This window comes from Bifidobacterium merycicum DSM 6492, from assembly GCF_900129045.1.
GTDB lineage: Bacteria > Actinomycetota > Actinomycetes > Actinomycetales > Bifidobacteriaceae > Bifidobacterium > Bifidobacterium merycicum.
The window spans coordinates 173014-230684 of the sequence record NZ_FQTX01000002.1; the positions used below are offsets into that span (position 1 = coordinate 173014).

The following is a 57671-nucleotide window of genomic DNA, read 5'->3' on the forward strand; positions in this document are numbered from 1 at the left end:
ACAACGCCCGCGTGGAGGATGAGGAAGCGACGCTGACCGAGGATGATTTCCTTGGTGGCCGTTTCGCGCTGATCCGTCGCGGTAAGAAGGCCCTCGGCGTGGTCGAGCGCCACTGACCGGCGAACGGTTTCGAAAAGTCGCACAGATATCCGATTGAGATTACGAGATTAAGGGAAGCATATGGCAGAAGGTAACGAACATTCCGGCAAGTCTTTCGGCGGCCGCAAGTCCTACGGGCATGGCGGTTCCGGTCGTCCGGGCAACCGCGGCGGCAAGGGATTCAAGCCGCGCGGCAAGGGCGGCTTCGGCGGCCGCAAGCCGTACGGCAAGGGCGGTTCCGGTTTCCATAAGGATCGCGACTTCCGTAGGGATGGTGACGGCGAGCGCCGTGGCGGCTATCGCAAGGATTTCCATAAGGACTTCCGCAAGGACGGCGATTTCCGTAAGGATCGCGACTTCCGCAGGGACGGTGACGGCGAGCGCCGCGAGTACCGCAAGGATCGTGACTTCCATAAGGAGGGCGGTTTCCGTAAGGATCGCGACTTCCGTAAGGGTGGCGACGGCGAGCGTCGCGGCGGCTACCGTGGCAATGGCGGCAAGGGCGGCTTCCGCAAGGATCGTGACTTCCATAAGGACGGCGAGCGTCGCGGTGATTTCCATAAGGATCGCGACTTCCATAAGGATCGCGACTTCCGCAGGGACGGTGACGGCGAGCGCCGCGAGTACCGCAAGGACCGTGACTTCCATAAGGAGGGCGGTTTCCGTAAGGATCGCGACTTCCGTAAGGGTGGCGACGGCGAGCGTCGCGGCGGCTACCATGGCAATGGCGGCAAGGGCGGTTACGGCAACAAGGGACCGCGTCGCGATGGCGAGCATGGTGGCAATCCGCGTTATCAGCGCAATGATGATCGTCGTGGCGATCGCCGTGATGACCGTCATGAGGGTCATCGCCAGTTCAACGACGAGGAGAAGCGCGAATACCGCGAGCATAAGCGTACCGAGTATATGAGCCGTCCGCGCCGCAATTCCGACGGCACGATGAGCTTCCCCTCCCAGAATCCATACACGGATCGCCGCCCTGGTGAGCCGAAGATGCCGAGGGGTCTCGAATGGTCCATGCTCTCCAGTGATGAGAGGGAGCGTCTGCGCGGCCTGTCGAAGGAGCATGCGGAGAACATCGGTTTGCATATCCTCGCCGCCTACACGCTGATCGAGGATGACCACGAGCTTGCCATCGAGCATGCCAAGTGGGCCGCCAAGCAGGCGTCCCGCATCGATTTCGCGCGTGAGACGCTGGCTTTCGCCGCCTACCGTACCGGCGACTACAAGCTGGCCCTGCGTGAGTTCCGCACCGCGTATCGTATGAACGGCTTCCCGGATTATCTGCCGTTCATGGCCGATTGCGAGCGTGGCCTGGGCAATCCGAAGAAGGCCATCGAACTGGCGTTGAGCGATGATGCCAAGCTGCTGCGCGGCGAGCCGAAGGCCGAGATGTTCCTCGTGTACGCCGGTGCGCTGAGCGATATCGAGGAGTGGGATAAGGCCATCGCCGTCGTGCATACGTTGGGTCGTTCCAAGGGTCTGAGCGGCGGTTACCGCATGCGTGCCCTGCAGGCCGAGCAGCTGTTCCTGGAGGAAACCGGCCAGAGCGAGAAGGCCGAGGCTCTGGATGGCGTGATCGAGAAGCTGGAGGACCAGTACGCCGATTTCGATATCGACGAGGAATCCGACGACGTGGTGATCGACCACGATCTGGCGGGTCTGACCGACGATACGGAAGTGCTGGAGAAGCTCGGCATCGACCCGTCCGAAGCACAGTTCGCCCCCGAACCGGAAGCGGAGGAGGACGAGACCGAACTGCCTGCCGAAGAGGCAAAGGATGGCGCGGAGTCCGACGAGGAGCCCGCCCAGGAAGCCGAAGAGGCCGGTGAGGCTGAGGAATCCGGCGAGGCTGAAGAGTCCGGCGAGAACGCGGAAACCGGGGAAGCTGATAAGGCTGAGGAATCCGAAGAGGCCGGCGAGGCTGCATCCGAGGAAGCCGAAGAGGCTGAGGAAACCAAGGAATCCGAGGAATCCGAGGAAGCCGAAAAGGCCGAGGAAACCGCATCCGACGAGGAGCCGACCGAAGAGTGAGCAAGACCCGTTTTCTCAAGGGGACAGACCGCACCCTGGCCGAGCAGTACCATCTGGCGCTGCTCGACCTCGACGGCGTCGTCTACCGCGGCAAGAACGCCGTGGACCATGCCGCCGATTCCATCCAGCAGGCCGAACAATCCGGCATGATGATCGAATACACGACGAATAATTCGTCGCGATTCCAGCGCATCGTGGCCGATCAGCTCATCGGCTTCGGCCTCAAGGTCGAACCGTGGCAGGTCATCACCTCGTCCGTGGTCGCCGCACGCATGGTCGCCAAGGCTGTTCCCGCCGGATCGCGCGTGCTGGTGCTGGGCGCCGAGCATCTGCGTGAGGAGGTCGAGCGTGCCGGACTCGTCGTCACCGACGATCCGACCAGCAAGCCGGCCTCCGTCATCCAAGGCTGGTACCCCGACATGACCTGGCAGATGATGGCGAACGTCGCGTTCGCCGTCGAAGCGGGCGCCACGTACTTCGTGACCAACCGCGACCTGACCATCCCGCGCGAACTGGGCATCGCGCCCGGCTGCGGTTCCATGATCCAGGCGGTCATCACCGCCACCGGCGTCGAACCGGTCGCCTCCGCAGGTAAGCCCGAATCGTACATGTACGACGAGGCCCGCGAACTCAACGCCTCCGAAGGTAACGACATGGTGTCCGTGGAGGAGTCCATCGCCGTGGGCGATCGACTCGACACCGACATCGAGGCGGGCAACCGTGGCGGCTACGATTCGCTCGCCGTGCTGACCGGCGTGACGAACCCGCACGAGCTCATGCTCGCCCCGGCGCACCTGCGCCCCACCTTCGTGGCGAAGGACCTGCGCGGACTGAACGAGGCGATGCCGCTACCGACCAGCATCGGCAACGGCTGCTGGGTGTGCGGCAACCTGCGTGCCGCCTACGACAAGGTGGACAACGAGATCCGTGTGGGCGACCCGACCTCCGTCGACGCGCTGCGTGCGGCGATTTGTCTCGCCTGGCAGCTGGCGGACAACGGCACCGACATGAGCACGGTGAAACTGCCCGACTTCACACTGTGACATCCACGCGCCCGCAACCACCCATAGGATGCGGGCGCATGCACGAGAGAAGAAACGCCGCCGCGCGAACCGGAACGCAAGGTTCGCGCGGCGGCGTGTTTTCCGACCGGACACGATAGGTTCATGCGGTCGGAACGATCCGCGGAATAAGGACGATATGAGCGAATACATCGACGGCGACGACCTTGACCTCGACTTCGACGCTGCGGCAACCGGCATGGCAACCGGCATGGCAACCGGCGTGGGCGACGGCTTCGTCGACATGCCCGACCGGCTGGACCTGCTGCTGGTGGAGTCGGGCGTGGTGGGCACGCGCACCAAGGCGCAGAAACTCATCAAAGCCGGCAAAGTGACGGTGAACGGCGTGACGGTGACCAAACCGGCGTATGCCGTGGGGTCGCTGGGCCATGCGCGCATCCGCGTGGACAAGGGCGAGGATTACGTGTCGCGCGGGGCATACAAGCTGGTCGGCGCGTTCGACGCGTTCCGCGAACAGGGGCTCACCGGGCCGGAAGGATTGGAATGCCTCGACATCGGCGCCTCCACCGGCGGATTCTGCGACGTGCTGCTGCGCAGGGGAGCGAAGCGGGTCATCGCCCTGGACGTCGGCCACGGACAGCTGGATCCGCGCATCGCAGACGATCCGCGCATCATCGAAATGAGCGGCGTGAACATCCGCGACGTGTACGTGGACGACCTGCCCTACAGGCCGCACATGATCGTCTCCGACGTGTCGTTCATCTCCCTGACCTACGTGATTCCGGTCATCGCACGCATCGCCGCACCGGGTGCGCAAGTGGTGCTGCTCGTCAAACCGCAGTTCGAGGTCGGGCGTGACGGGCTCGGCAGGAACGGCATCGTGGCAAGCGAGGAACTGCGCCGCAAAGCCTTGGACGATGTCGTGGCATGCGCCAAGCGTGAGGGATTCGACGTCATCGCCACGGCGCCCTCACCCATCGAAGGCACGCACGGCAACGCCGAATGGCTGCTGTACGCATGCACCGGCCAGTGAGCGTACCGGCGTGACGGGCGACCGCACGCCATACGAAGACAGGAAAGGCCGGTCGGGCATGGAACACACCATGCCCGACCGGCCTTTCCTGTCTTCGTACCGGCTTCGACGCTTGAGGGCGAGCGCCCGTCAGTCGGCCAGGAACTTGTCGATCTGGCTCTGCCTGCCGGCGATGATCAGCTCGTCGTTGCGACGCATCACCGTGTCGTTCTCGCCATACTGGAATTCACGGCCCGGCGACTTCACGCCGACCACCACGATGCCGTACTTGTCGTGGATCTCCGCCTCCGCGATCGTCTGCCCGGCGAGACGCTGCGGCGTATGCACCTTCACCACCGTGTGCATACCCTCGATCTCGATGTAATCCAAATAGTTGCCGGACACCAGATGCCCGATGCGCTTGCCGGCGTCGCTTTCCGCGTTGATCACATGGCGGGCGCCGATACGGCGCAGAATACGCGCATGCTGGATGGACACCGACTTCGCCCACAAATCGGTGATGCCCGCATCCAACAGGTTGCCTGCGGCGATCACCGAAGCCTCGATGCTGTCGCCGATCGCCACCACGGCGGTGTCGAACTGCGAGGCGTCGATGCGTTCAATCGCCATCACATCCGTCATATCCGCCTGCACCACCGGAATCTGCGATGACCAACGCGCCACGATCTCCGGATCCTTATCGACGGCGAGCACATCCTGCTCCATCTCGTTCAGCGTGGAGGCCACGGAACTGCCGAATCGTCCCAGTCCCACGACCAGTACGCTCTTGGTGCCCTTCTTACGTGCCATATGTGCTCCTTGGAAAATGAAATGCATGCCCAGTGTACGCCGTTCGCGGCGCGGACCGTACGGGACCGCGTCAGCCGACGATGACATTCTCCTGCGGGTAACGGATCGGCTCGGGCGCCATCGGACGGCTGATGGAATAGGCGATGGTCATGGGGCCGAGCCTGCCGATGATCATCGTGGCCGCGAGAATGAACTGCGACGCCGGATTGCCGGCGCTGACCACGCCCACCGAATAGCCGCCGAGACTGAACGCCGAGCAGGTTTCGAACAGCGCGTCGCCCAGCGAGCAGTCGGTGACGAACATGAGCGCCATCGACACGACCGCGACCAGCGACAGGCAGGATGTGGTGACCGAAATGGCGGTCATCTGGATCCTGCGCGGAATACGCCTGTGGAACACGGTCACGTCACGGTGTCCGGTGAACGCGGCGCCGCAGATCAGGATGATCACCGCGAACGTGGTCACGCGGATGCCGCCGCCCGTGGACGAGGAACCCGCGCCGATGAACATGATGATGCTCATGAAGAACTTGCTTTCGCTGCCCACGCCCGGCACCCAGGAGATGTCGAAACCGGCGGAGCGCGGCATCACGGCCGCGACCATGGCCCTGCGGAACTTCATCGACAGGTCGTCCACGGGGAACAGGTCGGTGTTGTTCCATTCGACGATGAGGAACCACACCAGCGACGTGCCCACCAGGATCGCCGTGGTGATGAGCGTGAGCTTGGTATGCAGCGACCAATGCTTGGGGCTTTGGCGGCGGCGTGCGCATTGCACCACGTTCAACACCACGGGGAAGCCCAGCGTGCCGATGAACGCGCTGACGAGAATCGGCAGGCCCACGCCCCAGTTGGTCACGTGCAGGCCCGACGTGTCAGGGGTGAAACCGGTGTTGTTGTACGCGGAGACGGCGTAGAAGATCGCCTGCCACAGCGTGCGCCCGGCGTCGTTCTTGTTGACGCGCAGCAGCTCCGGCAGCAGCAGGGTGAACGTGAGCGCCTCGGTGATGGCCGTGATGGTCAACACCACCGTGATGACGCTTTTGACTTCGGAAAGCTTATTGGTGCCGAGCTCGTTGGCGGTGAGCATACGCTGCGACACCCTCAGGCGACGGCTGATGCCCAAGGCCACGATCGAGGCGAAGGTCATGACGCCAAGACCGCCGAGCTGGATGGAGAACAGGATGACGACCTGCCCGAAGAACGACCAGTAGGAGCTCGTGTTGACCACTTGGATGCCGCAAGTGGACAGCGCCGAAACCGCGGTGAAGAACGCGACGGGAAAGCTGGTGATCTCGCCGGTCTGCGTGGCGAACGGCATCAGCAGCAGGACGGTCGCGATCACGATGAGGACTGCGAAATACATCATCGACAGGCGCCCCGGATGCCCGAACAGACGGTCGGTGAGGCTGACGCGGCGAATGCGCTTGGCCGGCGTGCTCCCTCTGACGCCCTTCTTTCGAAGCTTTTTCAGCGTGATCCTGAAACGCCTGCTCGCCTCCACGGGTTCATCAAGGTCACGTGCCACGGAACCCTCCTAACATTGCGCAATACATGATCTTCCGCCGTACGACATTCTAGACCGTGGTCGGCTCAAGCCGTTCACCCGATGGCGGTATGAGACGCGACGGTTCGAACAAACGATTAGGATAATGCATAGTGTGACCGAATACGTCGAATCGCACGGATCATGTACGAAAAACGGGGATGGAGAGCATCGTATGACGAGACGCAACGCCGTGGTCGTGACGCATAGCAGGTTGCGCCAAAGCGGCACGGTGGTCAGTGAGGCCGTCGAACAATTGAGGTCGGCCGGATTCGAGGTCACCATCATCGACAACGTCGACCCGCCCGCATTCGGCACGCCGTCCCCGCGCGTTTCGGACAATACCGAAATCGTCGTTGTGCTCGGCGGCGACGGCACGATCCTGCGCGCGGCCGAACTCGTGCACTGCACCGAAGTGCCGATCCTCGGCGTGAACCTCGGGCATGTGGGCTTCCTCGCCGAATTCGAAAGCTTCCAGATGAGCGAGGCGATCCGACGGGTCGCGGACCATGACTATTCAATCGACGAACGCATGATCGCGCACGTGGACGTGTGGCTGCCCGGCGCCAACGAGCCGATCGAGGATTGGGCGCTCAACGACATCACGCTGGAACGCGAAACCCGCGGCAAAATGGTGGAACTGTCCATCCGCGTGGACGACGTGGAAATGAGCTCCTTCGGCGCGGACGGCGTGATCGTATCCACGCCCACCGGGTCGACCGCCTACGCCTTCTCCGCGGGCGGGCCCATCATCTGGCCGAACGTGAAGGCCCTGCAACTGACCCCGCTGGCCGCGCACGCGCTGTTCGCCCGACCTCTGGTCATCGGCGCCGAATCCACGTTCACGCTCGACATTCTGGACAGCTCCGTATCCGACGGTTGGATCTGCTGTGACGGGCGCAGGCAGCGCTCGCTGCCCAAGGGCACCCGCATCGAAGTCAGGGCGTCGCGCGACATGCTGCGGCTGGCGCGTCTTTCCGGCGTGCCGTTCACCAACCGACTGGTCAGCAAATTCGACCTTCCCGTGGTCGGCTGGCGCGAACAGGCGAACCGGGGCAAGGCGGCCCGCGGCGGGGGTTCGGGATGCAGTATGGACCGTAACGCGCATGGTGCGCATTACGCGTCTGACGGACATGAGACATCTGGTGGGCGTGAGACGTCTGACGGACGTGAGACGCCTGACGGCAACGGGAGCGGCCGCTGATGCTGGAAGAACTCTCCGTACGCAATCTCGGACCGATCCATTCCGCGCAGATCACCCCGGCGGCTGGCTTGACCGCCATCACCGGCGAAACCGGTGCCGGAAAATCCATGCTGCTCTCCGCCATCCGACTCATCTCCGGCGGCACGGCATCCGGTTCGCGCGTCTCCTCCGGCGCGGGCGAAGCCTGGTCGCAGGGCGTGTTCGCCGTTCCTGACGCCGCCGGTGACACCGATAGCGACACGACCGCACCCGCCGTGCCTACCGCACCCACCGCTTCCAACGCGGCCAGCAAGGCCGTGCGATACGCCGAGGACGCCGGCATCACGCCAGAAGACGGCGAATTGTTCCTCTCGCGCGTCGTATCAGCCTCCGGTCGATCCCGCGCCGTACTCGGCGGCAAAACCGTACCCCGTTCGGTACTGGCATCGGTGGCGGGCGAACTCATCACCGTGCACGGCCAGACCGATCAGCTGCGCATCGCATCAGCGGCACGGCAACGCGAATTCCTCGACATGGCCGCCGGTGACGACAAGCAGCTCGCCGCCTACCAGCGCGCATGGGAAGCCCTGGCGGCGATGGACGCGCGCCTGACGAAACTGCGCTCCCAGGAAGCCGCCGCATGCCAGCAGGCCGACTATCTGCGCGAATCCATAGAACGCATCAACCAGATCGACCCGCAGCCGGGCGAAGACAAGGAACTCAAGGACAAGCGCGACCGCATCGAGAACGCCGCGGCGATCACCCAAGGAGTCTCAACGGCCCTGACCGCATTGGACGCTTCACAGGTGAACGTGGATTCGGACGCCGTCTCCGCGGTCGACCTGGTGAACCGCGCGGTGCAGGCGCTGCAAGGCATCCGCGTCGGGGGAGTGTTCGAAGAGCAGGCGGTACGCCTGCAATCCATCGCGGCCGACCTGACCGACGTGGTATTCGCCCTCGCCCAGGAACTGGACGGCGAAGGCGACGTGGAGGACCTCGACCGGATCAACGGGCGCATCCACGACCTCAACGAGCTCATGCGCCGGTGGGGGCCGGAACTGTCCGACGTGATCGCCTGGCGCGACAAGGCCGCATTCGACGTGGAGGATCTCGACGCCTCGCCCGAAAAGGTGGCGCAGCTGGAGTCCGAACGCGAACGCCTGTACCGGGAGGCGCTCGCCGCCGCGGAAACGTTGCATGATGCGCGTGAACAGGCCGCCGGGCAGTTGGGCACGCATGTCAGCGAGGAACTGGAATCGTTGGCGATGAGCGGCGCGTCGCTGCGCATCCGCGTGACGGAACATGAGGGCGATGGGCCCACGGGGCCGCTCGGCCCGCATGGCGGTGACGATATCGAATTCCTGTTCACGCCGTTCCCCGGTTCGCCGGAACTGCCGATGGGCAAAAGCGCGTCCGGCGGCGAGCTGAGCCGACTGATGCTCGCGTTGGAGCTCGTCGCGGCCGAACAGCGCGGGAACGCAGGCGGCATGACGTTCATCTTCGATGAGGTCGACGCCGGCGTGGGCGGCAAGGCCGCCGTGGAATTGGGGCGCCGTCTGGCCAGGCTCGCCGAGGACGCGCAGGTGATCGTCGTGACCCATCTGGCGCAGGTCGCGTCCTGGGCGGATAAGCAGTTCGTGGTCGCCAAAGCCGAAAACCCCGATGACGGCATGGTCGAAACCACCGTCACCGAAGTGACCGGTGAGACACGCATCGGCGAAATCGCCCGCATGCTGTCCGGCAGCGCGACCGAGACATCACTCGACCACGCGCGGGAACTGCTGGAGGAATCCACGCTGTAGGGAATCCGCGCTGGAGGGAAACCGCGATGTAGGGAAATCACGCTGGAGGCGGGCGGAACAACGGGTGGCTGGCCGGTCCCCTGTTCCGGCTCGCCCGACCTGCCCCGCCCGACCTATCTCCCGCCCGACCTATCTCCCGCCCGTCCCACGAACGCACCGGCGCGGTGAACACGCGAACAGTCCAGGCATCCGGCCAATCGGAACAACCGAACGAAGTCGACAACACGATCAGCGAACGAGGTCATCATGAACAAAACCGGCATCAATCGACTAGCAGCCGCCGAACCCACCCCCACACACGCCGGAACCGGCGGAGCCGACGCGTCCGCGCCGTCCGCCCCGTCCACGCCGTCCGTCCCGTCCACGTCGCCCAAGGCCGCCATCTTCGACCTTGACGGCACCCTGCTCGACTCCATGGGCGTGTGGGACCAGATCGACATGGACTTCCTGTCCAGACGCGGGTTCGACGTCCCCGACGACTACGTGCCCACCATCAGCGCCATGCCGTTCCAACAGGTCGCCGCATACACCATCGACCGTTTCGGCTTGGACGAGACGCCCGAAGCGGTGATGGCCGAATGGGACGACATGGCGCACGAAGCGTACGCGACCATGGTCGAAGCCAAACCGGGCGCGGTGGAATACCTCACATACCTGCGCGATGCGGGCGTGAAACTCGCGATCGCGACATCATTGACGCCGTCGCTGCGCGAACCCGCCATGAAACACGTGGGCATCTTCGACTTCTTCAACACGATCGTCTCGGTGGACGACGTGCACGGTGTCGGCAAGGACAAGCCGGACGTGTACCTGCTCGCGGCATCCCGTCTCGGCGCCGAGACGAGCGAATGCGTGGTGTTCGAGGACATTCTGGAAGGCATCCGCTCCGCGAAATCCGTGGGTATGTGGGCGTGGGCCATGCACGACGACTCCTCGGACGGGCAGTGGGACGCCATATGCGCTCTGGCGGACGGCGTGATGTTCGACTTCCACGACGCGCCGCGCCTGTGGCCGGAGGCATAGGCGGGGCGGTCGGTTGACGGTCGGCTGGTCGGTCGGTGCGTATTGCCATAATGAGGCGCTGTAATTGCAGGGGAACCTGTCCGACCTTGCACGGCTTCGCATACGTGCGTCGCGCGGCGCTCGCGGACGGGTTGAGAAAGGCATACGCCTGACCCTTAGAACCTGATGGTTAATACCAGCGTAGGGAGGCAAGCCCATGGCGACCATGGCTTCTGACAACATCATCGACAATCCGTCCGATTCCGCGTTCGATCCCGCATTCGACCCCGCCAAGGGCATCCGACTCGACAATCTTCCGCCGTTCGCCCGCCGACTGCGCGACGCCGCCGACATGGTCTGGGAGGACGGCTACAACCAGCCGTTCCTGCGCGAACTCGGCCAAGGCACGCTCAAGCAGGAGCGTTTCGCCTTCTACCTGCTGCAGGACTATCGTTACCTTGCCGACTACGCCAAAGTGCACGCGCTGGCGCTCACCAAAACCAATGATCCCGAAGTCATGCGCTTCATGGTCAATGTGCAGAACGCCATCTTCAACGTGGAGTCCTCCGTGCACCGCAAGTACATGGCCGGTTACGGCGTGAGCGAGGAGGAGATGAACAACGTGCGCCAGTCCGCGTTCGCGCGCGCCTACACCTCCGACATCCTCGCCATCGCATACGGCGGCGACCTGCTTGACATCCTCGTGGCGGTGCTGCCCTGCGCATGGGTGTATGCGGATTATGGGCAGCGGCTCGCCAAGGAATTCGCCGACACGCTCGACTCCAACCCGTACCAGAGCTGGGTCGACATGTACAAGACGGAGGAGTTCTGGCAGAGCTCCGTGTGGCTGATCGAACACATCGAACGCATGGTGCAGGGCCTGGGTGAGGAGCGCCTGAACGAGCTTGAGGAGATCTTCTACAACGGCGTGCAGAACGAATACATGTTCTGGGCGAGCGCCTACGATATGCAGTATTCCTGGAAACCCCAGTGGGATGGCCGGCGCTGAAAGCCGTTCTGTTTGATGCGGTTTGCGGCTTGATGTGGCCTGATGCGGCTTGATGTCGTTCGGCGTGGTTTGGCGTGATTCGGTTCGTCCCGATTAGTTCGATCCGGTTCGATTGGTTCCGTCCCGCTTCGGTCCGGCCCGACTTGAAGGAGCGCAATATGACGGATATGCGGGACACGCCGACCCGGCGTAACCATGAACGGACCGTGGCGGGCGAACGCCGCAGGATGCGCCGGGCCGACAGGGAAGTGACGGACGCCAGCGCCATCGCGGGCATCGTCGCGGCATGCCGCATCGTGCGTGTGTCGTACGTCGACGTCGAAGGCCTGACCATCGTGCCGATGAATTTCGGATACAAATTCGAAAACGACGGCACGCTGACTCTGTACCTGCATTCCGCGCCGGTCGGGCGCAAGCTCGATGCCATCCGCGCCGCAAGCAACGCGCTCGCGGTGGCATTCGAGATGGAAACGGATTGCGCGGTCGTCGAGGGACGCACCCCGTGCAATTGGAGCGAGGCATTCAAATCGGTCATCGGCAACGGCACGGCGAGTATCGTGACCGATCTGGCCGAGGCGCGGCATGGGCTGCAACTGCTGATGGCGCATCAGGCCGGCGCGGATCATGTCGAATTCACCGATCGACAGGTGGGCAGCGTGACCGTGTGGAAAATCGAAGCCGATCGCCTTACCGCCAAAATCCACGACATGCCCGCCCCGCATCATCCCTGACCATCCTTCCATCGCAGTTCGGCATGCCTGCTGGCAGGTTGGCGCCTGTTAATCGGTGCCGGGAGAGGCTAGCACGGAGCCGACTGAGGCCGGAGCAGGTTTAAGGAGGCGTCTGAACGGCTGACTTGTGCTAACTCGCTTATATATGGCAGATTCCCGGGTCGGGAAATACTAAGTGGCTTATATATGGCATGTCTGCTGCGATATGCCAAGTACAAGCGTTGCAATTCCATGGCTTGTACTTGGTATATCGCGATTTGGGTGCCATATATAAGTCACTTAGCAAAAATCAACCCTTCAAATCTGCCATATATAAGCCGGATAGGTGGTTCCACGGAGGTTTTCGTCCCGCCTGCATGCATGAACTTCCATTTCCACCGCGAATTTAGGGGAATAAGCAAGCCCTCGTTCCCTTTCATGCAAAATTGGGCTTATTCTGTCCGATTCCGTGGATGGGTGGAGGGGATTGAGCCAGGAGGGGAGGAAACATTAGGGAAGGAAACGGGAGAGACGTCGGGTCAGAAGCATAGGCGCATCTGATGCCAGACGACATTGCCGTGGGTGGACTCGGATACGCCTTCATCCTGATATCCGAAGCGGGCGTAGAAGCCGATGAGCCGATCCTTGCAGGTCAACACCAGTCCGGCACGTCCGGCGGCACGCGCATCGTCGATCACGCGCCGCATCAGCGTGCTCGCATAACCGTGATGCCGGTATGCGGGCGCGGTATCCACGCCGAAGATCATCTGCCACGCACCGTCCGGCTCATGCAGGCCGGCATCGTCATACATGGCGTCTGTCAGATCGGGGGAGTCGGTCACGAATCCGTTGATGAACGCGACCAGACGCCCGTCATGGGTACGGTCGGCGGCATCGGCGGAACCACAATCGGTTACATCGGTCGCATTAGCGGCATCGGCGGGAATGACGTCACCGTTCCGCCCATCATCGATCATCAGCCAGAAGCAGTCCGGATACACCGCGAGACGGTTGCGCAGCGCGTCGGCGCCCGCGGCTTCCGCGGCGGGGAAACATGCGGCCTCGACCGTTGCAATGGCGGTCAGATCATTCATCGTGGCATGTCGAATCAACATGATGCGCTCCTCATCGTTATGGTTTTGGTCATTCCGGCATTCCGTCCCGCCCGCGGTCAGCCGCGCTTGGAACCCTGCCTGCTGATGCCGCCCTTGTGGCCGGTCGCCTTGAACGGCATCGCCGATCCGACGCGCCCGCGAACCTGCGGGAACCCGCTTGCGCCGCCACGTTTCCTAAGTAAATCCGCCACCACCGGATTGAGATTGGTCGGATTCGCTGGGTTGCCTGATGTTCGTGTCTTCTTCCTCGTCATGGGGAACGATGGTACCCACCGATCCGGAGTCGCGCCGTCATCCGTCCGCTCAGCAAACTCCGCAGATTTCGCAAATTCCGCAGAACCCGCAGAACAGAACCCGCAAATTCCGCAGAACCTACCGCCGCCCGTGAATCATATGCGCGAACCACAGGTAAATCACCCACGCGATCGGAACCACCACCATGAACACGGGGTAGAACCATGCGATCGGCAGATGGCCGTAGCACACGCCCGCCAGCACCGGTCCCAGCGCCATACCCAAATCGATGCCCATATAGTAGGTGCTGTTCGCCAGTCCGCTGCGCTCGCGCCCCGCGATCACCACGGCCTGCGCCTGCGTCACCGAGCTCATCAGACCGTAGCTTCCCGCCATGCCGATGCCGGCGCCGAGCAGATACCAGTCGTTCGTCATGCCGCCGAGGAACGCCAGGCATGCCAACATCGCGATTGAGGCCACGATCAGCCAGAAGCGGAATCCCTTGCTGTCGAACAGGTCCTTGAGTGTGAGTCGCATGATGAGCAGCGCCACCGCGTAGAACACAAAGAACAGGTCGGATGACGCCGCGAGGTGCCGCGCGCCGATGTAATCGACAAGGAACGACTGATTCGCGTAGTAGGGGATGGCGAACATCATGAACACGATGACAAGCGGAATCGCGCGCGGCTCCACCAGATTCCGCAAGCGCAGACGGTGCCGCATGTGCTTGCCGATCGGACGATGCGTGCCGGAGTCGCCGTGGGCGCTTTTCCGCGCCGGTTTGCCGCCGTTGCGCACCAGCAACACGACGATCAGCGTGCAGATGTTCATCGCCAGCGACGACACGAAGGTCAGATGGTAGCCGATCAGTTGGTGCAGACGGATGCCGAGCGCCGGTCCGACGGCGATGGCCAGTGCGTTCACGATGCCGTACAGGCCCATGCCCGCGCCCATATGCCGGATCGGCAGCAGCAGTGACACCCATGTCGCCAGACATACCGAACCGCAGGCGAATCCGAGACCGTTGACCACGCGCGCCGCGATGAGCATGCCGGTGGAGTTCGCGAGACAGTACATGATGCCGGCCGTGATGTACAGCAGCGTGCCGGTCGCCACGAGCAGACGCTTGCTCACCAGATCCGACAGGTTGCCTGCGATGGGGCGGCAAAACAGCGATACGAAGCTCATCACACCGGCGATTGCGCCCATCATCATGCCGGTGGCGCCGAGGGATTCCCCATAGCCCGCCACGATCGGCGTGACGATCATGTTGCTTGACATGAAGAAGAAGGTGGCCAGCATGACCAGCGCCACATCGCGGGTGATGAGCCGGTCCTTCGGTGCTTTGCCGGTGCCGTTTCCAAGTGTGCTGGTGCTGCTGCTGTTGCCGTCGATGTCGATGTGTGTTCCGCGTTCGTCGGTGCCGTCGGTCATGGTGCCGTTCAAGGGTTTCATCATACTGCTTTCGCCTCCGCGTTCCGTATAGTAGCGGACGAAAACGGCGAAACCGCATGTGATGTTACGGGGAGATGAATTTTCGGCGATGCGTATCGCGCTCGGCGAAACGGGAGACGAAGCGGTAGGGAACCGGTCAGCGAAACGGTAGGGAGGACGGCCGGGAAACCAGTCGGCGAACCGGTCGGAAAGACGGGACAGCGGGAAGACGGGACAGCGGGAAGACGGGACAGCGGGAAGACGGGACAGCGGGAAGACGGGACAGCGGGAAGACGGGACAGCGGGAAGACGGGACAGCGGGAAGACGGGACAGCGGGAAGACGGGACAGCGGGAAGACCCCCGGCCGCGTCATGGCTGCGAGCGCCATGTGTGATGCGATCGGGGGTCTTCGATTCTGCAGATTTTGGGGATGCAGGTTTTGTAGAACCTGCGGGTTTCCGGCTTTCCGCCGTTCGCTCGTCGGAAAGCCGGAAAGCCGGAAAGCCGGTCGAAATGACCGGAAGTACGGTCACGGAAGTGTGGTCACAGCGCCTTGGCCGCATTCTCCACGAAGCCGGACATGCCGTCGACCTCCACCACGTTGCTGAAGCGCACGTCGGCGTGCTCCAGTCCACGCAGGGCGGCTGGGGCGGTGGTGCCGGTGGCCTCGGCGAGCACGTCCATGCATGCGAAGTCGGTGCCGGTGGCGTCGAGGCCCAGGGACTCATTCACCACGCGCGGGAACTTGTACGGGCTGGCGGTGGCGAGCAGCACGCGCGGGGTCAGCGGGTCGCGCGGCATCTGCTGCATGACGAAGTAGCCGCATGCGGTGTGCGGGTCGATCACGTAATGGTTCTTGTTCCAGCAGTCGGCGATCATCTCGCGCACCTGGTTCTCGTCGGCCCAGCCGGTGCCGAAGATCTGGCGGATCTTGGCGAGCAGGCTGCCCGGAACCTCGTACGCGCCCCACTGCTTGAGGTCGTTCATGAGCATGGAGATGAGTCGCGCGTCCTTGTCGGACAGGTAGTACAGCATGCGTTCCAGGTTGGAGGAGACGAGGATGTCCATCGACGGGCTGATGGTCTGGAAGAACGGGCGCTGGCGGTTGTAGGTGCCGGTGGTCAGGAAGTCGAACAGTACGTTGTTCTTGTCGGAGGCGACGATCAGGTGCTTGACGGGCAGGCCGAGCAGTTTGGCGTAGTAGCCGGCGAGGATGTCGCCGAAGTTGCCGGTCGGCACGACGAATTCGACTTCGTCGCCCACGTTGATGACCTGCTTTTCGAGCAACTGCGCGTAGGCGGAGAAGTAGTAGACGACCTGCGGCACCAGACGACCCACGTTGATGGAGTTCGCGGAGGACAGCACCACGTGCGCGTCGCCGGCGAGTCGTTCGGCGAGTTCCTTGTCGCCGAAGATGCGCTTGACAGCGGACTGGGCGTCGTCGAAGTTGCCCTTGACCGCGCACACGTTCACGTTGGAGCCGGCCTGGGTGGTCATCTGCAGTTCCTGCACCTGGCTGACCTTGCCTTCCGGGTAGAAGACGGTGATGCCGGTGCCTGCCGCGTCCGCGAAGCCGGCGAGTGCGGCCTTGCCGGTGTCGCCGGAGGTGGCGGTGACGATCATGATCTTCTCGTCCGGGTCGCCGTCGGCGGGGGTGGTGCGGGCCATGAAGCGGGGGAGGATCTGGAGGGCGACGTCCTTGAATGCGGAGGTCGGGCCGTTGAAGAGTTCCATGACGAAGTCGTCGCCGAGCGGCTTGACGGGGGTGATCTTCTCGTCGAGCCACTGGTCGCCGTATGCTTCGGCGATGCACTGCGCGAGTTCCTTGTCGGTGAAGTCGGGCAGCAGTGCGCCGAGCACGCGCTGGGCGATGGCCTGATAGGACATGCCGGCGAGGTTGTCGATGGCGACCTTGATTTCGCCGAGCTGGTCGGAGACGAACAGACCGCCGTCGTCGGCGAGTCCGAGGCGAATGGCCTGCTTGGAGGTGAGTGAATCGGTGGTGTTTCGCGTGGAATGGAACGTGGTCACAATAATCCTTACGGTTAAGAATCTTTGACGTTGAGGTTCAACAGGCGTTAGTTTACCGGCAACCGTAGGCAGTGGGCGGGCGGTGTCCATTTCCATAGGGGCGCCGTGGGGGCGGCGGCTGCCGTGTTCCTGCGTGTGTTTCCGTGTAGGTTCCTTCGTGTGTTCCCGCACTCGTCGCGGGCGCTTCCGCGGTCCGTTTCGTGGATGCGCCCCGCAAGCGGCCGGCGGGTACCCCGCGTTCCGTCCGTATCAGCACCGGCCTCGGTCGTGGATCCATCCCCGTGTGTCACCCCGTGGTTTTGACGCGGCTTCGGTTTTGCGGGCGGTATGGGGTAGGCTGGGGCGCATGGAATTCCAAGAGATTTTCGAACGGGTGTGCGCCCGTGCCGACGCCGCGGCCAAGGCGCAGTCCGTTCTCGCCCGCGCCACCACCGACACGAAGAACGCGCTGCTGTTCGCCATCGCTGACGCGCTTGACGCCAATGCCGGCGTCATCGCCGAAGCCAACGCCGTCGATATGCGCAGGTCGCGCGAAGGCGGCATGGACGAGGGTAAGCTCGACAGGCTGAAATTCGATGAGGAGCGTGTGCGTGCCGCCGCCGACGGCGTACGCCATGTCGCCTCCCTGCCCGATCCGGTCGGTGAGATCGTGCGCGGCTATTCGCTGCCCAACGGCATGCGATTGACGCAGACGCGCGTGCCGATCGGCGTGATCGGCATGATCTACGAGGCGCGTCCGAACGTCACGGTGGATGTGGCGAGCCTGTGCCTGAAGTCAGGCAATGCGGCCATGCTGCGTGGCGGTCATGCCGCCGAACGCACCAATGCCGCCACGCTCGACGTGATCGGCGGGGCGTTGCGTGCGCAGGGGTTCGATGGCGCGCTGGTGCAGTCCGTCGACGATTTCGGACGTGACGGCGCGACGGCCATGATGCAGGCGCGTGGGCACGTCGACCTGCTGGTGCCCCGCGGCGGTCGCGGCCTGATCCAGGCGGTCGTCGCCAACTCGAAGGTGCCGGTCATCGAAACGGGAGCGGGCAACGTGCACATCTACATGGATCGCGCGGGCGACCCGGCCAAGGCCATCCCGATCATCATCAACGCCAAGACGCAGCGCATCGGTGTGTGCAACGCCGCCGAGAAGCTGATCGTGCACCGCGATGTCGCCGGGGAGTTCCTGCCGCTCGCCGCCAAGGCGCTGATGGACGCCGGCGTGGAATTACATGCGGACGAACGCGCCTACGCGATCATCGACGCCATGCCCGGGCACGACCCGCAGCTGCTCGTGCACGCCACCGATGAGGATTGGGACACCGAATACCTCGCCTTGACCATGGGCGTCAAGGTCGTCGATTCACTTGACGAGGCGATCGGGCACATCAACAGGCATTCCACGGGCCATACCGAGTCGATCATCTCCGAGGATTACGCGGCCATCGAGGAGTTCACCGCACGCGTCGACTCCGCGGTGGTGATGGTGAACGCCTCCACGCGCTTCACCGACGGCGGCGTCTTCGGTTTCGGCGCCGAGCTCGGCATCTCCACGCAGAAGATGCATGCGAGGGGACCGATGGGATTGACCGAAATGACCACCACGAAATGGATCGGATACGGACAAGGACAGGTACGCGCATGAGCGAAGCGAATGAAGCGAACATGAGGAACGGTGCCGATGCCGGTGAGGACGGCGGGCAGATGGGTGCGAAGCCCAGCGTCGCGGCCGGCCTGCCGAACGACGGCATGAGCACGCCGGTCGAGGAGCTGCGCCCCGACATGAACTTCAACAACCCCCGGTGCGTCATGAAGATCGCGTCGGAACGCCTGAGCATCGTCCGGTACGTGTTCCTGGTGCAGATCGAGGACGGCATCGCCACCGCCCCGCAGCGGGCCTCGCTCGAATACGCCGACGCAGTGCTCATCGGCTGGCCCGAGGAGGACGGCGAGGGCGTGGTCGACGTGGACGACGAACAGTTCGAAACGGTGCGCCGTCACATGGAACTCATGGAGGAGTACATCGCCAAGTTCACCGCGTTCGAACGTGCGGGCGACGTGGATGACATGACCGACACGCTGATCCGCATCACCGAGCATGTGGCCGAGGTACGCCGCCTGTACCAGCCTGACTTCCCGCTGCCCACGTTCGCGGAGATCCGTCGTGTGGTGCAGGACGAATGGGATGAGGACATGGGCAAGATCGACCCGAAGGACGGCAGTCCGACCGCCGAGGAGATCGAACGCGAGCGTGACGATCAGGATCGTGAGGCGCAGCAGGGGGAGCGTGCATGACGATGGCACCTGACGAGCGCCGTATGGCCGACCTGTCGGATGGCCCGGTCGCCGGCAAGCCCGCCGTTTCCGTGGTCACGTCGGGCAATGCGTGGCGTTCCGCGCGTGGCAATTGGCATGTGCGCCCGCGTATCGGCATCATGGGCGGCACGTTCGATCCGATTCATAACGGGCATTTGGTGGCCGCATCCGAGGTGGCGTGGGTGTACGACCTCGACGAGGTGGTGTTCGTGCCGACGGGCCGCCCGGTGTTCAAGCTGGACAAGCATGTGACGAACGCAGAGGACCGGTATCTGATGACGGTGATCGCCACGGCATCGAATCCGAAGTTCACGGTGTCGCGTGTGGATATCGACCGTCCGGGCATCACGTACACGGTTGATACGTTGCGTGATCTGCGGGCGCAGCATCCGGATGCGGAACTGTTCTTCATCACCGGCGCGGATGCGGTGGCGGAGATCATGCAGTGGAAGGATGCCGATCGCATGTGGAATCTGGCGCATTTCGTGGCGGTCACGCGGCCGGGGTATTCCTCGCCCGAGGGTGTGAAGCTGCCGGAGGGCAAGGTCGATACGTTGGAGATTCCGGCGTTGGCGATCAGTTCGACGGATGTGCGTCGCCGCGTGAAGGCCGGCGAGCCGGTGTGGTATCTGGTGCCGGATGGCGTGGTGCAGTACATCAGCAAGCATGGCCTGTACCGCGGGTAGCGGTTTTCGGTTGTGAGACGTTGACGGCCGGTCGTCCCGTGTTGGGGCGGCCGGCCGTCATTCGTGTGATGCGCGGGCGTGTTCTCCGTTGTTCTCCGTGGCTGGTCGTGTGCCGTGCGGCGTGTATTGCGTGCGTCCGTGCGGCTCAGCCGGCGAGGCCCATCTGGTATTTGAGCGTGAGGACGCGTTCCGCGCTGCGCGTCACCTTGGCCGCGAACGCCTCGTCGGAGGCGGCCTTGGCGTTCAGCCCGTCGAGGATCGGCATGACGTAGTCGGGTGCGCCGATGCAGGCGAGGTCGCCGCCGGCCTCGACCAGCCTCACACCCAATTCGCTTGGCTGGAAGCCGCCCAATGCCGCCGCGGAGAGCGAGTCGGACGTCACCACGCCCTGATAGCCCTGCCTGGCCCGCAGGTAGCCGTCGATGATCGTCGGGGAGAATGCGGCCGGGGTGCTCGGGTCGATGGCCTGATAGGTGGCCAATGCCATCATCACCATGCCCGGTTGCGCGTCGGTGATGACCGTGCCGAACGCGTTGATGGTGTCGCCGTCGAGCATGGTGGTGGTGTCGAGGATGCCGTCCGCGGTGAAGTCGGTGTTGCCGGTCACGGAACCGAGGCCGGGATAGTGTTTGATGGAGGTTTGCACGCCGGCGTCGCGCATGCCTTGGATGAAGGCGGTGGCGTGCGAGGCGTTGCCCGCCGCGTCGAGGCCGAAGTCACGGTCCAGTGCGCCGATCGGGGCGTTCGATGCGCGGGGCACGGTGACGGTGTCGACCACGGGGGCGAGGTCGACGTTGATGCCGGCCTGGGCGAGTTGCCCACCCCATACGGCCGCGGATTGGCGCAGCTGGTCGGCGCCCATCCCCCCCTGCTGGGTGGCGCTGGGCATGGTGGAGAACCCGGCTCCCGTGAGATGCTGCACCTGGCCGCCTTCCTGATCGGTGGTCATGAGGAGCTTGTTGTTCGCGGGCGCATACGATTGCAGCGCGTCGGTGGCCTGCCGCACGCCCGCGGTGCCGTTGGTCCAGTTGCCGATGATGAGCACCGATCCCACATGCCGGTTGCGGATCGCGTCCTCAAGACTGGAGGGGTCCGTGCCGGCGGAAAGCGAGGCCATGACGAGCTGGCCGACGCGTTCCTCCATGCTCATCGCGGCGACGGCGCGGCGCACCCTGCTGGCGGGCGTCATGTCGGGTGCCGGGGCCGAGGATTTGGACAGGTCTCCGGCAAGGGTGGTCGTCCTGGATCTTGTGCCCGAAGCGGGGATGCCTCCGGAACCGTTGGTATCCCGTATTCTCATCCACAGCATTCCCAATCCTGCCAGCGTGGCGATCATCGCGATGACGGCGATGACAGCGACGGCGCGCAATATGCGCTCCCTCCTGCGGCTGCGTGCGGTGGAGATGATGGTCATGGGTGCTCCTGCCCTTCGTTCCTTCTCCTTCGAGGATACCCATGAGGAGGATACCCATGAGGAGGATACCCGTGAGGAGGATACCCGTGAGGGGAATGGCCATGGGAACGGCGGGGAAGGGGCGGCCTGCCAGGTCGGCGGCTTCGCGCACGGCGGAAATTCAGTCCCCAGCGAACAACGGTCGCACTCGGCACCTATCTGTACTCTTGGTGGCATGTCCTTCTTTGATATGTTCGGCATGTTCGATCCGGATTTCGATCCGCGCAATCCGAACCGTGGCCGCAAGAATCCCGACGATGACCCGATCGTCGTCAACATCGAAACGGACGGCGACGACGCCGGCTCAGGCGCGTCCCCCCGTCCCAACACCCCCCGCCCCGGCGCCGGAAGGCCCGGTGCGCCGCGCATCACGCGCAAGCCGTCGCAGTCGACCGGCCGCGGCACGAAGATCCTCATCGGCGTGATGCTCGCGCTCGCCATCATCGTGGGCCTGTTCTTCGGGCTCTCGCAGTTCATCACCGACCTCATGTGGTACGGCCAGCTCGGCTTCCAGTCGGTCGTGTGGACGCAGCTCGGCGTGAAGGTCGGCCTGTGGGCCGCGTACGCGCTGGTGACCGCCGTCGTGGGCTTTATCGCTGCATGGCTCGCGATCCGCGCCCGCCCCGCCGCGGCGGACGGCTCCAGCATCCGCGTGAACGACAATGTGGTCGAGATCAAGCAATCGGTCAGCTCCAAGCACGCCCGCCGCGTGGCCGTGGCGGTCTCCGCCGTGGTCGGCGTGGTGTTCGGCGCCCGCTTCAACCTCGACTGGTCCCAGGTCCTGCTCATGTTCAACGCCCAGCCCTTCGGCGTCAAGGACCCGCAGTTCGGCATCGACAACGGCTTCTACGTGTTCATCCTGCCCGGCCTGAAACTCATGGCCTCCGCATTGTCCACCCTGCTGCTCGTCGGTCTGGTGTTCTCCGTCGCGACCCATGGGATGATGGGCGGCATCCGCATCACCATGCCGGTGAACGGCCGCGGTCTGTTCGCCATCACCAAACGCGCCCGCAGGCAGATCGCCATCTGGCTGATGCTCAACATGTTCGGCTGGGCCGCGCAGATCGCGCTCGGCGTGTTCTCCACCCTCACCGCCGAAGGCTCGCGCATCACCGGCGCGACCTACACCACCGTCAACGCCACCATCCCCGTCACGTTCATCATGGCCGTGCTGATCGCCGTGCTCGGCGTGGTGCTGGGCGTATGGCTCATGCGCTCGCACGCCCTTGAGGGCAGCGCCCCGATCGGCGTGCGCGCCTCCACCGCGTTGAAGGCGTGGCGCACGCCGCTGATCGCCATCGCCGTCACCGTCATCGTCTCCATGGTGCTGACCATCGCATGGCCGGCCCTGCTGCAGCGTTTCCGCGTGAACCCGAACGCCCAGGAGATGGAATCCACGTACATCCAGCGCAACATCGACGCCACCCGCGCCGCCTACGGCCTGGGCAAGCTCAAGACCGAGCAGTACAAGGCCACCACCACGGGCAAGCAGGGAGCATTGCGCTCGGAAAGCGAAAGCACCGCGCAGATCCGACTGCTCGACCCGCAGGTCGTGTCCCCGACCTTCAAGCAGCTGCAGCAGTCCAAGCAGTACTACACGTTCGCCGACTCGCTCACCGTCGACAAATACAACATCGATGGCACCAGCCAGGACACGGTGATCGCGGCCCGCGAGCTCAACCTCGACGGCAACGACAACCGCAACTGGGTGAACGACCACACCGTGTACACGCACGGCTACGGCGTCGTGGCGGCCTACGGCAGCCAGGTGACGTCGGACGGCCAGCCGCGCTTCTTCGAATCCGGCATCCCCACCCAGGGCAAGCTCACCGAATCAGAACATTATGAGCCGCGCATCTACTTCTCGCCGAACATGAGTGAATACTCCATCGTCGGCGCCCCGGAAGGCACCGACTCCTGGGAGTTCGACTATCCGACCGGTTCCCAGGGCGCGAGCACCACGTTCAAGGGCAACGGCGGCCCCTCCGTGGGCAACCTGTTCTCCAGGCTGCTGTACGCGATCCGTTTCGGCTCCGACCAGATCCTGTTCTCCGACCGCGTGACCTCCCAGTCCCAGATCCTCTACGACCGTTCGCCGCGCGAACGTGTCGCCAAGGTTGCGCCCTATCTCACGTTGGACGGGCGCGTGTACCCGGCCGTGGTGGATGGCCGCGTCAAGTGGATCGTGGACGGCTACACCACCTCCGACGCCTACCCGTACTCGCAGATGGCCGAACTCGGCTCCGCCACCCAGGATTCCACCACCGTGACCTCCAGCACGGTCAAGGGACTGGGCACGCAGAAGGCGAACTACATCCGCAACTCCGTCAAGGCGACCGTCGACGCGTATGACGGTTCCGTCGACCTGTACGTGTGGGACAACACGGACCCGGTGATCAAGGCGTGGGAGAAGATCTTCCCCGGCCAGTACCACCAGCTGTCCGAGATCTCCGGCGACCTGATGAGCCACCTGCGCTACCCGGAGAGCCTGTTCAAGGTGCAGCGCGAACTGCTCGCCCAATATCATGTGACCTCCGCCAGCCAGTACTATTCGGGCGAGGATTTCTGGCAGACGCCGGTCGACCCGACCGAATCGAAGCAGGCACAGTCCGAGGACATCCTGCAGCCGCCCTACTACCTGACCCTGCAGACGGGCGGCACGAAGGAGCCGGTGTTCTCGCTGACCTCCTCGTACATCCCCGCGGGCACGTCCACGCGTGAGATCCTCACCGGCTTCCTGTCGGTGGATTCCGACGCCGGTTCGACGGCGGGCAAGATCGGCCCGAACTACGGCACCATACGATTGCAGGAGCTGCCGAAGGATTCGAACGTGCCGGGCCCCGGCCAGGCGCAGAACAACTTCAACGCCGACGCCGACGTCTCCAAGGAGCTCAACCTGCTGCAATCCGGTTCCACCAACGTGGTGCGCGGCAACCTGTTGACCCTGCCTCTGGGCGGCGGTCTGGTGTACGTGCAGCCGGTGTACGTGAAATCCTCCGGCGCCACGTCGTTCCCGCTGCTCAAGAAGGTGCTCGTCGCGTTCGGCGATCAGGTCGGGTTCGCCGACACGCTGGACGAGGCGCTCGACCAGGTGTTCGGCGGCGATTCCGGCGCGAACGCCGGTGACGCCGATCACGCTTCGGGCAACACGCAGGCCAAGACCGACTCGTCCGGCACATCCGGCAAGGACGCCACGGACTCGTCCGGCGGTACCGGCACGTCCGGCAAGTCGGATTCCGGTTCGATGTCGGGCGCGCAGCGCAGTCCGGAACTGCAGCAGGCGCTCAACGACGCGTCCAAGGCCATGCAGGACGGCCAGACCGCCATGAAGAACGGCGACTGGTCCGCATACGGCGACGCGCAGAAGAAGCTGCAGGACGCGCTGAACAAGGCCGTCGAACTGAGCAAGTGACGCGCGGCCTACAAGCCGGGAACGGCTGATAGCAAGGGCCGGGGCGGGGCGATTTCACCGATAGGGTGAGACGTTTCCGCCCCGGCCCTTCCACATGCGCGACAATGATGACGGTTCGGGGCCGGAACGGCGGGGCAGACGGATCGGCTGGCCGAACAAGGCGTACGGAACCAACGAGAGGAAACGAGGAAACGGCATGGCATACACGTACAGACCCGCCACGGAGGCGGACGTCCAGGCGCTCACCGACATCTACAACGCGGCGGTGATCGAAGGCGGATCATCCGCCGACACCACACCGCGCACCGTCGAACAGCGGCGCGCATGGCTCGAATCCCACCGGGAGCCGTACGCGGTGTTCGTCACCGAAGCGGACGGCGACGACGGAAACCGCGAGGTCGTCGGCTTCAGCGCACTGTCCGTGTTCTACGACAGGGCCGGCTACGACGGCGTCACCGACCTGGCCTACTACATCGCACCCGGATGGCGCGGCAGGGGAGTGGGCACGTTCACGCTCTCGTCGCTGCTCGACGAGGCGCGCCAACGCCACATGCGCAAGGCATGCGGCATCATCTTCGCCGACAACGCCGGATCCATCGCCCTGATGCGCCGCTTCGGATTCACCCAGTTCGGCCTGATGCCGGCCGCGGCCACCGACTCCACCGGCACCATGCGCGACATGAGCTACTGGTACCTCGACCTGTAGGCGCGTCGCGCTCGGCGGTACAATAAGGCATTTGGAAAGACGCCGGCCGGCATGGGCACCATGCACGCCCGGCGCAAGGCGCGGCACACCCGGCGAGACGCCGGGCACGCCGCCGCGCATACGAAGACCACGCATACAAGACAAGACACAAGACAACGGCAAAGGTGGGAACATGGCGTCCGATTTCTGGCTGATCGCAGGTCTGGGCAACCCCGGCGGCAAATACGAAGGCACCCGTCACAACATGGGATTCATGACGGCCGATGCGCTGGCCGAACGCTGGTCGGTCAACCTCTCCGACCATAAGGGGCTCGCGCTGCTCGGCAAGGGCATGATGAACCTCGACGGGCGCAACCAGAAGTTCTTCCTCGCCAAGCCGCTCACCTACATGAACGAATCGGGCAACGCCGTCGCCTCGATCTGCTCCTACTACCAGATCGAACCCGACCATGTCATCGTCATCCACGACGACATGGACCTCGACTTCGGCCGCATCAAGGTCAAAGCCGGCGGCTCCGCCGGAGGCCACAACGGCATCAAATCCATCGACCGCTCGCTCGGCACCCCGAAATACTCCCGCGTGCGCATGGGCGTGGGTCATGCCAAGCGCGGCGCCAACGCGCACGACAACACCGTGAACTGGGTTCTGGGCGGATTCGGCCCCGACCAGCGCAAGCAACTGCCCGACTTCCTCGCCGACGGCGCCGACGCCGCCGAGGAGATCATCTTCCACGGACTCGCCAAAACCCAGGAGAAGTTCAATGGCCGCTGACGCGCACGCGCAGCCGGGAAGCAGGCCAGCCGACCCGATGCATGCCAGCCTGGCCGGACTGCTGGAAAGCCTCAGAGACGACGAAACCTTCGCCAAGATCGCGAACGGCGAAGCTGAACCCGCATCCGACGACATCGACGTCTCGCTCATCGTCGGTGCACCCGCAGGCATCCGACCCGCGCTCGCATCCGCCATCGCCACGAACCGCAACGTCCGCCAAGTCGTCTACGTCGTATCCTCCAGCCGTGAAGCCGAGGAAACCGTCGACGCGCTACGCTCCTGGTACGCGGGCGACTCCGTCGACATCGCCCAGCTCGAAGCTTGGGAGACCCTGCCGCACGAACGTCTCAGCCCCCGCGCCGACACCGTCGCGAACCGCATGGCCGTATTCCGCAGACTCAAGCACCCCGAACCCGGCAGCCCCATGTTCGGCCCGATCCGCATCCTCGTAATGCCCGTGCGCTCGCTGATCCAGCCCGTGGTGGCCGGGCTCGGCGAAGTGGAGCCGCTCGTGTTCGCCAAAGGCGAGGAGCTTGCGCTCGACGAGGCCGTGGAACGATTGGTGCGCAACGCGTACACGCGCGTCGAACTGGTCATGAACCGCGGCGAGTTCGCGGTGCGCGGCGGCATCCTCGACGTGTTCCCGCCGACCTATCCGCACCCGGTGCGCATCGAGTTCTTCGGCGACGAGATCGACGAGATCAGGGAGTTCCACGCCTCCGACCAGCGCACGTACGGCGATGGCGTCGACACCATTTGGGCCACGCCCTGCCGCGAACTGCAGCTCACCGACGCGGTGCGCACGCGTGCGAGAAGCCTGATCGGCTCCATCCCCAACGCGGAGGACATGCTCGAATCCATCGCCAACGCCATCCCCGTCGAAGGCATGGAATCGCTCATGCCGGCGCTCGTCGACGACATGGAACCCGTGGCCGGCATGATCGACCCGCACGCCGTCATCCTGCTCAGCGACCCGGAGAAGCTACGCAGGGCCGCCGCCGACCTGATGAAAACCGCGAACGAGTTCCTCGCGGCCAGCTGGCATGTGGCCGCATCCGGCCATGGCGGCGCTCCCATCAGCTTCGACGAGGCCAGTTTCCTCGACTTCGACGAGGTCATGAGCTCACTGGGCTATTCCGACCACGACGTCATCGAACTGACCGATTTCAACGTGGACACCTCCCGCACGGGCCGCGTGCGCCTCGCCGCCGAAGCGCCCGGCGAATACCGCGGTGACGAAGGCAAGGCCGCGGCAGGCATCGAAGGATTGATCGACGAAGGCTACTCGGTCACCGTCACCGCAGCCGCGCAAGGCACGCTCGCAAGGCTCAAACGCGCCATCAATGAGACGGGTATCGCGAGCTTCGACACCATCCGTTCCGCCGCCGTCGACGGTTTCATCGACACGGAGGCGAAGGTCGCGCTGCTCGCCGAACGCGACCTGACCGGTCGCACCAGCGCCGCCGCACGCGCCAAAACCCCGAAACGCCGCCGCAAGGCCATCGACCTGATGGAGCTCAAGACCGGCGACTACGTGGTGCACGAGCAGCACGGCATCGGCCGTTTCGTGGAGATGCGCCAGCGCACCGTCGGCACCGGCGCGAACGCGTCCACACGCGAATACCTGGTCATCGAATACGCGCCGAGCAAGCGCGGCGCCCCGCCGGACAAACTGTTCATTCCCACCGACCAGCTCGACCTGGTGAGCAAGTACATCGGCGCCGAAACCCCCAAGCTCAACAAGCTCGGCGGCTCCGACTGGGCCGCGACCAAGGCCAAGGCGCGCAAGCATGTGCGCGAGATCGCCGACGACCTGGTGAAACTGTATTCGGCCCGCCAGCGCACGCCCGGCTTCGCGTTCAGCCCGGACACCCCGTGGCAGAAGGAGCTTGAGGACGCGTTCCCGTACCAGGAGACCGCCGACCAGCTCACCACCATCGACGACGTGAAGGCCGACATGGAGAAGCCACGGCCCATGGACCGCCTGATCTGCGGCGACGTCGGCTTCGGCAAAACCGAGATCGCCGTGCGAGCCGCGTTCAAGGCGGTGCAGGACGGCAAGCAGGTCGCCGTGCTCGTGCCCACCACGCTGCTGGTTCAGCAGCATTACGAGACGTTCGCCGAACGCTATGAGGGATTCCCCGTCAACGTGGCCGCGATGAGCCGCTTCCAGAAGCCCAAGGAGATCAAGGAGACCACCGAAGGGCTCGCCGAAGGCACCGTGGACGTGGTGATCGGCACGCACAAGCTGCTCAGCCCGAAGATCAAGTTCAAAGATCTCGGCCTGGTCATCATCGACGAGGAGCAGCGTTTCGGCGTGGAACACAAGGAGACGCTCAAGGCGCTGCGCACGAACGTCGACGTGCTGAGCCTGTCGGCCACGCCCATCCCGCGCACGCTGGAGATGGCGGTCACGGGCATCCGCGAGATGTCCACGCTGGCCACGCCCCCGGAGGACCGACTGCCCGTGCTCACCTACGTGGGCGCGTACGAGGACGCGCAGGTCACCGCCGCGGTGCGGCGCGAACTGCTGCGCGGCGGGCAGGTGTTCTACGTGCACAACCGCGTGGAGGACATCGCCGCCGTGGCGGACAAGATCCACCAGCTCGTGCCCGAAAGCCACGTCGGCATCGCGCATGGCAAGATGGGCGAGAAGCAGCTCGACCAGGTGATTCGCGACTTCTGGCACAGGGACATCGACGTGCTGGTGTGCACCACGATCATCGAAACTGGCCTTGATATCTCGAACGCGAACACGCTGATCGTCGACCATGCCGACCGGTTCGGCTTAAGCCAGCTGCACCAGCTGCGCGGCCGCGTGGGTCGTGGCCGCGAACGCGCCTACGCCTACTTCCTGTACGACCCGTCCAAGCCCATGACCCAGCAGTCGCACGACCGTTTGGCCACCATCGCGCAGAACACGGCGCTCGGCTCCGGCTTCGACGTGGCGATGAAGGACCTCGAGCTGCGCGGCACCGGCAACCTGCTCGGCGACCAGCAGTCCGGCCACATCGAGGGCGTCGGCTTCGACCTGTACGTGCGCATGGTCTCCGAGGCCGTCGAAGCGTACAAGGAACCGGACAAGGCCGCCGAGCCGATGGCCGTGTCGGTGGACCTGCCGGTCGAGGCATCGATCCCGGTGGATTACATCGATTCCGACAAGCTGCGTCTGGAGGCGTACCGCAAACTCGCAGCCGCCCGCACCGAGGACGATCTGGCCGCGCTGCGCGAGGAGCTGGCCGACCGCTACGGCAAGCCGCCGGAACAGTTCGACACCCTCTTCGACGTGGCCCGCCTCAAGTTCAAGGCGCGCATGATGGGCATCAGCGAGATCCTCGCCCAGTCGAACCGCGTGCGCATCGGGCGCATCGACCCCGCCGAATCGGTGCGCATGCGCATGTCGAGGATCTACCGCGGCTTCCAGTACCGGCCGGTCACCCATCAGCTCATCGTCCCCGCCCCGTTCGCGGGTTCGCTCGGCTCGCAGCCCATGAGCGGCGACCAGATCATGCTCTGGCTCAACCAGCTGCTCGACGACCTGGCGTGGACGCCCAAGCCGCGCCGTTAACACGCCCTCCGGTGAAGGCGTGTTTCGTCCATCAATCCCATTATTCTTGGCATTGACATCACAACCTAGCGTTTAAAGGAGTAGTTGTGGCAGCAATTGAAAGCGTGTACGCGCGTCAGATTCTTGATTCCCGTGGCAACCCGACCGTCGAGGTCGTGCTTGATACCGAAGACGGTGCTCAGGGCCTGGGTCTGGTTCCGTCCGGTGCTTCCACTGGTGAGGCTGAGGCTTGGGAGCGCCGCGATGGTGACAAGTCCGTCTACCAGGGCAAGGGCGTGCTCGACGCTGTCAAGGCAGTGAACGAGGAGATCGCTCCGAAGGTCATCGGCATGGATGCCGCCGACCAGCGCGCTCTCGACGATCTGATGATCGAGCTCGACGGCACCCCGAACAAGGGCCGTCTCGGCGCCAACGCCATCCTCGGCGTCTCCCTGGCCGCCCTGTACGCCTCCGCCGAGTCCGCCGGCATGCCGCTGTACCGCTACATCGGCGGCACCAACGGCCACATCCTGCCGGTCCCGAACATGAACATCATGAACGGTGGCGCCCACGCTGACTTCGCCACCGACATCCAGGAGTACATGATCTCCCCGTACGGCTTCGACTCCTACTCCGAGGCTCTGCGCGCCGGCGTCGAGGTCTACCACACCCTGAAGAACGTCCTGAAGAAGGAAGGCCTGGCCACCGGTCTGGGTGACGAGGGCGGCTTCGCTCCGAAGATGAAGTCCAACAAGGACTCCCTGAACTACATCATGGACGCCATCTCCGCCGCTGGCTACGAGCCGGGCAAGCAGATCGGCATCTCTCTGGACGTTGCTTCCTCCGAGTTCTACAACAAGCAGACCGGCAAGTACCACTTCGAGGGTGACGACCGCGAGGCCGGCTACATGCTCGACTTCTACGAGAACCTGATCAACGAGTACCCGATCGTCTCCATCGAGGATCCGTTCCAGGAAGAAGGCTGGCAGGATTGGGCCGACATCACCGCCAAGCTCGGCGATCGTCTGCAGTTCGTCGGCGATGACCTCCTGGTCACCAACCCGAAGCGTCTGGCCAAGGCCATCGAGATGGGTGCCGCCAACTCCCTGCTGGTCAAGCTGAACCAGATCGGCACCGTCACCGAGACCCTGGACGCCATCGAGCTGGCCACCGCCAACGGCTACACTTCCATGGTTTCCCACCGTTCCGGCGAGACCCCGGACACCACCATCTCCGACCTGGCTGTCGCCAAGAACACCCGCCAGATCAAGACCGGTGCCCCGGCTCGTGGCGAGCGTATCGCCAAGTACAACCGCCTGCTCGAGATCGAGGAGGAGCTCGGCTCCACCGCTCAGTACGCCGGCTACAGCGCTTTCAAGGCCTGCAAGAAGTACATCGCCAAGTGAGTCGATTCGCGCGCTTAGCGTGATCTGATTCATTCGCTTGAGGGTGGGATGTTCCTAGGAACGTCCCACCCTTTCGCATTGCTTGGAATGGGTGCGGCGACGCGGATGCCGACGGGTCCCGGCGTGGTTTTCGCGGATGGGATAGCGGGCGTTCACGGGCCGCAAGCCGCCCGGTGTAGTCGAATGCGACGGGTAGGTTGGAAGCCATGAGCATTCGGAAGCGCAGCGCGTCCGGTGGCGCCGCGAAGACCACCGGCAGAACCGTGAAGACCGGGAAAGGCGAAGGCAACGCTCAGAAGAGCAAGGCATCGCGCTCCGGCGGACCGATCGCCTTCTTCGTCTCCCTGTTCATCGTGCTGGTCGCGGCCATCCAACTGGTATCCACCTTCAACGCCTACGCGAACGATCTCGCGCACCTCAACAACCTGAAACGTCAGGAGGCGGCGCTCATCGCGCAGAAGCAGGAACTCGAGAACGACATCGCCCGCTGGGACGACGAATCCTACGTCGCAGCCCAGGCACGCGAACGGCTCGGCTTCGTGTTCCCTGGCGAACAGTCCGTGCACGTGATGAACCCGGAGGCGGTGACGGGCAAGGAATCCGACGCCGAATCCTCGAAGAGCAAGGAATCGACGGAACAGAAGCTGCCATGGTACAGCGAACTGTCCTACGCCTTCAAGGAATCCGACCAATCCGACAACAAGTAGCGCAACCTCACCGTCCGCCACGCAGCATGACGCATGGGCGGCCGTGACGGTGGGAACGCATCGAACGCATAGCAAACGCACAACGAACGAACAACGACACAGGAAGGGCAACAGTGAGCCAGATCGAACCCGACGCATTGGCAGAGCAGTTTCTCGCGCAGCAGCCTGCGGAACGAGACATCGCCATCGTGCAGGAGCAGTTGGGCAGGTACCCCCGTGGCATGGTGGCCGTGGGCGCGCGCTGCGTGTGCGGCCGTCCGCTCGCCGTGGTGACCAGGCCGTTGCTGCCCGGGGGAGTGCCGTTCCCCACGACCTGCTATCTGACCAGCCCCGAGGCGGTCAAGGCCGCGTCGCATGTCGAAGCCGAAGGCTCCATGCGCGACTACGGCGAGATGGTCGCCGAGGATGATGACGTCAAGGCCGCGTACGAGCGTGCGCACAGGCTGTACCTCGAATTCCGCCACGCCATCGCCACGCGTCTGGGCGACAGCGAGGAACACATCGAGGGCACATCGGCGGGTGGCATGCCCGTGCGCGTCAAGTGCCTGCACGCCCTGATCGCGCAGTCCCTGGTGATGGGGCCCGGCGTGAACCCGATCGGCGACATGGTGCTCGAACGCGTCAAAAGCGAATTCGATCCCGCCGTCTGCCGTTGCAGCGTGGCATGGCCGTCCGCGGACGAGACCCGCGACTAGCGACAGCGAAACGAGACGAGTCCCCGCACGAACGTCGGGGGGCGACAGGAACCGGCATAGGGATAAGGGAAGGGATAAGAAACGATGATGAAATCGGTAACCGTGGCAGGTATCGACTGCGGAACGAATTCCATCCGACTCAAGGTGGCGCGAGTCGACGAGAACGGCATGACGGAAATCGTGCCACGCCAGTTGAAGGTGATCCGCCTCGGTCAGGATGTCGACAAGACGCATCGCTTCGCGGATGAGGCGCTGGAACGCGCCTACGCCGCCGCACGCGAATTCGCAGGCATCCTCAAGGAGCATCCCGTCGACGGCCTGCGCTTCGTCGCCACGTCCGCCACGCGCGACGCCGCCAACCGTGAGGAGTTCGAGGACGGCATCGAGGAGATTCTCGGTGTGCGCCCCGAAGTCATCCCCGGTACTGAGGAGGCCGACCTGAGCTTCCTGGGCGCAACCAGCGTCGTGCCCAGGAACGACCTGAAACCCCCGTACCTGGTGGTCGATCTGGGCGGCGGCTCCACCGAGCTCGTCATCGGCGGCGACGGCGTGAACGCGCCCGCCACCCAGGTGCAGGCGGCGTACTCCATGAACATCGGATCCGTGCGCATGACCGAACGCCATCTGAAGAACGACCCGCCCACCGCCGAACAGATCGAGGAGGCGTACAAGGACATCGACGAGCATATCGACGAGGCTTTCCGCACCGTGCCCGCGGGCCGTGCACGCACCATCATCGGCGTCTCCGGCACCGTCACCACCATGACCGCGCTGGCCATGGGACTGAAGGAATACGACCACTCCCTGGTGGACGGCTACCGTCTGCCCGTGGAGGAGGCCTACAAGGTGGACGACCGGTTCCTGAACATGACACGCGCCGAACGCGCCGAATACAAGACCATCCACCCCGGCCGCATCGACGTGGTGGGCGGCGGCGCCGTGGTGTGGAACCGTGTGCTGTCGCGCGTCAGCGCGGCCGCCGAAGCCGATCACGGCGAGCCGATTGACTCGTTCGTGGCCAGCGAGCATGGTCTGCTCGATGGTCTCGTGCTGGATTACGGCCGTAGGCTGCTTGCCGCCTGAACGGCGTGCTAGCATACAAGAAGCGTCGACCGGCGCCACTCCTCGCACGAGGGGCGTGATGACCCGGCCGGCATGCCTCCATGGCGAAATTGGTATACGCAGCTGACTTAAAATCAGTCGCTTCGGCTTGCGGGTTCGAGTCCCGCTGGAGGCACCGAACACGGGAAAGGCCCGCTGGCGACGGCGGGCCTTTCCCATATCCCCGTTCACACGGCATGGAACACGGCGCGAAACAGGGCATGGCGCATGGCATGGCAAAACAAGCGAAACATACGGCAGGTAAGGTGCTCCACGACATGCATGAGACGATGTGAGGAGCGCATATGCCGTCCAACCCGAACGACGTAGAGAAGACCACGAACGACGGACTGCCGGTCATGCCGACGCAGGCCATCATCATCGGCACGGTGCTGGCGGTCGGAGCCATCTCCTGCTCCGGTTTCTACCTGTCGATGCTGGGCGGCGGCGTCGCCTTGGTGCCGTGGATGTGCGTGACGCTGGCAGTCGCCGTCGTGTTCACGTACGTGGTCGGGTTCGCGCTGCTATGGTGCGCGGAATCCTTCACCCTGCGCATGAAGGCACGGTTCAGGCCGCTGGTCTACGGCGTCGTCGGATTCATCGGCTACGGTGTGTGGGGCCTGCTGGTGATGACCTCGATGATGAACTCCATCGGCCAGCCGCTCAACGGTGTGGTGCTGGCCAACGGCGATGTGCTGGCCGTCGCATTGAACTACGCGGTGTTCGGCTTCCTGGCGTTCCTGCTGGGGCAGGTGCTCGCCCCCAAACTGCGCACGAGGAAGCCGCTCGCCTTCGGACTGCTGGCCGTGCAGATTGCACTCGCGGTGTTCGGCCTGATCGCCATGGTGATGATGTTCGGCGCACTGTACCGGTAAATGCCGGCAGGCGCGGGCAAATACCGGCGGATATAGGCGGATATCGAGAGGCTTCGGCGGCTGAGCACCTGTGCCCGGCCGCTTTCCTATGCCGTCGCGCCTGCGCGAAGTGTTCGGAATGCGGCGGTTTTGCCGCGAAGATGCCCAAAAGCGTGCGATGGTGCTAATCTAGAGCGCATTGCCCAAACAGGAGGTTTTGTGACATGGCAGATCAGATGCCCAAGGTGAACAGCGAGTTCGGGGCCCGTCCGAAGATTGAATTCCCCACCGAGGAAGCCCCGAAGGGCCTGAAGGCCGTGGAGCTCATCGAAGGCGATGGCCCGATGGTGCGTCGCGGCGACACCGTCACCGTGAACTATCACGGCGTGGTGTGGGGTAAGGAGGAGCCGTTCGACTCCAGCTTCGACCGACACCAGCCGGCCAGCTTCGGCATCGGCGTGGGGCAGGTCATCAAGGGCTGGGATCAGACGGTGCCGGGCCACAACGTCGGTTCCCGTCTCGTGGTCTCCATCCCGCCGGAGTACGGCTATGGCAGCCGTGGCGTCCCGCAGGCCGGCATCGGTGGCGGCGACACTCTGGTGTTCGTGGTCGATATCATTTCCACGCGCTGATCACCATTCAACACTGATATCACTGATATACGTCGGAAGCGTCGGGTGTTAGGGTCCCGGCGCTTTCTGCGAACAATGAAGGAGTCGATATGATACAAGAGGATCAGGTTTTCCTGCTTACGCAGGAGGCTTACGACAAGATGCAGGAGGAGCTGAAGTGGCGTGAGGGGGAGTACCGCGACGAGATCATCGCCAAGGTTTCCGCCGCGCGCGCCGAAGGCGATCTGAGCGAGAACGGCGGCTACCATGCCGCACGCGAAGCCCAGCGCGTCAATCAGGGCCGTATCGAGGAGCTGACGTTCAAGCTGCGTCACGCCAAGATCCTCACCGCGCCGCCCGCCGGCAAGGTCGGTGACGGCTCCCTGGTCACGCTCGACATGAACGGCCGCGAGAAGGTGTTCGTGCTGGGATCGCATGATCTCGCCATCGCCACCGATCAGGCCATCATCAGCCCGGAGTCCCCGATCGGCGCCGCGATCTACGGCGCGAAGGTCGGCGACACCGTCACCTATCAGGCCCCCAATGGCCGCGAGATCTCCGTGACCATCAAGGATTCCAAGCCGCTGAGCTGAATCCGCGCGTAAGCCGCCTGCCGGCCGTTATGAGACGGCTGCTACGGGCCGCGATTCAAGGGATATATGAGTGGAGGCGCCACCCCATTGACGGGGTGGCGCCTCCACTCATATATGCACGGGTATGTGGTTCCGTCGCGGTTCCGATGTGCGTCGATCAGGGGACCATGGTCCACATGTTGACGATCACCATGTAGATGGCGACCATGTGGCACGCGTACCCGGCGACGGTGCCGCAGTGGAAGATCTCGTGGAAGCCGAACACGCGCGGCCATGGATCGGGCTTGCGCCGCGCGTAGACGATGGCTCCGGTGATATAGCAGACGCCGCCCGCGATGATGAGGATCGTCACCGCCGGTCCCGCCACGGGCGAGGTCCAGAACAGGGCCATGTAGGCGAGCCCGTAGATGCCGAAGATGACATACACCAGGGTGTACAGCCAGCGCGGCGCGTTGATCCAGACGCCGTGGATGATGATGGCGATGGCGGTGCACACCCACATGGAGATGATGACCAGGTTGCGCCAGAACGGTTGCAGGGCGAACGACACGGGCGTGTAGGTGCCGGCGATGAGCAGGAAGATGTTCACATGGTCGATGCGACGCAGCATGTCGGTGACCTTCGGGTTCCAGTCGCCCAGATGGTAGGCCGCGGAATTGGTGAAGAGGATGAGGGAGCTGACCATGAACACGGCGCAGGCCCATTTGAGGCCGGGCTGCTTGGCCAGGCAGATGAGCACGATGCCGGCCGCGAGGGAGAGCGGGGCGGCCACGGCGTGGATCCATCCGCGCATCGCGGGCTTCGGTCTGCCGTGCACGTCGTAGCGGATCTTGCGTGGCTTCTTGTTTTTCTTTTCCAGTTCGGGCAGTTCGATGCCTTCGATTTTGGCGGCTTTGATTTCGCCCTTGGCGATGGTATGCGCCGCTTTCGCCTCGGCCTTCAGACGGATTTTCTCCGCTTTGAGGCGTGCGCGTGCGCGTGCGCCGTCGGCCTTCGATCTGATGGCCTGTTCGTGCGCGTCCGTCACCGCGGCCTGCTTGCGTTCGATTTCGGACTCTTCGCGTTCTGACATGGTCGATCCTCCCAGGTTGGTTACGCAACCGTAACCTACGATACCGTAGGTTAGTGGAAAGTCAAGTGACATGACGTCAATATCACCGTGTCAACGCGCGGGGCGTGCGTATTATGGTCGCATGGCCGATTTCTCTCAAATACTCGCAACGCGTCCGGACTTCGATGACAGAGATCGTGAATGGATGCACCACTTGGTAGCCGACTGGCAGGTGGTCGCCGATCTCAGTTTCGCGGACCTGCTGTTGCTCATCAAGAATGGCGAAGGACAATACGTCGTGGCCGAACAGTGCCGTCCGTCCACCATGGTGACCCTGCGCGCCGACGACATCGTCGGCAAGATCGTGCCCGAGGATATGACTGCGGAACTCGACGCGGCCATGGAATCCGAGGGCGTCTACCGATCCCCGGTGATGCGCGACTTCGGCAAGGTCAACGTCTGCACCGTGTACGCGCCCGTGCGCGCCCATGGCAAGACGCTGGGCCTGGTGGTGCGCGAGACGAACATGACCACGCGCGAATCGAACGGCCGCTATGAGACCGAGAGCATCAACTCCGGCAAGCAGCTGTTCAAGATGATCCCGCGAGGGCAGTTCCCGTACACTGACGCGGTGATGAGCCAGCGCCACATCGCCCGCATGTCGGACGGGTTCATCATCCTCACCGTGGACGGCATCGTGCGCTACGCCTCGCCGAACGCCATCAGCTGTTTCCGCAGGATCGGGCTGCTCGCCACCATGCGGGGCCACTATCTGAGCGAGCTCGGCGTGAACCTGCTGCACACCGACGACCCGGTCGACGACCAGCTGCCGCTCGTGCTCAGCGGCAAGGCCGCCGTCGATTCGGAGATCTGCACCAACCATTCCGCCGTCTCCCTGCGCTCCCTGCCGCTGTACGACGAGAACGGCCGCATGGGCGCGATCGTGCTGTGCCGCGACGTCACCGAGCTGCGCCGCCGCGAGAAGGAGTTGCAGACCAAGGACGCCACGATCTCCGAGATTCACCATCGTGTGAAGAACAACCTGCAGGCCGTGTCCGCGCTGCTGCGTCTGCAGGCTCGCAAGACCAAGTCCGAAGAGGTGAAGAACGAGCTCAAGGAGGCGCAGCGCCGCGTGCAGACCATCGCCATGGTGCACGAGGGGCTGAGCCAGACCGCCGACGAGGTCGTCGACTTCGACAAGGTGATCTCCAAGCTGTTGAGGATGACGGTCGACCTGGCCACCATGCGCGACCAGCACATCGACATCAGCTTCCTCGGCAAGTTCGGCATGATGCCCGCGCAGGACGCCACGCCGCTCTCCCTGGTGCTCACCGAGCTGATCACCAACTGCGTGGAGCATGGCTTCGAGGGGCGTACGGACGGCCATATCACGGTTTCCGTGGGGCGTTCCGGCGCGAACCTCAACGTCGTGGTGGAGGATGACGGCGTAGGCCTTGACTCCGAGGCGCATGGCGGCATGGCGCGTTCGTCCGGTTCCGGTCTGGGCACGCAGATCATCAACACCTTCGTGACCAACGATTTCGGCGGCAGCGTGCACTGGCAGGCCCGCCGCGAGGGCGGTACCAGGGTGGTGCTGGACATGACGCTCCGCGCGGCCCAATCCCAGCTGTGACCCGCACGCCGTACGGTTCAGGCAAATAGAAGGGACGGAAAGCTTACGCTTTCCGCCCCTCTCGTTCGGCGAGCATCAACAAGAACCGAACGTCTTAGATGATGCAGATATCAGATCTGCATTTGCATGGCCTGCGAACGACGCAGACGCATCGCCTTACGCTTGAGCTGACGACGTTCGTCCTCGCTCAGGCCACCCCACACGCCGTAATCCTGGTTCGTGTCGAGTGCGCACTTCAGGCAGGCGTCGATCACCTTGCAGGTGCGGCACACGGCCTTGGCCTCTTCGATTTGCTGATACGCAGCGCCGGTGTTGCCGACGGGGAAGAACAACTCGGGATCCTTGTCGCGGCATGCGGCCTTGGCTCGCCAATCAAAAGCGCTGCTCATTATTTCCTCCCAAATGGAATGTCCAAAACAATCTTTCCTGTAACAGATAAGCACGTTCCACCAAGTTTTTCAAGAGTTTTTCTCGAAGAGATTGGCGAAGTTTCACGAACTGTCTCCAAATGGGCATTGTACCGGCACCACCCGAGCACGGTCGATAAACACCGCTCGGCCCGGCAAAGTCAGGCTTTCCGCGTCGAATGACAACCATAGGGCGGCGGGTATGCCGTTCATCTGGTCGGTGGCCTTGTCGGCGGTGGGGAACACCACGCGCACCGCGCATTGCTCGGGGATGCGCACATGGCGGCTGGACTCCACGGCGAACACGACGAGTGTGCCGTGATCGGCCAGTGCCTCGCGCAATTGCACTCCGAGCGGATCGGCGCAGAACGGGTCGAACAGCGGATCAGCGTCATCCACCAGCCATACGAGCCGCGGCGATGCCTGCGGCATGCCGGCGTGGGCATGGGCGGAACCGGAGCCGTGGACGTTGTTGGAACCGGAATCACCGTTGGAACCGGGACCGCCATTGGAACCGGTGCCAGCGCCGGCATCGGCCATGTCAGCGTCCTCGTCGCACCAACCGGAAAGCGTATGCGTCTCATATCCAATCGCGCCGCGCCGCGTCCAACGCACCGTAACCGCGTCGGAGGCATCGTCGCACAACCGGCCGGCGATCTGGCCGGCGATCTGACCAAGCAGCGTGGTCTTGCCCCGGCCTTGCGGTCCGATGACACCGATGTTGCCGTGATCCAATGGCAGTATGGCGGTGTGCAGCGTCACACCGTCATCGGCCAAGGCGAAGGGGATGCCGCGGGAAATGTCGCTGGAAGCGGGAAGCGCCGGCAGTCTCGCCACTGTGCGGGGCAGCGGAACGGAGAACAGGGCGGGCGGTGGCACGGTTCCGTGGTATCGCGCGGCCAACCCCACCGCGTCGACCATGCGCGTGATGTCCCTCGCCGCGGCGCAACGCCATGCCTCCACGCCTTCGCCGTCATTGCAATACACCACGCCCGGCAACGACGGCGGAATCCCCGCGGCCCTGCCGGAACCGAGAATCTCCACCGACTGCATGGCGTCCCGCACGCGCAGACACAATCCCAACGTCATATTCGCCTTCATCTCTGAAGAGACCTGACCGACTGGATGCTGCGTGCACGCGATCACATGCATGCCGAGCGAACGGCCCAATGAGGCGATACGCACGATACGGTTCACCACATCGGGAAGCTGTTCGCGCAACGCATGGAACTCATCGACGACGACCACCAGCCTGGGCGGGGCCGAACGCAACGCGGCGACATCATGCGCCCGCCGTTCGGCCACCAGCCGCTCCCTGCGCTTCAGCTCGACATCCAACGCATGCAGGGCGCGGACGGCATGCTGCAGATCAAGATCGCACACATTGCCTACGCAATGCGGCAGCCGTTCGAGCGGGCGGAACGCCGTCCCGCCCTTGAAATCAAGGAACACGAATTGGAGACGGTCGGGAGGATTACGCACCGCCATCGCCAGACACCAGCTTTGCAACAGCACGGACTTGCCCGAGCCCGTGGTCCCGGCCACCAAGGCATGCGGCCCCTGACGGCTCAGATCAAGCCTCACCGCATCATGCTGCGCCATACCGACCGGCACACTCATCGAAAACGGCAACAACCATTGCCGGGCCACGGTCCGCCACGGCAGGGGATCGGTTTCACGCCGCAACTCCAGCAGCGTTTCCAGATCCACGCTCGCAAGACGTTGCAACACCGCCGCATCATCAGCGCCACCAAAATCCGCGGCGGACGAACCTCCCGACGGCACGGCATGGCGGGGGAAACCCTCGGGATCGTCCGTGTTCCCGTCCATGCCATCGGAACGCTGCAACCGCGCCAACGCCAGCGAAGCCATGCATCCCAACATCGAGGGAACCATCATCGCGGCGAACATCCACTGCCGGAATGCCACCATCATGGCGATCAGCATGAGCTGGCCCGTCATCGGCGCCACCATGACCAGCATCGTCAGACGTTCTGTCCGCCGCGTTGGCCCCGCCTGACCCGTCTGTCGTTCCGTTCGTCCTTGTCGTCGCATGCACCCAGTGTGCGGTGAAGCGCGAACGGCGGTCAAGCCGTACGGGGCATGTGGTCGACACTCCACCGATCATTCACGATTCCTCCAACATCGCTTTTCGCTCATACGCAATTTCGAACGCGTGGCAACGCGCATGCGCGGCCGTACACAGGACGGCGCAAGACGCGCAGAACAGGGGAGTACAAATCAGGAGAACACAAATCGGAGGAACATCGGCAACGACAATAAGGGCGACCATCTTGGAAGACGAGCCGCCCTGAAATCAGTTTGCGGGGAGCGCATCGGGAAGCGAAAAACGTGATCCTGTCAGCCTTCGGCCAGAGTGCCCACCTTGCCTGCGGCGTGGGTGCCGGCGGCCAGCTGGCTGAACAGGTCAGTGTTGCGCGTATCGTCGAGCAGTACCGACGAACCGATGCCGTCGACCATATAGCCCGGATCCGTCCAGTACACGCTGCCGCTGATGCCATCGTCCCCGGTGGCGGCCTTGAATGCGAACGCCATCTGCGCCAACGTCAGGGGGGAGGTCTTGTTGTCCACGGTGATCGCGGCAAGCGCCGCATCCGCGGCTTTCATCACCTTCGCCGGGCTGGACAGTGTTTCCTTGGACATGGCCTTGGACATGATCGCGCCGATCACCTGACGCTGGCGCTGCGCACGACCGAAATCGCCGTTCGCGTCCGCGTAACGCATACGGGAGAACGCCAGCGCGGTACCGCCGTCGACGGTATGGCAGCCCGCCTGCCAGTCGAGCCCGGAATACGGGTCGCTCACCGTCTGGTCGTAGCACAGGTTGACGCCGCCGATGGCATTCACTACGCTTTGCAGGCCACCGAATTTGATCTTGGCGATGTGGTTGATCTTCTGTCCGGTGATCGATTCGACGGATTCCACCAGGGACTTGTTGCTGCCAAGCTCCGCGGCGGCGTTGATCTTCATATACTGGCCGTTGACCTGCACCAGGGAGTCTCGCGGGATGGAGATGAGCGAGCTCGGTCCGGACTTCGGCTTGGTGAGCACGAGGATGGTGTCGGTTCTGAAACCGGGGGTGTCGTCGGCGGTGCCGCCCACGGTGCCGTCACGTTCGTCGGAGCCGAGGATAAGCCATGATGTGGCCGGACCGTTGGATTTGCTGGTTAGCCAGTCGTTCTCCTTGTTCAGACGGCCGTTCACCCAGTTCCATCCGCCGAACACGGCGAGGGCCAGTGCGCCCAGCAGCACGAGCACCGCAAGGGTGATGATGCGCTTGGGGCCACGGCGCCTGCGCGGCATGGCGGCGGAGGCCGGGCCGTTCGGTCTGCTTGGAGGCATGGGGGAGGCGCTTTGCGGACGTGTCGAACCGCGATACGGCGCAGGCTGCGCCGCGGGACGGGACACGCGTGGGGAAGTGCCGTTGGTGCCGCGTGAGGTTCTTGCCGATCGGGACGATGAGGGAGCGAAACTCATGGGTGCTGCAGCTCCGTTTGGATTCTGGTTTGCAACCCGGTCCGATGCCGGGGGGACGGATGGGGCCGTCGGTTTTGCGGTCTGGACGGACGTGCCACGGCTGATGGGGGAGGAGCCCGTGGGGAACCGGTCAGCGTGGCTCGCGGTGGAGCGTGCCGCCGGGGACGCGGCCCGGGTGGGTTCCGTACGTCGACGGACCGGGGGGGTGAAACTTGGCGGGATCGGCGATGCGGTGTCGGAAGCGGAAGCGGTGGAAGCCGGCAAGGATGCCGGCGAGGGGGCCATCGAAGGAGATACGGAGGGGGATGCGGGAGCTGCCTGTGCGGCGGGTGCCGCTGATGAGGCAGCTGATGCTGCCGGGGATGCCGGGGATGCGGGTGCGGCGGAGGCGGTGCCGCGACGACGTGAGCCTGCGGGAATGAAGCTGGGCGGAGTGCCCTGTGGACGCTGTCCCTCATTGTCCTGTGCCATGTCGCCTCCTGAGCAATACCAAAATCTATGCCACTGTTGCACATAATGCCGTATGAACGGGTGCCTAAACGAGGTTTTTCCTCATTTCCGGCACAAGGCGACGCCGGGCTCGCCCCGCGTCGCCTTGTGCGATCGTTGATTCCGGCGCGTTCCGCTATTGCACCGGGCACACCACATTGTTGAGATACGCCTCGGAAATGCCGAGGACTTGACCGGTGTTGGCGTCCTGGACGGCTCCGGTTTCCGTATCGATCACACCGCCAGTGGCGGTATCGATGTACCTGCCGTCCGGGGTCTTCTCCACGCCTTCGGCGACCTTCGTGTTCTGCGGGGTCTGTTGCGCGTTGTTCTGCGGGGTCTGTTGCGCGTTGTTCTGATCGGCGGAATCCTGCTGGTTCGCGTCGTTGTTCGAGGAATCCTGGTTGCCGTTGTCGGTGCTCTGCTGCGTCTCCTCGATGAACGGTTTGCCTTCCCTCATCTTGGCCCACAACTGGTCGGCGCTCGAATCCCACACCACGCGGTTGGGGTCGTTCGGCGCCGTTACCACGGGGAGCGTGCGCGTATACACGTGGGACACGTTCAGGTTCTTCAGGCTCATGGCCAGACCTGCGAGCGTGGCGGTGTCGGCGAGGCCATGCGAGATGTTCAATGATTTGAGCGCGGACTTCGCCAGCTGGTAGAGCTCGCTCGTATGGGTGAAGATGTTCTTGTCGAGTGCCTGCTGCAGCAGCTGCTTGATGAGGTACTGCTGGCGGGTGGTGCGCTGTACGTCGGAGCCGTCGCCCATGCTGTAGCGGGTTCGCGCGTACTGGGTGGCGCTCAGGCCGTCAAGCTGGTGCAGGCCCTTCGCAAGATTGAGTCCGGTGTAGGGGTCCTTCACGTCGGAGGGGATGCAGATTTTCACACCGCCGATGGCGTTGATCATATCCTTCAAACCGTTGAAGTCCACCACGATGAAGTTCTGGATGTTCAGGCCGGTCAGCGAGTTGACCGCGTTCACCGTGCAGCTCGCCGCGGATGCCAGATCGTCACCGGTGGTGTAGCCGTTGGCGAAAACCGAGTTGAACATCACGTTGTACTGGGCGCTCATCGTGCCTTTGCTGGTTTCGCAGCTCGGCGCGTCGACCAGGGAGTCTCGCGGAATGGAGACGAGATTGATGTAGCTGCGGTCTGCGGAGATCTGCACCACCATGGTGGTATCCGCTTGATGGGAGCCTTCGCTGGTGTCGCCGCCGCCGCCGATGGCCGCATTGTCGGCGCCGTCACGGGTGTCTTGGCCGAGCACCAGAAGCTCGATGGACTTGCCTGCGTTCGGATCGACGAGTTCGGCTTCCTTCTGCCCCTTCTGCGGGATGATCCTTACCTCGCCGTTTTCGATGGTGCTGTTGATATCCAAGAATGTGGCGGCCGCCGCGGTTCCCACGAAGACCAGCGTCGCTACCAGCACATATATAACGGTATTGCGCACTCGGTGATGCATGCGGAATGCCATGCTGTGATGCGGCGCTCTATCCCTCCAGCCGCCCACGTTGGGCACATCGGACTTGCTGGGAATGTCGGCACCGGATCGTTGCTCGTTCACGCTTGCGAACCTTCCTGTATGGGGCAAAACGTTTTGATTGTACGGCATGGAGTTGAAAAGGGGTCTGCAAGCGTTGTTTCCTCACACCTTCTTGAAAAATGCGCGCAACATGGAAAGCTTCCTTTATATAGCACATCCCGTGCGAACATGTGGTAATGACATGTCTTGAACTTGACAAAAACGAAGCCCGAAGTGTGTAATCTATCTGTTGTTGACAAGGTCAAAAGGGCGGGCAAGGAGGATGCGCGTATGTGGGGCATCGCCAACGATTCCGATGAGGAGCCAACCGGCGGGCTGTGGGGGCTGTTCCTGCCGGACGGTGATGTCACCTGGCAGAACAAGGCGTTGTGCTCGCAGACCGATCCCGAAGCGTTCTTCCCCGAGAAGGGCGGTTCCACCCGTGACGCGAAACGCGTGTGTGCACAATGCGAGGTGCGTGAACAATGCCTGAACTGGGCCATCGAGCACGATGAACGATTCGGCATCTGGGGCGGCATGAGCGAACGTGAACGTCGCAAGTACAAGAAGATGCGCAAGGAGCAGATTTGACACAAGATCTTCAACGGATTCTTGACGGCGGCGTACGGCAGGTACTGTCCGACGCGCTGGCCGCACGTCCGTATTCCCACTGCCAGTTCGTGTCCGAAACGGTGACTGCGGTGGTCACCTGCGAGGATGATATCCGATTCCTGCCCGATACACTGGCTGCGGTCCTGGAACAGACCGTGCTGCCAGGTGTCATCGTGGTTGCCGACTGCAGCGGGCAGACCATGCACCCGGTGGAAACGTCATTCGACGTGGTGACGACATCGTCGGAACCGTTGGAATACGTGCCCCAGGCACAGACCGTCAGCGTGCAGGTCGTGAACACGCGCGGCGCACGCTCCTTCGGCGACGCGGTGCAGCGTGCGATCGGCAAGGCGCGTCTCGGCGATGAGGTGAAAAGCTTGTGGCTGCTGCACGACGATTCCCGCCCGGCGAACGCCAACTGCCTCGAAGTGCTGCTCGAAGCGCAGCGCAACACCCCCGGCGCGTCCCTGCTGGGTGCCAAACAGCTTGACTGGGAGGGGGAGAACCTCCATGATGTCGGCGCATACGCGAACAAGCATGGCGTCGTCTCGCTCGTAGTGGACGGCGAACCGGATCAGGAACAGTACGATTCCCGCGCCGACGTGTTCAGTGTCTCCCTCGCCGGCGCATTGCTGCCGCTGATGACCCTGCGCAGCATGGGCGGCATCAATGGATGGTTCACCACCTACGCCGAGTCCATCGACTTCTGCCGCCGCGTCAGCCGCAGCGGAGGCCGCGTGCTCGTGGTTCCGCAGGCTCGCATCGCGCATCGCCGCGCCCGCTACGAGGGGGTGCGCACCCGCAACGGCGAGGAAGTGGACGAAGAACTCCCCGTGAAGCCGTCCATGAGCGTGCTTGTGGCGGAGCAGCGCTATCAATACACCGACATTGCGCGCCTACGCTGGCCGCTGATCTGGATCTTCTCCCTATTCGCCGCGTTCTTCAAAACGCTCGCCCGACTGGTGAAAAAGCAGCCGTATGAGGCATGGTGCGAACTGTGCATGCCATGGCATGCACTGACCTCCGTCACTTCCGGCATCCAAGCGCGCGCCATGGTCGCCCGCCAGTCGAAGGTTCCGCACGCGCAGCTGAACATGATCACCGCGACGCGCACCCAGCTTGCCCAATGGCATGACCGCAGAAACGCCTTGGACGGGCAGCGCAACGTCACCCTGCTCAGTCCGCTCGTCCGCTCGCACTTGCGCATCAGGGCCGTGAAACGTTGGTCCGCAGCGCTCGCCATGGCGGCTGTCGCATTCGTGGCCGTGGCCGTAATATATTGGCCCGTCCTGCGCGCGCTGTTCTCCGGCGGATCGTTGTATTCCAACCAACTGCTGCCTACCGGAGCCACGTTCGGCCAGCTCGCCGAAGCCGCCAGCACGCAATGGGTGTGGAACATCGGAGGCGGCGTCTCCATGCCGCCCGCCCCCTGGCTGTGGGTGCTGTTGGCGACATCCCTGTTCACCTTGGGCAACGTCGCCGCAGCCACCGGTCTGCTGTTCTTCCTCGCGGCCCCGCTGAGCGCCCTCTCGTTCTGGGCGTTGGCCGGCATCTTCACCCGCTCCGACACCGTGCGCATCGCCAGCGGCCTGCTGTGGTGCGCGTTCGGCCTCGCCATGGGCCTGTACGCCACGGCGAACCTGCCGATGCTCACCGTGATGATCTTCCTGCCCGCCGCATTCGCGTTCGTGTTCCGCGCGGTCGGTCTCTACCACACCGAGGATCAGGTACGTCCGCGCGCATCCGTGCAAGCCGCGGCCGCCGCATCATTGTGCTTCATGCCGGTCGTCGCCGCCGAACCGCAACTGCTACTGCCGCTTATCGTCACTTTCCTCGTGTTCCTGCTGTTCGTTCCACGCCACCGTGCCATGCTGCTGCTCATGCCCATCCCGGCCGCATTCCTGTGCGCGCCCACGCTGGTGCACGCCGCACGTCTCGCACGTCACGGCGCATGGCGGCAGATCTTCGGCGACATGAACGTCCCCTCCGTCGACGTGAACGGCTCACCGGATTCGCTCAACCTGTCCGGAGTGGTGGACCGCGCGTTCGGCATCGACATCTACAATCCGCTCGACGACCTGATGGACGGCGGCTACAGCATGGGCATCCTCGTCGCGCTCATCGTGGCGCTGGCGCTCGCAATCGTTTCGCTGATGCTGCCATTCGCATTGCGTGTTTCGCGCATGATGTGGGTCGTGATGCTCACCGGTGGAGCCCTCGCCGTGGTTTCCGCCCATGTGGTCATCGCGTTCGGTACGACCGGTGCGATTGCCGGCTCCGTGCTTCCCGGCCTGACACTGGCCATGCTCGGCCTGATGTCGTGCGTGTGTCTGATGGCCGGAGGTGCGGTACGCAAGTTCAAAGCCCTGCGCGTCTCCAAAACAACCAAAACACAAGCGCAGGAGGGCGGGAGCAACGGCAAGACAGCATCCAGCCTGCATTGGCTCGTGGCGGTCGGCCGCATGCTACTCGTGCTCATACTCGCGGCCAGCATCGTGGTATGGTCCGGCTTCGCATTCGAACGCAACGGCAAAGGGCAGGTAGCGGTAAGCAGCAGCGGCATGCCCATGGTCGCCACAGACAGCGTGCACAGCAACCACGATCAGCGTGTGCTCGCGCTATACGCGGATTCACGCACCGAAGTCTCCTACAGCATCATGCGCACCTCGCGCGGCGACCTTATCGACAGTTCGCCCGCATGGCGTGCAACCGTGGCATCCGGCGGGCACGACAACACCGATCGCACCATCGGCGAACTCGCCTCCAGACTCCTGTCGAACAGCGACTCCTCGGCAGTGGCCTCGCTGGCCAAACTCGGCTTCGGCGGCATATTCGTAGTGACCGGCGGCATCGGCAGCGAAGAGCTCGCCACCAATCTCGCCGCATCCGACGGCACGCAAACCGTCGTCGCCAACGAGAATGGCACCTACTACCGCCTCACCGCCGCTGACGGCAAGGGCATGACGGTGAACGCCGCCGGGCAGGACGAGGCACGGCACAACATGTGGCGCATCGCGTGGCTGGCGGCCCTGTGCGTGATATTCCTGCTCTACGTGCTTGTCGCATTCCCACGCAAACGCGACCAGCAGCCTCAGGAGGAAGCATGACATCGAATTCAACCGCCGCTCGCGTGCTGCGCGTCATCGCCGCCATCATCACCTCGCTGATCCTGGTGGGCGCGCTCGCCTTCATGGGTGTGGCGAATATGCCCCAGTGGCTGGTCGACCCGGCGAACGGCAGTTCCGCAACCTCGCATCGTGTGGTGCAGGAACGTTTGGAATCGTATTGCGGGGAACGCATGCAGCTGCCGGATTCCACCGATTGGGGCGACAGCGACTACCGCGCCTCCGAAGGCAATATCTCGTCTTCCGCCAGTTTCGCCGCGTTCGGCACCGTGCATGCCGCGTCCGTCAGCCCATTCGAAGTCACGGGCGCTCAAACCGCCAACCTGTCAGGCCCGGCCAACGCCGACAGCGATAACGGCATGACCTACCGCGACGACAACGGCTACCCGCGCCTGTTCGACGCGAACCTGTTGAAGGCCGACGCCAAATCAGGCCAGGCGGGCATTCTGGCATCCCAGGCTTCGGAAGGCGATCTGCGCGGCATCTCTGCCGCGACCTGCGTGGTGCCGGCCATCAGCCAGGCGTTCCTGCTGCCCTCCACCGGCACGGGTTCCAACCAGCAGCTCGTATTGGCGAACCCGTCGTCCAAGCCCACCACGGTAAGCGTGGAGGTATATGGCACGAAGAACGTGGGCAAGATGAGCCTGGCCACGTCGGGCAACGTTACCGTGCGCGGCAACGGGCAGTCCACCATGGACCTGTCCGCCGCGGCCCCCGGCCAGGACGGACTGTATGTGAAGGTGACCAGCGAATCCACTGCGGTCGCGGCGAGCGTGCGCGTGCTGGTAATGGACGGCTTGACGCCTAAGGGATCCGATTTTGCCATGCCGTTGGGCACCGAGGGCACGTCGAATCTGATTCCTTCGGTCAGGAAGGGCGACAAGACCACCCTGTACCTGTATGGCAGGAAGAACGCCACGGTCCGAGCCTCGTGGGTGAGCGACAACGGTCTCATCTCGTTGGGCACGTTCGATATCAGAGGCCAGCAGGTCAGTGCCATCGACTTGGGCAGCGTGCCGTCCGGCGTGAGCGGCATCCAGCTGGACAGCGACGACGTGTTCCTGGCTCAGGCCAAGGTGACGGCCAATGGCGGCGATGGTCAGGAGGATTTCGCCCTGTTGCCTGCCGTGGCTCCCGAGAAGCGTTCCGTCATATCCCTGCCGGACGGCTACGATCTGTCACTCACCTTGGCCAACACCTCCAATGCCGAAACCACCGCCACCGTGGCGTTTATGAACGATGACGGTTCGATGCGGCAGGGTAAGCAGGTAACCATCAAGGCCAATAGCGCCATGACCATGGACACGCAGGGCGTGGCGGCCGTGGTGGCATGCAAAGACGATACGGTTGCCTGGGGCCTGCGGCTTGGATCCGACGCCTTGGCGGGCAAGAAGGTCGCCGGCGTGTCCGCGGTCGGGCCGACCAAGCTTGGGGTGCGCGTGGCGCGTATCACCTCGACCAACAGCCTATTGCTGGTGCGCTAGCCGCTGGAAGGCTGAAGGCGTAATCGAAACGCTGGCTCCGGCATCGTTGAATGCCGGAGCCAGCGTTTTCGTTCAGGGCTGAAATGCCGTGCTCACCACTGGTAGTCGGGGTCGATCTCCTCCGGTCTGCGCCCGTAGAGTTCGGCCACACGCACCACCAGTTCGTCGCGGATCGCCCATTGCAGGTCGTCCCGGTTGCGTGCCCTGCTCTGCAACGGCATACGGTAGAGCACAATGCGCGCCGGCATGCCATGCGCGGCGGGGAACAGACGCGACATCACATTGGGCTCCAACTCCCAGGGCACCGGGTCGGAAGGCGGTACGTCCTCCACGGCGAACTGGATCGGGCGGATCAGTTCGGGCCATGCGTTATTCAATCTGCGGATATGCGCCGCGAGCAGATCGTCGAACATGCCCGAACGGGTGCGGTACCTGGGCAGGCGCACGCCGAACATGGGAGTGCGGGTGCCTCTGCCGTGGCGATTACGGTAAACGCGAGTATTCCATGGAGCTTCAACCATGGTTTCACTGTATGACATGCCACTGGCATTAGGGTAGGATACTGAACATTCAACCGTGCACGGCAAAGGAGAGCAAGCATGATCCAACGATGGGACCGTTTGGACTACGACGCCCTTGCCGGCAGCGCACGCATCATCGGATTCGATCTTGACAACACCCTCGCCAACTCCCGCAAGCCCATGCTCCCCAGTGTGGCGGGGCGTTTCAGCGAACTCACCAACCACATCGACGTGGCGGTGATCACCGGAGGGCGTTGGGAGCTGGTCGTCAGCCAGATCATCGACGTGCTCGCCCCGCAGGCATGCAAGAGCAACATGCATCTCATGCCCACCAGCGGCACCCGCTACTACCGTTGGCTGAACGGCGAATGGACGCGCGTGTTCAGCCATGATCTGACTGCGGACCAGTGCGCACGAGCTTCGGCGAGTCTGGAGCGCCGCGCCCGCGAAATGGGCCTGTGGCCAGGCCATGTATGGGGTGAGCGCATCGAGAACAGGGGATCGCAGATCACATTGTCGGTGCTCGGCCAGCAGGCCCCGTTGGAGGCGAAACAGGCGTTCGACCCGGATGGTTCGTTGAAACGCCGCCTGGCCGAAGCGGTGGCCGCTGACCTGCCGGATTTGAAAGTGCACGCCGGAGGCTACACCAGTATCGACGTTTCGCAGCAGGGCATCGACAAAGGATTCGCGGTGCGCGAACTCGCCAGACTGAACAACTTCCCGGTGGAACGGATGATATTCGTAGGCGACCGCATGAACGAGGACGGCAACGACTACCCGGCCGTACAGGCGGGCGCCATGGGAGTTGCGGTAAACAACCCAGACGACACGGTGAAGTTCATCGACGCGATGCTGGAGCGTATTGCGTGAACGGCACGCTTCAATCAGCGCCCCAAACATTCTGGCGGGGCATGCTGGGGCTCATCCTGCCCAGAGGATGCGCAGGCTGCGACAAGCCGGACGAAATATTATGCAGCGACTGCCAGTCGCTATTCCGCAGACATACGGTCTTGCCACTCAACGGCACACCAAGCGGCGCATCAGACGGCACGCCGGGCGCAGCCACCGCGCCAAACGCACTGAACGGCATACCATCGGCGGCAATCCAACAACCGGCCTGCGCGATGATATACGCGGCAGGCACCTACCAAGGCCACGTACGCCGGGCAATCCTCTCATGGAAAGACCACGGCGACACGGAATGTGACAAGGCATTCAGCCAAGTATGCCGGCAACTGGTAGCCGACAGCGGCATCATCGAAACACTACAGACCAAGCCACAGACTCTGCCACAGCCCATGCCACAGACGGAACACCAAACAGGCAGTCAAACACAAATACTGGTCGTACCCGCACCATCATCACCCAAATCCATGCGCACACGCGGGCGCAGACACCTCTGGCCGCTCGCGAAAGCCGCAGCCGCAGAACTGGCAGCCGCCGGAGTGGAAGCCTGTGCCGTGAACGCGCTACGAACACGGCACATACAGGGCAAAGCCGTGGAAACCCACAGCGCACTCGGCAGGGCAGCCCGACTCGACGGGCAGTTGGAGGTGAACGACCCGGGGCTTATAGCGGGCAAGAAGGTGCTGATCCTGGACGACATTGTGACCACAGGGACAACCATGCGCCGGTGCGCCGAAGCGATACGCGGGGCGCGGGGGAGCGTGGTGGGAGGATTGGCGCTCGCCGCCGTCCCACCGCCTGCTGAACGGTGAACGATGGACGATGAACCTGCACTGCTACAGGCCCATCATGGGTATATCCGTTTACTGCGACTGCAGCGACAACAACACGAGGTAAAAGTGACAGCAACTGTGACTGGAGTGACAGAATATGTCCCATTGGTCACAGTTGTTGTCACGCAGTCACAGTTATCGCTGCGTAGCAGCAGCTACAGTCCCAAGCCACATCATTTGTGCAGCTTGGCGACGGTCCTGCGTGCCAGGTCACGTGCCGAACCGGCGCCCTCGCCGCGCACACCGAGGAACACGATCACCAGCATCACCGCCACGATCAGCGTGCTGAGGCGCAGCACCGACTGCACGCCGAAAATACTGCCCGCAATCGCAGCCGCATGCCCGCCACCCAACGCGGCGGTACGTGTCGCGGCGATTGATTCCATGACGATCACCAGAATCGGCGCACCCATGGCACCCGCGATCTGGCGTACCGTGTTCGTTACCGCCGATCCTGCGGCAACCTCATGTGAGGCGAGACAGTTCAATGACCATGTAGTTACCGGCATCAGCACGAATCCCATGCCAATCTGGCGTGTGAACTGGCAGATCGACACCCACCAGATCCATGTGTGAGGCCCGATCAGGCTCATGCCGAGTGTGCCGAGCAGCAGAATCGTGGTGCCGACCAATGCCACGGGGCGTGCACCGAAACGGTCGAGCGCACGCCCGCCACCAAACTGTGCGATGCACTGGCCGATCGCGCCTGGAAGCATGATCAGGCCGCTCATCATGGCCGAATAGCCGCGGTCGTTTTGAATGTAGAGCGGAATGATCACCATGATCGAGCTAAACGCGAAGAACGCCAACGCTGCCGTCATCGTGCCCACTGTAAAGCTTTTGTTGCGCAGCACATGCAGGTCGAGCAGCGGCACTTCCACCTTGGGGGAGCGTGCGACCAGCCGCTTCATCACGTTGGAACCCGGTTCACATGGTGCGATGAACTGGCGGGCCACAAACCATATGATACCCAGCACTCCAATCAGCATTGCGCTCCACACCATCGGGTTCGTAAACGGATACGCCTCGATGTTGGTGAAGCCGAACATCAGCCCTCCGAAGCCGAATATCGACAGCACCACGGAGAAGAAGTCCGCATGCGCCGTGCGGTCAGATTCGCCGAAATTATGCAGGAAGCATACGGCCAGCAGCACCGAGGCCACGCCGATCACCGTGAGCGTAAGGAAGATGGAGCGCCAGCCGGTCATGTCGGTCTGCCAGCCGCCGATGGTCGGGCCAAGCGCCGGAGCCACGCTCATCGCCATGCCCACGGTGCCCATCGCCACGCCACGGCGTGACAGCGGGTAGATGGAGAACACGGTGATCTGCAGTACCGGCCACATCACGCCGGTGCCCACAGCTTCGAGCAAACGGCCCAGCAGCACCAGTACGAATGTGGGTCCAAGCCAGGCCAGTGCCGAACCGAGTGTGAACACCACCATGGAGCAGATTACGATCTGGCGTGTGGAGAAGCGTCGCGTCAGGAACGCGGTGAGCGGCACCATCACGCCCATGACCAGCTGGAACACGGATGTGAGCCATTGGCCGGTGGTTACGGAAATGTGGAAGTCGGCCACGATGGTGGGCAGTGCGGAGCTGAGCTGCAGCTGCGTGAAGTTGCCTACGAACGTGATGAACGTCAGGATCGAGATGGACACCAATGCGGGGCGGGTCAGTTTGCCGTTCACGTATGATTCCTCGCGGGTCAGTGCCCGTGCCATCGAAGCGCCTGTGGAACCTGTGGAGGCCTTGGCGGATTCCTTGCCCGGCTCCTTGGCGGAATGACTAATCAAACTTCTGTTCTTCTTCATAACCCTGCTCCATCTACCTACAGTCCATGCGTGGCTTCGTCTTTTGCGATCTGATCCCGAGCTCGGTGCCGGGCCGCCGCCATGTAAGCATGCTTAGCTTTGCCCATGCTGTTTCCCATACAAGCCTTTGCCATACTATTCCCACCGTTGACTGTTGGTGGCCGGGTTGCTCGGGGTTTGAGCGCATAACGAAGTGCAAAGCCTGCAGGCGTGTGGTGCTTGGCGAACTGCCGTGCGGTCCCGTTGCCCCCCGTTAACGCTCACCGCACCATCAACATTTGTTGATGAAAAGTGTGTGTTTTCGTTGGAAATGTGTTGAAATGCGGAGAAAATCATATCGAAAATGACATGGAAACGCTGCAAAACGTGCGTAGCAGCAAGACGCGCATATGCTGAGCTAAAAAATATGGGTAAATTTACTGAAAGCACGCTTGTAATGTACTGAGCGTTCGATAAATTGAAAGTCGCCCCCCCATGCGCTTTGGGGGGGGGGAGAGCCGGCAGGAGAAAGAAGACATGACGCAAGCCAATAGCACCGCACTGAGAGACACATCATGGCAGCAGCTGGTGAATGTTGCGTATTGGAGGCTCTTCGTCAATGCGGCATTGACTGTTTGCGATATGGCCGCGTTTGTGCTCGCTTCGGTGATTGTGCTTATGGCGCGCAATGAGGCGGCGTTGTATTCCGCTCGTTTCCATTTCCATATCAACCTGGCCGTGTATGTGGTTGTGTGCGCGCTGATTTGGGCGTTGTGCATGCACAGCGTGGGCGTGTATCACCGGCATGTGATGGGTGACGGCTACCAGCTGAACCTGCTGCTGTTCAAGGGCGCGGTGCTCGCCGGCATTATGGTGTGCGCGGTCGATTTTATTCTCAACTCGTATGTTTCCCTGCTTTCCACGGCGCTGATCATGGTGTGCGCGCTGCTGATCACCATGGCTGAGCGGTTTGTGATTCGCCGCCTGGTGCTGTTCGGCCGTGAGAAGGGCGCCTACTCGTATGCCACGGTGGTTGTTGGCTCGTGCGAGGGCATTGAGCATGCGTTGCGTTTTCTGAGCCAGAAGCAGCAGTTGAATTACCGCACGGTGGCGGTGTGCCCGATTGGCTTGAATGCGCAGACCGGGCATATTGAGGCTGCCAGCGCACCCGAGGGGTTTATGCAGGAGATTCGCCGGATTGGTGGTAAGGAGATTCCCGTGCTGGCGTATGGCGGCGATCTGGCCGAACGTGCTGTGGCCATGGGCGCACAAACCGTGATGGTGACGGATGTGCTGCAGCGGTTCTCCGACAATTTCAATACGTTTGCGTTGAGTCTTGAATCCATGAACCTGGAGATTGCGCTGGTTACCTCTGCCGCTGATGCGAGCGGCCATGAGACGAATGTGCGTGTGATTCATGGCGCTACGGTGATGACCATCTGCCTGCCGCAGTATTCGCCGGCTGTGATGCTGCAGAAGCGTGTGTTCGACGTTGTGGTCTCGCTGCTCGCATTGGTGGGTACGGCCATCATCACTGTTCCGGTGGCCATTGCCATCAAAGTGACCGATGGCGGGCCGATCTTCTATACGCAGACCCGTGTGGGCCGCCGTGGCAAGCCGTTCAAGATGATTAAGTTCCGTTCCATGGTGGTGAATGCCGACAAGATGAAGGCTGAGCTGGCTGCGGAGACTGGGCAGAAGGGTCGTTTCATTTTCAAGATGAAGGACGATCCGCGAGTCACCAAGGTGGGCAAGTTTATCCGCAAGTTCTCCATCGACGAGTTCCCGCAGTTTTTGAACGTGTTGAAGGGCGACATGAGCGTGGTGGGCCCGCGCCCGCCGCTGCCCGAGGAAGTGGCGCAATACAACCAAACATACGCTACCCGTATGCTGGTCAAGCCCGGCATCACTGGACCATGGCAGGTGTCAGGCAGATCCAACCTGAGTAAGGAGGAGTCGGAGTCTTTGGATGTCAGCTACGTGCAAAGCTGGTCTGTGTTGGGAGACATAGTGCTGCTTTTCCGCACAGTCGGTGCAGTCATCACTCATAAGGGTGCATACTGATAGAAGACAAGGTATAATAGTAAGTTTTCGTTAAACAATGGCAGTTTTTTCTGGTGTTGGGGGAGCTCCAGAAGTACAAGGGAAGCAATACGAAATATAAGCGATGTCGATACTCATCCCATAGATAAGGGAGCCGGCGGGCACAATCCGCAAAAACCGATTCGGGTGGGGGCTGCGGACATTTTCTTGGAGACCGAACGAAAGGATTTGGTTGTGTTCAGTCCCAAGGAACGCAAGCGGGCGGTGGAACTCTATCTCACGACATCAATGACGACCGCCGAAGTGGTCGAACATCTCGGTTATCCGGCCAGGCAGTGCCTGGAACGCTGGCTGGCGAAGGATCCCCGTTATGCTGGGCATATGAGGAGCCCCATCATCCCTCTGGAAACCAGGCAGAAGGCGATCGAACTGGTATTGGGCGGCATGCGGCAGAAGCAAGCCTCCCGGCAGCTCGGCGTGAGCGTGGGCGCCGTGGCTCATTGGGTCAAGGCGTATCGCGAGGGCGGCATGGCCGCGTTGCCGCCCAGGAACGGGAACGACGCGCAGGACGGCGGGGCGCTGTCGAGGCCGCGGGTGACGACTCCCCTGGCGATGACGGTGACGTGGAGGCGCTGCGCCGCAGGGTCGAGGAATTGGAGTTGGAGAACGCGTTGATGCGGGAGGTGGCCGATGCGTTCGCCGCGTCCAAGGGTTGTTACGGGTACCGCGGGATCAAGGCCGAGCTCAGAACCGGTGTCTCGGAGAAGGTGACCGGACGGATCATGGCCGAGGACGGGCTCATGGCGCATGTTCCTGGACGTCGCAGGTACGATTCCCACGGGGGCGAGACGACTCCCGCTCCCGTGGGAACCTGATTGCCTGGGACTTCACCGCCGAACGTCCCAACGAGAAGCGACTGACAGACATCACCGAGATCAAGACGGCGGACGGCAAGGCGTATCTCTCGTCGGTGATCGACCGCCACGATGGCAAGATAGTCGCCTGCATAGCCGGATACGGCCCCAGCGCGCAGCTCGCCGACACCATGCTGGAGAAGGCGGCCGCGGAGGGCTTCTCCAGCGGGATGAGGGCCGGGTCCGTCTATCCCGAGCGGTGGGAGGAGCGCACCTGTGGGGAGGTGCTCGCGTTGATCGACGAGTGCATCCACTGGTACGACCACGATCGCATCAAGCAATCGCTTGGTTGGATGAGCCCGGTGCAATACCGGCTGAGCCATGAATTGGCTGCGTGATTAACTCCAAGAAAATGTCCGCAGCCCCATACCCGGGTTTATGGGCGTTTTTTGCCTATGGCCCACCACATCCAGCGTTGTATGAAAAGGTTCGCGAGGGTCAGCAGCACGAGCGTAAGGGCGGTGGCTGCGAGGCCCGCGAGAAGCTGTGAAAACCACGGTGTGGACGCCACGTCAATGCCGATGACGCGGAAAAGCCCGATCTTCACGATGTTGAGTGTCAATGCGTTCAGCGCGTAATAGACGAGGCTGTAGCGGCCGATATGGGCCAGCATCCGGCATGACCACACCGCGATGCACAGCCAGATGACGGCGAACGTGCCAAGGAATGCCGCCGCGACCGATGCGGTCAGCAGCGCCGGACCATCCGGTACGATTCCGGCCACGACCGGTACCGCCAACGTCAGGAACACTATGGCCGCGCAAGCTGACGATACGCCCGCTCTTCCGCGCGGAATGGCTTTGAGCCATTCCTTCAGCACGTATCCGACGCACATATAGCCAGCTGCCTTGACTCCGGCCACAATCTGGAAGGGTAGTGCAGGCCATCCGGTCTGGGACGAGACGAATGTCGACAGGATGACGAATGCCATTCCAATAGCGGCAAGCAC

At 63.3% G+C, this 57671-nt stretch carries 48 protein-coding genes, 1 tRNA gene and 1 pseudogene (2 of these 50 only partly in view); 34 read left to right on the forward strand and 16 right to left on the reverse strand.

Translation table 11 applies throughout. The annotated features are described in order from the left end of the window. The 4 genes from tyrS to BUB29_RS03280 form a co-directional block, all read left to right on the forward strand. Positions 1–116, forward strand: the 3' portion of a protein-coding gene (tyrS, locus tag BUB29_RS03265) for a tyrosine--tRNA ligase (protein ID WP_033521818.1). It extends 1207 nt beyond the left edge of the window; only the last 116 of its 1323 coding nucleotides appear in the window; the start codon falls outside the window, past its left edge; its stop codon occupies positions 114–116. 64 nt (positions 117–180) lie between these two features. Beyond that, entirely contained in the window at positions 181–2133 is a 1953-nt protein-coding gene (locus BUB29_RS03270; protein WP_051914837.1) for a tetratricopeptide repeat protein, read from the forward strand. Beyond that, positions 2130–3176, forward strand: a complete 1047-nt coding sequence (locus BUB29_RS03275) for an HAD-IIA family hydrolase (protein WP_033521816.1) — start codon at positions 2130–2132, stop codon at positions 3174–3176. Before BUB29_RS03270 ends, BUB29_RS03275 begins: the two co-directional genes overlap by 4 nt. A gap of 217 nt (positions 3177–3393) precedes the next feature. After that, positions 3394–4188, forward strand: a complete 795-nt coding sequence (locus BUB29_RS03280) for a TlyA family RNA methyltransferase (RefSeq protein WP_407640906.1) — start codon at positions 3394–3396, stop codon at positions 4186–4188. A gap of 129 nt (positions 4189–4317) precedes the next feature. On the opposite strand, the gene BUB29_RS03285 is transcribed toward BUB29_RS03280, so the two are convergent. Both BUB29_RS03285 and BUB29_RS03290 read right to left on the reverse strand, forming a co-directional pair. After that, the gene (locus tag BUB29_RS03285; protein WP_033521814.1) at positions 4318–4977 is read right to left on the reverse strand and encodes a potassium channel family protein; all 660 of its coding nucleotides are present in this window, start codon (positions 4975–4977) and stop codon (positions 4318–4320) included. Between the two features lie 70 nt (positions 4978–5047). Further along, positions 5048–6346 carry a TrkH family potassium uptake protein gene (locus tag BUB29_RS03290; protein ID WP_234356077.1) on the reverse strand — a complete coding sequence of 433 codons (1299 nt, stop codon included), beginning with the start codon at positions 6344–6346 and terminating at the stop codon, positions 5048–5050. A 352-nt stretch (positions 6347–6698) separates the two neighbouring features. Between BUB29_RS03290 and BUB29_RS03295 the strand changes: the two genes are divergently transcribed. From BUB29_RS03295 to BUB29_RS03315, 5 genes are all read left to right on the forward strand, one after another. Continuing rightward, complete coding sequence (locus tag BUB29_RS03295; RefSeq protein WP_033521810.1) at positions 6699–7727, forward strand: NAD kinase; 1029 nt, start codon at positions 6699–6701, stop codon at positions 7725–7727. Next, entirely contained in the window at positions 7727–9508 is a 1782-nt protein-coding gene (gene recN, locus BUB29_RS03300) for a DNA repair protein RecN (protein ID WP_033521808.1), read from the forward strand. The genes BUB29_RS03295 and recN overlap by 1 nt, the downstream gene beginning before the upstream one ends. A gap of 246 nt (positions 9509–9754) precedes the next feature. Next, complete coding sequence (locus BUB29_RS03305; RefSeq protein WP_081888352.1) at positions 9755–10531, forward strand: HAD family hydrolase; 777 nt, start codon at positions 9755–9757, stop codon at positions 10529–10531. Positions 10532–10736: 205 nt separating this feature from the next. Next, positions 10737–11519, forward strand: a complete 783-nt coding sequence (tenA, locus tag BUB29_RS03310; RefSeq protein ID WP_051914890.1) for a thiaminase II — start codon at positions 10737–10739, stop codon at positions 11517–11519. 158 nt (positions 11520–11677) lie between these two features. Continuing rightward, a complete protein-coding gene (locus BUB29_RS03315) occupies positions 11678–12250 on the forward strand; it encodes a pyridoxamine 5'-phosphate oxidase family protein (RefSeq protein ID WP_033521806.1) in 573 nt (190 codons plus the stop codon). A gap of 518 nt (positions 12251–12768) precedes the next feature. On the opposite strand, the gene BUB29_RS03320 is transcribed toward BUB29_RS03315, so the two are convergent. The 4 genes from BUB29_RS03320 to thrC form a co-directional block, all read right to left on the reverse strand. Further along, entirely contained in the window at positions 12769–13344 is a 576-nt protein-coding gene (locus tag BUB29_RS03320; protein ID WP_033521804.1) for a GNAT family N-acetyltransferase, read from the reverse strand. Positions 13345–13400: 56 nt separating this feature from the next. Continuing rightward, positions 13401–13598, reverse strand: coding sequence for a hypothetical protein (locus BUB29_RS03325; protein WP_033521802.1), 198 nt, complete (start codon positions 13596–13598; stop codon positions 13401–13403). Between the two features lie 118 nt (positions 13599–13716). Beyond that, positions 13717–15036, reverse strand: coding sequence for an MFS transporter (locus BUB29_RS03330; protein WP_234945680.1), 1320 nt, complete (start codon positions 15034–15036; stop codon positions 13717–13719). Positions 15037–15556: 520 nt separating this feature from the next. After that, entirely contained in the window at positions 15557–17047 is a 1491-nt protein-coding gene (gene thrC, locus BUB29_RS03335) for a threonine synthase (protein ID WP_193349137.1), read from the reverse strand. A 343-nt stretch (positions 17048–17390) separates the two neighbouring features. Between thrC and BUB29_RS03340 the strand changes: the two genes are divergently transcribed. The 3 genes from BUB29_RS03340 (at position 17391) to nadD (ending at position 20037) form a co-directional block, all read left to right on the forward strand. Further along, entirely contained in the window at positions 17391–18680 is a 1290-nt protein-coding gene (locus BUB29_RS03340) for a glutamate-5-semialdehyde dehydrogenase (protein WP_033521798.1), read from the forward strand. Between the two features lie 104 nt (positions 18681–18784). After that, positions 18785–19330: a hypothetical protein gene (locus BUB29_RS03345; RefSeq protein WP_033522085.1), complete on the forward strand. Its 546-nt coding sequence runs from the start codon at positions 18785–18787 to the stop codon at positions 19328–19330. A 2-nt stretch (positions 19331–19332) separates the two neighbouring features. After that, positions 19333–20037, forward strand: a complete 705-nt coding sequence (nadD, locus tag BUB29_RS03350; protein ID WP_407640907.1) for a nicotinate-nucleotide adenylyltransferase — start codon at positions 19333–19335, stop codon at positions 20035–20037. Between the two features lie 145 nt (positions 20038–20182). On the opposite strand, the gene BUB29_RS03355 is transcribed toward nadD, so the two are convergent. Then, a complete protein-coding gene (locus BUB29_RS03355; RefSeq protein WP_081888354.1) occupies positions 20183–21451 on the reverse strand; it encodes a glycoside hydrolase family 3 N-terminal domain-containing protein in 1269 nt (422 codons plus the stop codon). Between the two features lie 214 nt (positions 21452–21665). On the opposite strand from BUB29_RS03355, the gene BUB29_RS03360 reads away from it, so the two are divergent. The 12 genes and pseudogenes from BUB29_RS03360 to BUB29_RS03415 all read left to right on the forward strand — a co-directional run bounded on the left by BUB29_RS03360 (position 21666) and on the right by BUB29_RS03415 (position 35894). After that, complete coding sequence (locus BUB29_RS03360; protein WP_033521794.1) at positions 21666–24902, forward strand: UPF0182 family membrane protein; 3237 nt, start codon at positions 21666–21668, stop codon at positions 24900–24902. Between the two features lie 196 nt (positions 24903–25098). Continuing rightward, a complete protein-coding gene (locus BUB29_RS03365; protein ID WP_033521792.1) occupies positions 25099–25608 on the forward strand; it encodes a GNAT family N-acetyltransferase in 510 nt (169 codons plus the stop codon). Between the two features lie 172 nt (positions 25609–25780). Then, a complete protein-coding gene (gene pth, locus BUB29_RS03370; RefSeq protein WP_033521790.1) occupies positions 25781–26380 on the forward strand; it encodes an aminoacyl-tRNA hydrolase in 600 nt (199 codons plus the stop codon). After that, complete coding sequence (gene mfd, locus BUB29_RS03375; RefSeq protein WP_033521788.1) at positions 26370–29948, forward strand: transcription-repair coupling factor; 3579 nt, start codon at positions 26370–26372, stop codon at positions 29946–29948. The genes pth and mfd overlap by 11 nt, the downstream gene beginning before the upstream one ends. Before the next feature lie 86 nt (positions 29949–30034). Beyond that, a complete protein-coding gene (gene eno, locus BUB29_RS03380; RefSeq protein ID WP_033521786.1) occupies positions 30035–31333 on the forward strand; it encodes a phosphopyruvate hydratase in 1299 nt (432 codons plus the stop codon). 206 nt (positions 31334–31539) lie between these two features. Then, positions 31540–32025 (forward strand): annotated as a pseudogene (locus tag BUB29_RS03385) (FtsB family cell division protein); the annotation flags it as partial. A 137-nt stretch (positions 32026–32162) separates the two neighbouring features. Next, on the forward strand, positions 32163–32735 hold the full coding sequence (locus tag BUB29_RS03390) for a DUF501 domain-containing protein (protein ID WP_407640908.1): 573 nt from the start codon (positions 32163–32165) through the stop codon (positions 32733–32735). An 87-nt stretch (positions 32736–32822) separates the two neighbouring features. Next, entirely contained in the window at positions 32823–33818 is a 996-nt protein-coding gene (locus BUB29_RS03395) for a Ppx/GppA phosphatase family protein (RefSeq protein ID WP_033521782.1), read from the forward strand. Between the two features lie 74 nt (positions 33819–33892). Then, a tRNA-Leu gene (locus BUB29_RS03400) sits at positions 33893–33972 on the forward strand. Positions 33973–34141: 169 nt separating this feature from the next. Continuing rightward, positions 34142–34711: a hypothetical protein gene (locus tag BUB29_RS03405; RefSeq protein ID WP_033521780.1), complete on the forward strand. Its 570-nt coding sequence runs from the start codon at positions 34142–34144 to the stop codon at positions 34709–34711. Between the two features lie 203 nt (positions 34712–34914). Beyond that, positions 34915–35322 (forward strand): FKBP-type peptidyl-prolyl cis-trans isomerase, encoded by a 408-nt coding sequence (locus tag BUB29_RS03410; protein ID WP_033521778.1) that lies wholly within the window; start codon positions 34915–34917, stop codon positions 35320–35322. 89 nt (positions 35323–35411) lie between these two features. Then, complete coding sequence (locus tag BUB29_RS03415) at positions 35412–35894, forward strand: GreA/GreB family elongation factor (protein ID WP_407640902.1); 483 nt, start codon at positions 35412–35414, stop codon at positions 35892–35894. Between the two features lie 157 nt (positions 35895–36051). On the opposite strand, the gene trhA is transcribed toward BUB29_RS03415, so the two are convergent. Further along, positions 36052–36966, reverse strand: a complete 915-nt coding sequence (gene trhA / locus BUB29_RS03420) for a PAQR family membrane homeostasis protein TrhA (RefSeq protein WP_033521776.1) — start codon at positions 36964–36966, stop codon at positions 36052–36054. Between the two features lie 121 nt (positions 36967–37087). Between trhA and BUB29_RS03425 the strand changes: the two genes are divergently transcribed. After that, the gene (locus BUB29_RS03425; protein WP_033521773.1) at positions 37088–38578 is read left to right on the forward strand and encodes a sensor histidine kinase; all 1491 of its coding nucleotides are present in this window, start codon (positions 37088–37090) and stop codon (positions 38576–38578) included. A gap of 110 nt (positions 38579–38688) precedes the next feature. On the opposite strand, the gene BUB29_RS03430 is transcribed toward BUB29_RS03425, so the two are convergent. The 4 genes from BUB29_RS03430 to BUB29_RS03445 form a co-directional block, all read right to left on the reverse strand. Beyond that, the gene (locus BUB29_RS03430; RefSeq protein WP_003826822.1) at positions 38689–38967 is read right to left on the reverse strand and encodes a WhiB family transcriptional regulator; all 279 of its coding nucleotides are present in this window, start codon (positions 38965–38967) and stop codon (positions 38689–38691) included. Between the two features lie 102 nt (positions 38968–39069). Further along, a complete protein-coding gene (locus BUB29_RS10070) occupies positions 39070–40968 on the reverse strand; it encodes an FtsK/SpoIIIE domain-containing protein (RefSeq protein ID WP_033521771.1) in 1899 nt (632 codons plus the stop codon). A 378-nt stretch (positions 40969–41346) separates the two neighbouring features. Further along, on the reverse strand, positions 41347–42348 hold the full coding sequence (locus BUB29_RS03440) for an LCP family protein (RefSeq protein WP_193349678.1): 1002 nt from the start codon (positions 42346–42348) through the stop codon (positions 41347–41349). 760 nt (positions 42349–43108) lie between these two features. Beyond that, on the reverse strand, positions 43109–44446 hold the full coding sequence (locus tag BUB29_RS03445; protein WP_420796169.1) for an LCP family protein: 1338 nt from the start codon (positions 44444–44446) through the stop codon (positions 43109–43111). A 339-nt stretch (positions 44447–44785) separates the two neighbouring features. Between BUB29_RS03445 and BUB29_RS03450 the strand changes: the two genes are divergently transcribed. From BUB29_RS03450 to BUB29_RS03460, 3 genes are read left to right on the forward strand one after another with little or no spacing between them, the layout of a single operon-like run. Then, positions 44786–45085 carry a WhiB family transcriptional regulator gene (locus tag BUB29_RS03450; RefSeq protein WP_033521767.1) on the forward strand — a complete coding sequence of 100 codons (300 nt, stop codon included), beginning with the start codon at positions 44786–44788 and terminating at the stop codon, positions 45083–45085. Beyond that, positions 45082–48213 (forward strand): glycosyltransferase family 2 protein, encoded by a 3132-nt coding sequence (locus BUB29_RS03455; protein ID WP_081888356.1) that lies wholly within the window; start codon positions 45082–45084, stop codon positions 48211–48213. The genes BUB29_RS03450 and BUB29_RS03455 overlap by 4 nt, the downstream gene beginning before the upstream one ends. Then, positions 48210–49715, forward strand: a complete 1506-nt coding sequence (locus BUB29_RS03460) for a DUF5719 family protein (RefSeq protein WP_033521765.1) — start codon at positions 48210–48212, stop codon at positions 49713–49715. The genes BUB29_RS03455 and BUB29_RS03460 overlap by 4 nt, the downstream gene beginning before the upstream one ends. 92 nt (positions 49716–49807) lie before the next feature. On the opposite strand, the gene BUB29_RS03465 is transcribed toward BUB29_RS03460, so the two are convergent. Further along, positions 49808–50236: a metallopeptidase family protein gene (locus tag BUB29_RS03465; RefSeq protein ID WP_143155137.1), complete on the reverse strand. Its 429-nt coding sequence runs from the start codon at positions 50234–50236 to the stop codon at positions 49808–49810. 78 nt (positions 50237–50314) lie between these two features. Here BUB29_RS03465 and BUB29_RS03470 point away from each other — a divergent pair, with 78 nt between their 5' ends. After that, positions 50315–51106, forward strand: coding sequence for an HAD-IIB family hydrolase (locus BUB29_RS03470; RefSeq protein ID WP_033521762.1), 792 nt, complete (start codon positions 50315–50317; stop codon positions 51104–51106). A 10-nt stretch (positions 51107–51116) separates the two neighbouring features. Here BUB29_RS03470 and BUB29_RS10075 read toward each other — a convergent pair whose 3' ends face one another. Next, positions 51117–51380: a hypothetical protein gene (locus BUB29_RS10075; protein ID WP_234945681.1), complete on the reverse strand. Its 264-nt coding sequence runs from the start codon at positions 51378–51380 to the stop codon at positions 51117–51119. Between the two features lie 229 nt (positions 51381–51609). Here BUB29_RS10075 and BUB29_RS10295 point away from each other — a divergent pair, with 229 nt between their 5' ends. After that, positions 51610–51954: a ComF family protein gene (locus BUB29_RS10295; protein WP_407640909.1), complete on the forward strand. Its 345-nt coding sequence runs from the start codon at positions 51610–51612 to the stop codon at positions 51952–51954. A gap of 194 nt (positions 51955–52148) precedes the next feature. On the opposite strand, the gene BUB29_RS03480 is transcribed toward BUB29_RS10295, so the two are convergent. Then, the gene (locus BUB29_RS03480; RefSeq protein ID WP_052109166.1) at positions 52149–53696 is read right to left on the reverse strand and encodes an MDR family MFS transporter; all 1548 of its coding nucleotides are present in this window, start codon (positions 53694–53696) and stop codon (positions 52149–52151) included. Positions 53697–54302: 606 nt separating this feature from the next. Here BUB29_RS03480 and BUB29_RS03485 point away from each other — a divergent pair. The 4 genes from BUB29_RS03485 (at position 54303) to BUB29_RS10090 (ending at position 57060) form a co-directional block, all read left to right on the forward strand. Further along, complete coding sequence (locus tag BUB29_RS03485; RefSeq protein ID WP_034249473.1) at positions 54303–55829, forward strand: sugar transferase; 1527 nt, start codon at positions 54303–54305, stop codon at positions 55827–55829. Between the two features lie 213 nt (positions 55830–56042). Then, entirely contained in the window at positions 56043–56483 is a 441-nt protein-coding gene (locus BUB29_RS10080; protein WP_234945682.1) for a helix-turn-helix domain-containing protein, read from the forward strand. Then, positions 56483–56683, forward strand: coding sequence for a helix-turn-helix domain-containing protein (locus BUB29_RS10085; RefSeq protein ID WP_051914849.1), 201 nt, complete (start codon positions 56483–56485; stop codon positions 56681–56683). The genes BUB29_RS10080 and BUB29_RS10085 overlap by 1 nt, the downstream gene beginning before the upstream one ends. A 95-nt stretch (positions 56684–56778) precedes the next feature. After that, entirely contained in the window at positions 56779–57060 is a 282-nt protein-coding gene (locus BUB29_RS10090; protein WP_081888358.1) for an IS3 family transposase, read from the forward strand. Positions 57061–57098: 38 nt separating this feature from the next. On the opposite strand, the gene BUB29_RS03500 is transcribed toward BUB29_RS10090, so the two are convergent. After that, positions 57099–57671: the 3' portion of a hypothetical protein gene (locus BUB29_RS03500; RefSeq protein WP_033521757.1), read on the reverse strand. 255 nt of this gene lie beyond the right edge of the window; the window shows 573 of its 828 coding nt (coding positions 256–828); its start codon lies beyond the right edge, outside the window; the stop codon is at positions 57099–57101.

Coding starts and splice junctions, on each gene's coding strand:
- BUB29_RS10085 (WP_051914849.1), top strand. CDS start 56,483: ATGCGGGAGGTGGCCGATGCGTTCGCCGCGTCCAAGGGTTGTTACGGG.
- BUB29_RS10295 (WP_407640909.1), top strand. CDS start 51,610: ATGCGCACACGCGGGCGCAGACACCTCTGGCCGCTCGCGAAAGCCGCA.
- BUB29_RS03460 (WP_033521765.1), top strand. CDS start 48,210: ATGACATCGAATTCAACCGCCGCTCGCGTGCTGCGCGTCATCGCCGCC.
- BUB29_RS03450 (WP_033521767.1), top strand. CDS start 44,786: ATGTGGGGCATCGCCAACGATTCCGATGAGGAGCCAACCGGCGGGCTG.
- BUB29_RS03285 (WP_033521814.1), bottom strand. CDS start 4,977: ATGGCACGTAAGAAGGGCACCAAGAGCGTACTGGTCGTGGGACTGGGA.
- BUB29_RS03330 (WP_234945680.1), bottom strand. CDS start 15,036: ATGATGAAACCCTTGAACGGCACCATGACCGACGGCACCGACGAACGC.
- BUB29_RS03320 (WP_033521804.1), bottom strand. CDS start 13,344: ATGTTGATTCGACATGCCACGATGAATGATCTGACCGCCATTGCAACG.
- BUB29_RS03470 (WP_033521762.1), top strand. CDS start 50,315: ATGATCCAACGATGGGACCGTTTGGACTACGACGCCCTTGCCGGCAGC.
- BUB29_RS03485 (WP_034249473.1), top strand. CDS start 54,303: ATGACGCAAGCCAATAGCACCGCACTGAGAGACACATCATGGCAGCAG.
- BUB29_RS03445 (WP_420796169.1), bottom strand. CDS start 44,446: ATGGCATTCCGCATGCATCACCGAGTGCGCAATACCGTTATATATGTG.
- BUB29_RS03340 (WP_033521798.1), top strand. CDS start 17,391: ATGGAATTCCAAGAGATTTTCGAACGGGTGTGCGCCCGTGCCGACGCC.
- pth (WP_033521790.1), top strand. CDS start 25,781: ATGGCGTCCGATTTCTGGCTGATCGCAGGTCTGGGCAACCCCGGCGGC.
- BUB29_RS03415 (WP_407640902.1), top strand. CDS start 35,412: ATGATACAAGAGGATCAGGTTTTCCTGCTTACGCAGGAGGCTTACGAC.
- BUB29_RS03405 (WP_033521780.1), top strand. CDS start 34,142: ATGCCGTCCAACCCGAACGACGTAGAGAAGACCACGAACGACGGACTG.
- BUB29_RS03395 (WP_033521782.1), top strand. CDS start 32,823: ATGAAATCGGTAACCGTGGCAGGTATCGACTGCGGAACGAATTCCATC.
- trhA (WP_033521776.1), bottom strand. CDS start 36,966: ATGTCAGAACGCGAAGAGTCCGAAATCGAACGCAAGCAGGCCGCGGTG.
- mfd (WP_033521788.1), top strand. CDS start 26,370: ATGGCCGCTGACGCGCACGCGCAGCCGGGAAGCAGGCCAGCCGACCCG.
- BUB29_RS03305 (WP_081888352.1), top strand. CDS start 9,755: ATGAACAAAACCGGCATCAATCGACTAGCAGCCGCCGAACCCACCCCC.
- BUB29_RS03430 (WP_003826822.1), bottom strand. CDS start 38,967: ATGAGCAGCGCTTTTGATTGGCGAGCCAAGGCCGCATGCCGCGACAAG.
- BUB29_RS03270 (WP_051914837.1), top strand. CDS start 181: ATGGCAGAAGGTAACGAACATTCCGGCAAGTCTTTCGGCGGCCGCAAG.
- BUB29_RS03315 (WP_033521806.1), top strand. CDS start 11,678: ATGACGGATATGCGGGACACGCCGACCCGGCGTAACCATGAACGGACC.
- BUB29_RS03480 (WP_052109166.1), bottom strand. CDS start 53,696: ATGGCACGGGCACTGACCCGCGAGGAATCATACGTGAACGGCAAACTG.
- BUB29_RS03410 (WP_033521778.1), top strand. CDS start 34,915: ATGGCAGATCAGATGCCCAAGGTGAACAGCGAGTTCGGGGCCCGTCCG.
- nadD (WP_407640907.1), top strand. CDS start 19,333: ATGGCACCTGACGAGCGCCGTATGGCCGACCTGTCGGATGGCCCGGTC.
- BUB29_RS03325 (WP_033521802.1), bottom strand. CDS start 13,598: ATGACGAGGAAGAAGACACGAACATCAGGCAACCCAGCGAATCCGACC.
- BUB29_RS03365 (WP_033521792.1), top strand. CDS start 25,099: ATGGCATACACGTACAGACCCGCCACGGAGGCGGACGTCCAGGCGCTC.
- BUB29_RS03280 (WP_407640906.1), top strand. CDS start 3,394: ATGGCAACCGGCATGGCAACCGGCGTGGGCGACGGCTTCGTCGACATG.
- BUB29_RS03425 (WP_033521773.1), top strand. CDS start 37,088: ATGGCCGATTTCTCTCAAATACTCGCAACGCGTCCGGACTTCGATGAC.
- BUB29_RS03345 (WP_033522085.1), top strand. CDS start 18,785: ATGAGCACGCCGGTCGAGGAGCTGCGCCCCGACATGAACTTCAACAAC.
- BUB29_RS03355 (WP_081888354.1), bottom strand. CDS start 21,451: ATGACCATCATCTCCACCGCACGCAGCCGCAGGAGGGAGCGCATATTG.
- BUB29_RS03360 (WP_033521794.1), top strand. CDS start 21,666: ATGTCCTTCTTTGATATGTTCGGCATGTTCGATCCGGATTTCGATCCG.
- recN (WP_033521808.1), top strand. CDS start 7,727: ATGCTGGAAGAACTCTCCGTACGCAATCTCGGACCGATCCATTCCGCG.
- BUB29_RS03440 (WP_193349678.1), bottom strand. CDS start 42,348: ATGCCTCCAAGCAGACCGAACGGCCCGGCCTCCGCCGCCATGCCGCGC.
- tenA (WP_051914890.1), top strand. CDS start 10,737: ATGGCTTCTGACAACATCATCGACAATCCGTCCGATTCCGCGTTCGAT.
- BUB29_RS03295 (WP_033521810.1), top strand. CDS start 6,699: ATGACGAGACGCAACGCCGTGGTCGTGACGCATAGCAGGTTGCGCCAA.
- BUB29_RS03465 (WP_143155137.1), bottom strand. CDS start 50,236: ATGGTTGAAGCTCCATGGAATACTCGCGTTTACCGTAATCGCCACGGC.
- BUB29_RS03290 (WP_234356077.1), bottom strand. CDS start 6,346: ATGATGTATTTCGCAGTCCTCATCGTGATCGCGACCGTCCTGCTGCTG.
- BUB29_RS10070 (WP_033521771.1), bottom strand. CDS start 40,968: ATGCTGGTCATGGTGGCGCCGATGACGGGCCAGCTCATGCTGATCGCC.